Here is a 55,025-nt window from a genome sequence, read left to right as displayed (position 1 = left end):
TCCTCGCCCGGTTCGCGGCGCTGAGCGGCGGGGGCGAGAACTGGCGCGAGCGGCTCGCCGGCTACCTGCGGGCCGAGCGCGACCTCGGCCGCCTCGCCCCCGACGCCCGGGTCGACGCGGCCACGTCCATGATCGTCGGCGCGTGCCACGAGCCGGTCCTGTCGGTGCTGTTCCAGGGCGAGGACCTCGCCCACCGGGTCTCCGTGGACGCCGTGGACGACCTGGTGACCGCCGTCCTCACCGGAATCGCGCCGCGCTAGCAGCCCATCGCGGTCCTGACCTCGTCCAGCGTGCGGTCCGCCACGGCGTTGGCGCGTTCGTTCCCTTCGGCGAGGACGCGGCGCAGGTACGTCCGGTCGGCGGCGAGTTCGGCGCGGCGGGCGCGGATCGGGCGCAGGAACTCGTTGACGGAGTCGGTCACGACCTTCTTGAGCGCGGTGGCGCCGCCGTCGCCGATCCCGGCGGCGACGTCGTGCGGGTCGCGGTCCTGGCAGAGCGCGGCGAGCAGCACCAGATTGGACACCTGGGGGCGGGTTTCGGGCGCGTAGGCGATGTACCGGTCGCCGTCCGTCACCGCGCGCCTGATCAGCCGGGCGGTCTCGTCGGGCCCGGCGGACAGCGCGATGGCGTTGCCGCGGCTCTTGCTCATCTTCCGGCCGTCGGTGCCGAGGAGGTTCGGCGCGGCCGACAGCAGCGCGTCCGGCACGGGGAAGACGGGCCCGTAGCGTTCGTTGAAACGGCGCGCGATCGTCCGGGTGATCTCCTGGTGGGGGAGCTGGTCCTTGCCGACCGGGACGAGGTTCGCCTTGCAGAACAGGATGTCGGCGGCCTGGTGGACGGGGTAGGTGAACATCAGCCCGCTGACCGACGTCTGCCGCGACGCCGCGATCTCGTCCTTCACGGTGGGGTTGCGCTGCAGTTCGGCGACCGACACCAGCGACAGGAACGGCAGCATGAGCTGGTTGAGGGCGGGGACGGCGCTGTGCCGGAAGATCGTCGCGCTGGACGGGTCGACACCGGCGGCGAGGTGGTCGGCGATCAGCCCTTCGACGTGCTCGGGCAGGCGGTCGGCGACGTCCCGGTCGGTGAGGACCTGGTAGTCGGCGACCAGCACGAACAGGTCGACGCCGGCGCGCTGGAGCCGGACCCGGTTGGCGAGGGTGCCGAAGTAGTGGCCGAGGTGGAGCGGGCCGGTGGGGCGGTCGCCGGTCAGGACGCGGAACGCGCCGGGTTCGGCGGCGATGCGTTCTTCCAACTCGCGGCTTCGGTGCTCGGCGCCGGCGGCGTGCGGGGCTTCGGGGATGGTCTCCACGGTTCTCTCCTCGGATCGGGATCGGTGCGGCCGTCCCGCCGAACGGGCCGCGTCACCGGGGAAAGAGAGAAGGGCCGTCCAGCGGACGGCCCGATTGGCGTGCGTGGCTGCGGCCGTCCTAGGACGGCCACCAGCCCAGGCACACGGTGCGGTTCATGGCTTCAGGATAGACGACGAGATGGCGCCGATCCTAGATAATCTAGAACGGAACCAAATTGGGTAGCCTGGAACGCATGACCTCCATGACTCCGCGCACGTCCCCGACACGCACGAGCCCGGACCTGTCGTTCTTCCTCGACCACACCAGCCACGTGCTGAGGAGCCGCATGACGGCCGCGCTCGCCGAGATCGGGCTGACGCCGCGCATGCACTGCGTCCTGGTGCACGCCCTGGAGGAGGAGCGCACCCAGATCCAGCTCGCGGAGATCGGCGACATGGACAAGACGACCATGGTCGTGACGGTGGACGCCCTGGAGAAGGCCGGTCTCGCGGAGCGCCGCCCGTCGGCCAGGGACCGGCGGGCCAGGATCATCGCGGTCACCGAGGAGGGCGCCCGGGTCGCCGCGCGCAGCCAGGAGATCGCGGACGGCGTCCACGAGGCGGCCCTCGGCTCCCTTCCGGCCGACGAGCGCGAGGTGTTCCTGCGCGCCTTGAACACCCTGGTCACCGGGCATCTGGCGACCCCGGCCGAGAGCCCGCAGCCGGTGCGGCGGGCGCGCGAGCGGACGAAATAGGCCCGACGCCGAGACAAAATAGGTCCGACAAGGATCGTCTCTAACAAAACAATCTGCTACGGTCCCTCCTGTGTCCTCGAACCAGGAGATGACCATGCCCTCCCTGCTCCGATCCCGCTGGGCGGCGCTCAGCGTGCTGTCCACCACGATGCTGATGGCCATCCTGGACGGCAGCATCGTGACCGTCGCGACCCCCGCCATCCAGGACGACCTCGGCTTCTCCCCCGCCGGGCTCAGCTGGATCATGAACGCCTACCTGATCCCCCTCGGCGGCCTGCTGCTCCTCGCCGGACGGCTCGGCGACCTCGTCGGCCGCAAGACGCTGTTCCTGACGGGGAACGCCGTGTTCACCGCCGCGTCCCTGCTCGCGGGCGCCGCCACCTCGTCCGGACTGCTGATCGCCGCCCGGTTCCTGCAGGGCGTCGGAGGCGCCCTCGCCTCCGCTGTGGTCCTCGGCATCCTCGTGACGCTGTTCACCGACACCCGCGAACGCGCCAAGGCCATCGGGATCTTCAGCTTCACCGGTGCCGCCGGCGCGTCCATCGGCCAGGTCCTCGGCGGAGTCCTCACCGACGCGCTGAGCTGGCACTGGATCTTCTTCATCAACCTGCCGATCGGGCTCGCCACGATCGCGCTGGCCCTCCCGGCGCTGCCGCGCGACCGCGGGCTCGGCCTGTCCGCCGGCGCCGACCTCGCCGGGGCGTTCCTCGTCACGTCCGGGCTGACGCTCGGCATCTACACCGTCGTCAAGGTCGAGCGGTACGGCTGGCTGTCCGCGCACACCCTCGGGCTCGGCGCGGTGGCGCTCGCCCTGCTCGCCGGGTTCGCCGCCCGCCAGGCCACCGCCGCGACCCCGCTGATGCCGCTGCGGATCCTGCGCTCCCGCAACGTGTCCGGCGCCTACGCCGTCCAGCTGCTCACCCTGTCGGCGATGTTCTCGTTCCAGGTCATCGTCGCCCTCTACATGCAGAAGGTCCTCGGATACGGCGCGCTCGACACCGGCCTGGCGATGCTCCCGGCGGCCGTGGCGATCGGCGCGGTGTCGCTGTTCGTGTCGGCGCGGCTGGCGAACCGGCTCGGTGAACGCTTCGTGCTGATGGCCGGGCTCGCGCTCCTGACCGGCGCGATGGTCCTGCTCACGACCGTGCCGGTGGACGCGGACTACGTCACCGACCTGCTCCCGGTGTTCGTCCTGGTCGCGGGCGCGGGTCTCGTCCTGCCGTCGCTCACCGCGCTCGGCATGTCCAGCGCCCGCCCCGAGGACGCGGGCCTCGCGTCCGGGCTGTTCAACACCGTCCAGCAGGTCGGAATGGCGCTCGGCGTCGCGGTCATGACCACCTTGGCGGCCGCCCGGATCGAGAACCTGCGGGCGGACGGACACGGCGACGCCGCCGCCCTCACCGGCGGCTACCACCTGGCGTTCGGCGTCTCCGCCGGCCTGCTCGCCACCGCGTTCGGCGTCTCGCTCCTCGTCCTGCGCCGCCCGAGACCCCCGGTGGACGCCACGGCGCCCGCCGAAACCGTCACGACGAAAGCCTGAAGGAGATCACGATGACCGAGTACGGCCCCGGACAGGGACCCGGCCCCGAACCCATCACCGAGGACGGCCTGGCGCGACTGCTCGGCGAGCAGCGGTTCGCCGTCCTGGCCACGAACAAGAGGAACGGCCACCCGCACGTCTCGACCGTCGCCTACACCTGGGATCCCGGCGAACGCACCGTCCGGATCTCCACGACGGCCGATCGCGCGAAGGTGAGGCAGCTCCGCAACGACCCGCGCGCCGCGCTCCACGCGTCCGGCGACGACCACATGTCGTTCGCCGTGGCCGAAGGCACCGCCGAACTGTCCGGGGTGACCGAAGCGCCCGGCGACGCGACCGGGCGGGAACTGCTCGCCATGACCCCGGGCTTCGACGACCCGGCGGACGAGCGGGCGTTCTTCGAGCAGATGGTGAAGGACCGGCGGCTCGTGATCCGCCTGCACGTCACCCGCCTCTACGGAACCGTCCTGTCCGGCTGATCGCTAGTGCGGCAGGACGAGGAGCAGCAGCGGGAGGCCGGCGATGATCGGGACGGCGACGATGGCGGCGGCACGGGCCTTGCGGGGCAGCGGCTCCGGCTCCAGCAGCCGGTTCACCCGCGCCATCACCGGGATCTTGCCGTGCGTCGCGACACCGAGCGTGCCGGACGGCGCGGCGGCCGGGCGGGCGGCGGCGAACCGCAGCAGCGCGGTCGCCAGGTCGCGCGGCGGCCGTCCCGAGCGGGCCCGGTCGTCGGCGGCCATCTCGATCAGCAGCTCCACCGCGTCCAGGCACCGCGTGACCAGCCCGAACTGCGGGAACACCTGGCGCAGCGACGCGAACGGCAGCAGCACCAGGTCGTGGCGCTCGCGGGCGTGGGCGCGCTCGTGCGCGAGCACCGCGGCCAGCTCACCGCGGTCGAGGAGCTCCAGTGTCCCGGCGCTGACGACGACCTTGGACGAGCGGACGCCCGGCACGCAGTACGCCGCGGCGCCCGGATGGTCCAGGACGAGGGTTCCGGGCACGGACGAGTCCCTGCGCGACACCAGCGCGAGCAGCGCCCGATGCCGCCGCCGGGCCCGCACGACCCGGACCACCGCGTACATGAGCATGACCAGCAGCACGCCGGTGAGGCTGATCGCGGCGAGCAGCGCCGCCACCTGCACGGGGTTGAGGCTGGCGGCCTGGTCGTCGTACAGGCCGGGCAGGCCGCCGAGAACGCCCTTGCCGTACGGCAGCAGCGCGAGGCCGAGCAGCGCCCCGATCGTGGCGACGCCCCAGCACAGCCCGAGGGCCTGCCAGAGGGCGATGCCGGTGCGCGGCGTCCGCCACGTCCACCGGGCCCGGGACAGCAGGTGCGCCCCGCCGACGGTCCCCAGGGAGATCAATGCGAGCAGGGCGGTGCCGGTCATGCCGGTGGTTCCTTGCTCGTGAGACCCGCGAGGGTCTCCCGGATCACGTCGATCTCGTCCCGCGACACGGACCGGACGAACTGAGCGAGCGCCGCGTCACGGTCGCCCGTCTCGTTCAGCGCGCCCAGCATCAGCTCGGTCACGTACACCTCGCGGCTCGCCACCGGGTGGTACCGCCATGCGCGGCCGTCTCGTTCGCGTTCCAGGAAGCCCTTCTTGGCGAGCCTGTCCAGCACCGTCATGACGGTGGTGTGCGCAAGGTCGCGGTCACCGGCGAGCGCGCGGCTCACGTCGCGGGCCGTCGCCGCCTGATGACCGGCGTCCTCCCGCGCCCACAGGACCTCCATGACCGTGCGTTCAAGCTCTCCCAGACCCTTCACACCAGCCAGATTATCCGAACCCGGCAAAGGTCACCACGTCAGGTAGTACTACCGCCGGTAGGGGGCGCCACCAGACCCATCTCATAGGCGATGATCACGAGCTGGACGCGGTCGCGGGCGTCCAGCTTGGCGAGCAGCCGCGCCACATGCGCCTTCGCCGTCGCCACGCTGATGAACAGCTCCCCGGCGATCTCATGGTTGGACATGCCGCGTCCGACGAGCGTCAGCACCTCGCGTTCCCTTCCGGTGATCCCGCCGGACGGGCGGGGGGCGCTCGCGGGGTCGTGCTCGGGTTCGCGACGGCGCTCCGGGCGGGCGGCGAACTCCTCGATCAGCCGGCGCGTGACGCTCGGCGCGATCAGTGCGTCGCCGCCCGCGACGACCCGGATCGCCGACAGGATCTCCTCCAGCGCCATGTCCTTCACGAGGAACCCGCTGGCACCGGCCCGCAGCGACCCGTACACGTATTCGTCATCGTCGAACGTGGTCAGCATCAGCACGCGTGCGGTCGCGATCCGCCGGGTGGCCTCGATGCCGTCCATGTCGGGCATGCGGATGTCCATCACGACCACGTCGGGACGGACGTCCTCGACCAGCCGGACGGCCTCCGCCCCCGTCCCGGCCTCCCCGACGATCTCCAGGTCGGGTGTGTCGGCGACGAGTACGCGCAGCCCGGCGCGGATCAACGGCTGATCGTCCGCCAGAACGATCCGGATCGTCATCGGCCCGCCGCCTGGGGCAGGGGGATTCGCGCCGTCACCTGGAATCCGCCTCCCGGACGCGGCCCGGCGGAGAACTCGCCGCGCAACAGGCCCACCCGCTCACGCATGCCGACGATGCCGTATCCGGTACCGACGACACCGCCGTGCCCGTCGTCGTCGATCTCGATAGACAGCTCCTCGTCCCGGTAGTCGACGGTGACCCGGCACTCGTCCGTGCCCGCGTGGCGGACGACGTTCGTCACCGCCTCCTGGACGATCCGGTACGCGGACAGGTCGACGTCCGGCGGCAACGGCCTCCGCTCACCTCGCCCGTCGATGCCGACCTTCACTCCGGCGTCCTTGGTCGCCTCGGCCAGCCGGTCGAGATCGTCCAGGCCGGGCGCGGGGCCGAGCGGCGCGGAACCCGGGTCGTCCCTGCGGAGCGCGGTGAGCATCCGTCGCAATCCGGACAGGGTTTCGCGGCTGGTGGCCTCGATTGCGTCCAGCGCGTTCCGCGCCTCGGCGGGCTGCGTTCCGATCACCCGTCCGCCGACGCCCGCCTGGATCGCGATGATGCCGATGCTGTGCGCGACCATGTCGTGCAGCTCACGCGCGATCCGGAGCCGCTCGGCGGCGACGGCCTGCGCCGTGGCCCGCTCGCGCAGCGACTCGGCATGCGCTCGCCGCACCCGGACCGAATTCCCCGCCATCCAGGTAACGGCCATCGCCAGGACCACGGTCAAGATCAGGATGTCGATCGTCGCCGAAATGTTCGCGGACAGGAACGCGAGGACGGAAAGCAACTGCAGGGCGAGCGTCACGACGGCGACGGTGACCGAGATCCGGCGCCGACGGCTCGCCGCGATGTAACCGACACCAAGATCGGTGATCAGGACCAGCAGGCCCGCGACGACCCCGTTCTGCATCTGCACGAGGGCGACGATCCAGGCGAAGAGCAGTATCCCGTGGGCCGGCAGCGGGTGCCGCAGGAGGAGCGCCCCGGCCATCACCGTGAGCACCGCCGACGCGAGGACTTCGAAGGCGACGAAGCCGCTCGCCCCCTTCATGACCGTCGCGAAGAGGACGAAGGGGTAGACGACGGCCGCGAACCACAGCAGGGCCGTCCAGGTGACGCGGCGCACTCGGCTCAGCGGCAAGGCGGACATGCGCCGATCGTAACCGCCGCCCCTTACCGGCACATTGGCCCGCGGACGTAATCCCGCGGGCTGCAAACGGCCTTTGTGAATGTGTCCGGTGGCACGATGCCCGCCGGGCATGGCCGAAGCCACCGTTATCCGCATGAAGCGCTGGCTGATACCCGTCCTGGCAATCGAAGTCCTGGGAATCGTGGTTTTTTCACTCACCTACGATTCATTGGACTTCCGTATCTACTGGCTGGGCGGGCACGCCGTGACGGACGGCACGCGCCTTTACGACGAGCAGCTCGCCGCCCACTGGTACACGAACACGCCGTTCATGGCCACGCTGTTCACTGCCCTGGCCGCCCTGCCCCTCACCCCCGCCCGGCTGCTGTGGCAACTCACCTCGCTGGCCGCATTCATATGGGCTTGCGCGACGACCCTGAAACTGACCGGCCGCAGCGTCCCCCTGACGGTCGTGGTGGCCGGAGGTCTGCTGTTGGCACCGGTATGGCACACGTTCTTCCAGGGTCAGGTGAACCTGTTCCTGCTCGCCCTCGTCCTCGCCGACATGCACCGGGCCGCGCAGGGCCGTCCCGCCGGTATCGGTATCGGCATCGCGACCGCGATCAAGCTGACACCAGGCATCTTCATCGTCCTTCTCCTCGTGACGAGACGGACGAAAGCCGCCTTCACGGCCGCCGGGACCTTCGCCGTCTGCACGCTCCTCGCGTACGTCATCGCGCCGGACGCGTCCCGCCTCTACTGGCTCCACACCTTCTACGACACCTCCCGCGTAGGCGTCCCTTACATCAGCAACCAGTCCCCGCTGGGCGCTCTCACCCGCATCCTGAGAGGGACGGCCGAGGTCGGCGACTGGTACACCGCCATCCCGCTGACCATCGGGATCGCCGGGCTCGCCGTCGCGGCAGCGTGGGCCGGGCGGGGCGACTGGCTGAGCGCCATCGCGGTGACGGGCGTGACCGGTCTGCTGGTCTCCCCGATCTCGTGGGCGCATCACTGGGTATGGATCGTCCCGGCCCTGGCCGTGCTCATCCGGAACGGCAACCGCGTTTCCGCCCTCTGCGGCTATGTGGTCTTCGCCCTGGCACCCATGTGGTGGACGCCCTACAACGGCCACCCGCTCGAATACGGATTCCACCTACTGCTGATGCCGGTAGCCAACTGCTACCTGATAGCCGGCGTCCTCTTCCTGACGCACATGGCCATCCGTCTCCGGCGGCCGCCACTCGACCTAGATGGCGATGGCGATCGCCTTGGGATAGTGCCGGAGAAACTCCGCCTGCGTCAGGTCTGACTTCGCCGTGTCCGTCACGATGGCCGAATGTCCGCGGCTGGCGTGGAGATCCCAGTCCGGACCCGCGTCGCCGTAGGCGGTGAAGGCCGCTGCGTACTCGTCCGCCGTCCCCAAGACGATGTCGGCCAGATATGCGGCGCTCCCCTCGTCCGACAAGGGTGAGGCGCCCAGTCTCCCGACCGTCCCTGCGGCACCCTCGGCGGCGACGGCGGAGAAGAAGTCCATGTGCTCATCGGCGCTTTCGGTGTCGGGAGTGATCAGGTGCACCCCCTGGCACCGGGCGGGCTCACCCGACTCGTCGCGCGATCCGAGCGAGCAGAACGAGCTCACCATCAGCAGGGCCGCCATCTTGTCGCGGCCGGTCAGCTGCCCGATCATCCACGCCTTCCCGTCGCACAGCGCGAACGCGGCGGCGAGGACCCGGTCGTCGACCGTGAAGTCCACCGCCCGCCTGATCGACTCGGCGGAGATGGCGAACGCCTCGACCTGATGATCGCTCTCGTTGTCGCCCGGCTTGACCTGCTGCGCGGCCCGGGGATACGAGACCGACGTGAGCCGTGCCTTCCCCACCGCCACCCGGTCGGTCCCGAGCAGAACGCTCATGCCTTCGATCGTGAACGGTTTGCTGACGTCCATGAGCGTCGTCACCGCGACCATGATGTCTCCCCAGCGGTGCGCGGCGCGCGCGATGTCGGGAGGGATGTGGACGTCATGCCAGGCTTGCAGCATCGCACCATCGTGCCGGACGTCCACCGAAATGAATCCCTCGTCGATCGACGCGGACACGCCCGCCGGCGATGGGAGCGGCTGTTTCGACGAGAGCCCCAGCTGAAAGCCCAGTTCCTTGTACGGCTCCAAGGTCGCGATCTGCCATTCCCCGGCATCGCCCTGGCGCAGCAGCGCGTATTCGTACGAGGGATTGATCAGGAACGTGGGCACGTTGCCCGGCTGCATCAGGAAACAGCCCGCCCGCCACGTCAGGTGCCTCCGGCCGGAGACGTCGACCGTCCCGTCGACCCAGGCGGGCGGACTGCACCGGCGATGATGCAACGACGCGGCGGCGAACCCGTCCTCCGCCTGGACCTCCAGCGCGGGCCTCCCCCACCGCCCGAGCGGACGGCCGCAGGTCTGGCAGTCCACCGGCCACAGGTTGGCCCGCAGATCCTCAAGAACCTGCGGTCCCAGCCTCTCCTCGGTCGTCGGGTCGGTCCTGAATCTGGAACCCGCCATCGTCCAGCTCGTCCCATCGGTCGGGGGCGCATACAGACAGTGCCGCACTGAATACACAGCTTTGCGGATCAACCACCCCAAGATCCAGAGTTCGCCACAGATCACCACGCCTCTACCTCGGACGCGCGTGGCTCGGCTCGGAAGTATTGAAGCTACGGCGACCCGCAAGGTAGCGAGGTGGGCGCTGGTGCGGCGGTGCCGCAGCAAGCGGGGCGAGTACGTCTCTGATTTTTTTCTGCGGGTGTGTCGAATGGCGTCGAGCGCGTTCGTAGCCAAGGTGAGAGGCCGGCAACGGGCCGGTCGCCACTCACCGGAGGACCAGGATGTTCGTCACCACCACCGCGGCGACCTCGGCCCGAGATGCGATGACAAGGAGCGTGCACACCACGAACCAGGACAACGTGAGCGCCACCCTGAACGTCGCCGTGCCCGTGGCGAGGGTGTTCGCGGTGCTGGCGGACCCGACGACCCATTCCGCGATCGATGGCACCGGCTGGGTTCAGGAACCTGCCGACCGGGCGCCGCTGACCGAGGTGGGGCAGGTTTTCCGGATGGACATGTATCACGCCGGCCATCCGGACGGTGACTACCGGGTGGCCAACAAGGGCGCGGCGCTCGACGCCCCGCGCGCCATCGGCTGGCTGACGGGGACGGAGAAGGACGACGGCCGCCTGGAGTTCGGCGGCTGGATCTGGCGCTACGACCTTGCGCCGATCGGCCCGTCCGAGACTGAGGTCACGCTCACCTACGACTGGTCGGCGGTGCCGCAGTCCATCCGGGAGTACCTGCAGTTCCCGCCGTTCGGCCCTGAGCATCTCATCAACTCGCTGCGCCACCTGGCCGAGCTCGCCACAGCGACGCCCCGGGTCTAGACGCCCGGCGACCAGACGCCTGGCGGGCGACCGGAGCGGCCCACACGACCACCGCCGTGATTTCCACTCTGCATCCACACCCGATCAACCGCATTCGAGGAGAGCATCATGACCGCTACCTACACCTTCGACGTCTTTTCCACCCTCGACGGCTTCGGCGCCGCCAGCGGCGACTGGGGCGGCTACTGGGGCAAGCAAGGCCCCGAGTTCCTCGAGCACCGCCTCGCCTCGTACGACCAGGAGCAGCGGATGGTCTTCGGGGCCAACACCTATCGGGCGCACGCGCAGATGCTGGCCTCCAGCACCGAGGACTCCGAGGTGCGTGACCCATGGGTCACCCGGATGAGGGACCTGCCGGCAACGGTGGTGTCGACGACACTGGAAGGCCCCCTCGACTGGCCGGACGCGACCGTCGTGAGCGGCGACGCCGTCGGCATCGTCGCCCGGCTCAAGGAGGAGTCCGAGGTGCCGTTGCGCTCGCACGGCAGCCTGTCGCTGAACCGGGCGCTGATGGCCGCCGGTCTGGTCGACCGCGTACAGGTGACGCTCTTCCCAGTGATCACCGGCCAGACCGGAGCGGACCCGATCTTCCAGGGCGCGGCCGACTTCGACCTCGAACTGATCGAAAGCCGGACGCTCGACGGCCACACCCAGGAACTCATCTACCGGCCCACCCTGCACGTCTGACTTCGTCCACGCATCCCGTCCCCGTCAAGCTGCGCACGACCCGCTCCGGAGTGTGCTTCTTCCTGGTCGCCATGCTCAGAAGCCTCTCGCGGAGTTGCCGGGTGGCCGCATCGGGTCCGTGGTCGAGGATGCGGTGGTGCAGTCACTCGGCCTGTCTCTGGGCGGGGCCCGGTCGGCAGTCGAGGTAGGCGTCCATTGCGGCGGTCGTCGAGCAGTGGGATACACACTGCGGGGTGCTTGAGTGTGTATTCTGTCGGGCATGGCGAGACTCAACATCACGCTCCCCGATGAGCTTGCCGCCACGCTCCAGGGGCTCGCCGAGGAGAAGAAGATCGCCTCGGTGTCCGGGTTCCTGGCTGACGGGGCGCGGCTCAAGCTGGCCTTCCTGCGGGACGCGTCCACCATCGACGACCTGTTCGGCCCGCCGAGTCCGGACGAGCAGGCCATGGTGGACCGGCTCGTCGAACGCGGCGTCCCGGATCGCCGGGACGTCGCGTGATCACCGGTCACGTCTTCGACGCGACCGCTCTCCTGGACCTTGCCACCGGCAAGACGATCTATGTCCGTGCCCGGCTGCGCGCCTCCATCGCCCAGCACGCCACGATCGTCATCCCCGCCACGTCCCTGGCCCGTGCCTGGCAGCTCGTCCCCGACCACGGCCGCGCCGTCCTCGAACGGCTGCCGGGCATGCAGGTCGTGCACGTGGACGACCTCGACGACGTGATCGCCCAGCAGACCGGGCTGCTCGTCACCACGATCCCGAGCCTCGGCATGGACGCGGCGCAGGCCGCCTGGTCCGCCCGCTGGCGGCGCTGGCCGCTGATCACCGCGGAACCCGATGTGTACGAAAGCGTCCCGGGTGTCCGCGTTGAGCAGATACCGTAACCGCGCATGAGCGAGCAGGAGCGGCCGGACACCGGGATGCGCGTGCTCGGGTTCCTCCTGATCGGCTGCGGTGTCCTGGCCGTCGGACGGGCGGTGACGGGCAACGCGGGCGCCGACTGGCGCTCGGCCGTGCTCTGGGCCGGCATGGGCGTTCCGCTGCTGCTCGGCGGGCTCCTCTTCAACGGGTGGTTCGCCGACCTGTGCGGGGCCCTCGCCTGGACGCTGCCCGCCACCATCCTGTTCGCCGGGGTCGTCCTGCTCGTGGACCCCGGCTACGCGTCCCGCCTGGACGGCGCCAGGAACCGGATGGACGCCGACTGGCAGTCCTACGGACTCGGTGTCCTGTTCCTGCTCCTCGGCGCCGCCGGGATCGCCGGGTGGGCGTACGCCGTCAGCAGGGCGCTGGCCCGCCGCCGCGCCTAGCCCGCCGACCGCCCCGGAGACGCGGTGACGACCCAGACGGAACCCGGGATGCGGACGCCGTCGGCGGTCTCGAATTCCGTGAGCGCGTCCTGCACTTCGCCCCGGATGCGGGCGACGGTCGCCGCCTCCACATCGCGCAGGTTGTAGCGCGTCGGGCCCATGGCGAAGAGGAAGTCGACGGCGTCTCCCGTGCCGGCGCCGAACGTCATGGGGGCCTCGACGGGGGCCACGTCGATGTCGGTGAACCCCGCGGCGGCGAGCACGTCCCGGATGCGGGCGGGGTCGAGCAGCGACCCCATGCCCGTCGCGGCGGGCGACGCCTCGCGCAGGAACGGCGAGAGCGCGGCCGTCGCGCGGGCGTAGGCGCTGTCCGGGCCACCGGGCTGCGGACCGAGGAACGCGAGCCGCCCGTCCGGTGCGAGCGCCTTCCTGAGGTTGGCGAAGGCCGCGACATGGTCGGCGAAGAACATGACGCCGCCGCGGCTGAGGACGACGTCGAACCCGCCGGCGGGGAACGGATGCACCTGCGCGTCGCCCTGTTCGAAGGTGACGTTGCCGATGCGTTCCGCGGCGGCGTCACGGCGGGCGCGCTCCAGCATGGGTGCTGAGATGTCGATTCCGACGGCGTTCCCGTCGCGGGCGCGCCGCGCGGCGAGGAGCGTCGTCTGGCCGGTTCCGCAGCCGACGTCGAGGACCCGGTCGCGGGACGCGACGCCGGCGGCGGCGAACAGGGGCGCGTTGAACTCGCCCATCATCGCGTCGTAGGATCCGGCGTTCGCGGCCCAGTGAGCGCCCTCCCAGCCGTTCCATGCCTCTGCCTGCCGGCGGTTGACGATGTCCATGATCCATCCTCCGGGCGTCGCGGTGCAGACGATCTACTTCGTCTTCCGGAACAAGCCCGCGCTGCTCAAGGCGCTGGTCGACGTCTCGATCGCGGGCGACGACGAACCCGTCCCGACGATGGGCCGGCCGTGGTTCGCGGAGGTCACGGAGGCGCCGACCGCCGAGGCCGCGCTGGCCGCGCTGATCGCCGGCACCCGCGGGACGCTCGAACGCGTCGCGGCCGTCAACGAGATGGCCAAGGCCGCGGCGGCGACCAACCCGGAGATCAGGGAACTGTGGCCGGACCGGGACGACCCCCGGTACACGGTGATCTCGACGGCGGCGAAAGCCCTGACCGGGAAGCCGGGCGCCCGCCCGGCCGTCTCCGCCGACGAGGCGGCGGACATCCTCTACGGCCTGCTCAGCCCGGAGCTGTTCCTCGTCCTGACCCGCGACCGCGCGTGGCCGCCGGCCAGGTGGGAGCGGTGGGTGTACGACACGCTCCGCTCCCAGTTGCTGGACGGCCCCGCACCGGACGACGCGTCAGCTCGTTAGCTCCAGCTCCAGTTGCTCGCCGGCCGGTTCCGGGGACGGCGGCGGGGCGGCGGGACGGCCCCGGCCCGGCCACCACCAGTTGGCGTGGCCGAGCAGGCTCATCAGCGCCGGTACGAGGACGAGCCGGACGATCGTGGCGTCGACCGCGACGGCGACCGCGAGTCCGAGGGCCATCATCTTGACCATCGGGTCGGGCTGCGGGACGAAGCTGGCGAACACGAAGATCATGATGAGCGCGGCCGAGGTGATGAGCCGGGCGGTGGACCCGATCCCGATCACGACGGACTCGTGCGGGTCGCCGGTCCGCTCGTACTCCTCCTTGATCCGCGAAAGGAGGAACACCTCGTAGTCCATGGACAGCCCGAAGATCAGCGCGAACATGAACAGCGGGATGAACGACATGATCGGGATGGCCTGGTCGAGGCCGAGCAGGCCGATGCCCCAGCCCCACTGGAAGACGGCCGTGACGACGCCGAACGAGGCGCCGATCGACAGCAGGTTCATCAGCGCCGCCTTCACCGGGACGACGATCGACCGGAAGGCGATGACGAGGAGCAGCAGCGCGACGCCCACGACCGCGATGACGACGGTCAGCATGCGGTCCCCGACCGTCTCGGCCAGGTCGATGATCGCGGGGTTCTCGCCGCCGAGGTAGATCTTCACATCCGGATGCGCGCCGCGCACCTCGGGGATCTCCACGTTCCGCAGCCGGTGGACGAGATCGGTGGTCGTCTCGGCGTGGGGCGCGTCCCGTGGTGTGACGCGCACGATCGCGGTCGTTCCGGTCACCACGGGTTCGCCGACGAAGACGACCCCGGGCGCCTCGGACAGGGCCCGCCTCAACTCCTGTGCGACGAGAACCGCGCGCTTGTCGGGCTTCTCGCTCGTGTCGGGCGCGCCCTTCGGACGGGGCTGTTCGGTGGGCGACGGGCCGGGCCCCGGGACCGCGGGTCCCGTCAAGCCGGTCAGGCCCTGGAACCCGTCGACCGTGGGCACCGTCCTTTCGGGCTCGTCGCGCTTCTCCTCCCCGGGAACCTTCGCGACGACCACGAACGGGCTGTAATGCCCGGCGCCGAACTCCTCCGCGACGATGTCGTAGGCCTGCCGGGACTCCATCTCCGGTGAGGCCATGCTGTCCGCCATCACCCCGAACCGCAGGCTGAGCGTCGGGACGGAAAGCGCCAGCAGGAGGAGCGTCGCGACGAACGCGTAGGGCCAGGCATGCCGGTCCACATGCCGTCCCCACCTCATCCAGCGCTGCGAACTCCTGTCCGGACGGACGCGGGGCAGCTTGTACCGGTCGATACGCTCCCCCAGCGCGCCGAGGATGGCGGGCAGCAGGGTCAGCGCGGCCACGACCATGATGGCGACCGCGAGGGCGGTGGTGATCCCGATCCGTCCGATGAACGCGATCCCGGACAGGAACAGCCCGCAGATCGCGAACACGACGGTGCCGCCGGCGAAGACGACGGCGTGCCCGGAATGCGCCATGGCGCGTCCGACCGCGGTCTCGACGTCGTCGCCCTCCGCGAGCTGCTGCCGGTAACGGGTGACGATGAACAGCGCGTAGTCGATTCCGGCGCCGATGCCGAGCATCGCCGCCACCATCGGCGCGGTCGGCGCGATCTGGAACAACGACGCCAGGAAGTGGATCAGCGAGTACGACACGGCCAGGGCGCAGAGCGACACCAGGACCGGGATGCCCGCCGCGAAGTACGACCCGAACGCCAGCAGCAGCACGCCCATGGCCAGGAAGATCCCGACGCCCTCCTGCGGGCCGCCCTTCGGCTGGTTGAGGATCATCGCGACGATGCCGCCGAACTTCACGTCCAGCCCGGCCATCCGCGCGGGCGCGACGGCCTCGTTCAGCTCGTCGAGGTCGGCGGCGCTGACGTCGCTCATCGTCCCGGTGAAGTTCAGCCGGACGACGACCGCGTCGTCGGACCTCAACCCGCCCATGCCCTGGACGTAGGGGTTCTCGGTGAACGCGACCCGGTCGAGTTTCGAGATGTTGTCGATCGAGTCGCCGACGGTCAGGGCGACGCGCCAGTCCGCCGGACTGGCCTGGCGCGTCTCGTGGAAGACGACGGTCGCGGTCGGCCCGGTCATCGCCGGGAAGTCCTGGGCGAGCGTGTCGATGGCGCGCTGGGTCTCGGTGCCGGGCAGCGTGCTCTGCTGGACGAACATGCCGCCGTGCATGAGGCCGAGGACGCCGGCGCCGAGCATCACGACGAACCACAGTTCGAAGACCGCGCGCCGCCGCCGCACGCAGAGCCGCCCGAGCCTCTCCAGGAACCGCGCGATCCTTCCGGGGTCGCCCGACCGCCCCGCCGTCCCGTCGGAGGGGCCCGCACCACCCGCAGAAAACCGCGCCATGTTCGCAGAGAACACCCATCGCATGCAGTTTTGCAATAGATGCAACTTTGCAGTCATGGTAACGTGCGTCACATGGACGGCGAGACCGGCACGAACGGCGGTCAGGACGCCGCGCGGACGAGCCTGCGGGAGCGCAAGAAACGCCGCACCCGCCAGGCGATCGCGAACGCCGCGCTGCGCCTGTTCGCCGAGCGCGGCTACGAGGAGTCGACGATCGCGGATATCGCCGCCGCCGCCGACGTGTCGCCCCGCACGTTCTTCAGCTACTTCCCGTCCAAGGAGGACGTGGTCTTCGCCGAGATCGACGACCGTCTCGCCGAAGTGTCCGAACGGCTGCGCCGCACCCCCGGCGAGACGCCCATGGAGACCATCCGGCGCAGCGTCATGGACGTCCTGGAGGCGATCGTCTCCGAACACGGCGAGTACGGCGCCGTCCAGATCTCCCTGATCCTGGAACGTCCCGGCCTGCAGGCGCGGGCGCTCCAGCGGATGACGGACACGCAGGAGAAGATCGAGGCACTGCTGCGCGACCTGTGCCCCGGCATCGCGGAGATCGACGCCGTCGCCGCGTCGGGCGTGGCGATCGGCGGCATGCAGGCGGTCGTCGCGCACTGCCGCCGCGAAGGCTACGACCCGATCTCGATGCGCACGGCCCTGGACCGCGCCGTGGACATCGTCGAGCACGGCCTGGTGTCGGTCGACGCGCTGTCGCGCCCGTCCCCCTGATCGTCGGGCACCGGCCGGCGGAGGCGCCCGCCGGGCGGTGCCCGGCTCCGCACCCGCCCGGCGGCTAGTCCTCGATCTTGATGCGGAGGCGGCGGAAGCCGCGGCCCTTGTTCTCGACCTTCGCGACCGTGACGCGGCCGATCTGCCTGGTGGAGCCGACATGGGTGCCGCCGTCGGCCTGGGCGTCCAGGCCGACGATGTCGACGATGCGGACGTCCTGCACCTCGGGCGGGACCAGGTTCGTCGCCGTCCTGATGATGTCGGGGATCTCGAACGCCTCGGCGCGCGGCAGCGTCTTGATGTCGATGCGGCGGTCGGCCTGGACTTCGGCGTTGCAGGCGTCCTCGACGGCCTGCTTGAACCCGGCCGGGACCTCGCGCAGGTCGAAATCCATGCGGGCGATCCGCGGCTCCATGTTGCCGCCGGTCACGAGGCAGCCGTAGTCGCGGAAGACCACCCCGCACAGCAGGTGGAGCCCGGAATGGGTGCGCATCAGCGCGGTGCGGCGATCGTCCTCGATGGCGCCCTGCACGACCGTGCCGACCGGCGGGACGGGGTCGTCCTCCACCGGGATCAGCACCAGGTCATCGCCCTTGCGCACCCCGGCGATCCGCGTCTGCACGCCCTGCCAGAGCAGCACCCCGTGGTCCGGCGGCTGCCCGCCGCCGCCCGGGTAGAACGCCGACCGGTCGAGGACGATCCCGTCCGGCCCCGCGTCGAGGACGACGGCCTCCCATTCGCGGAGCGCCTGATCGTCCAGTTCCAGCCGGGCGGTGCGTCCATGGACCTCGGTGCTCATGCGATCACTCTAGAGATCACCAGGGGCCGTAGGGACCCGATCGGGAGTCGCCGTGGCCGTTCTTCTTCTTGTACGGGGCGACCGCCGGGCGGACGTCGGCCAGGTAGATGGCGGCGGCGATGAACGCGGCGACCGGGAGGATGCCGATCAGCAGGGCGATCGGGCTGGCGCCGAGCGCGGCGGGCGCCACCGCGTAGGCGAAGCCCACGACCACCGCGACGATCAGGACGATCATCCACATTTTCTTGCGCCACTTGCCCGCCGCCGAGTACGCGCCCTCGGGCACGGTCAGCGAGTCGACCAGCGCCCACGCCTCCATCACGAACGCGATGATCAGCAGTAGCCAGAAGAAGTAGTCCAGCACATTGAAGCCCGACATCGGCGATCAGCGCTCCTGCTCGTCTCGGACGGCGACTCCACGTCGCGCACACGGGGTGTCTGACTACCCCAACCCTATGCGCGCCGTCCAGCGCAAACCGGTAGCCCGCCCTCACCGGCGAAGACGAAGCCGCCTCAGGGAAGACGAAAGAGCCCGGCCGGGTGTTCCCCGGCCGGGCACGGAACCAGCCGCACTCAGGCGCCGTTCTTCTTCGTGGTGGACCGTGTCTGCGCGCCGCTCTTCGGCTGCGCGGGCTTCCTCGGCTGCGAGGCGCGGGCCCGCGGGGCCGGCTTCGCCTCGGCCTCGGTGAGCTCGGCGACGTCGACGGCCTCGCGGTGCACGACCTTCTTGCCGCGCTCGGCGAGCTCGTCGACGAACTCGAACGCCCGGGTGCCGAAGTGCGTCGCGTAGGCGACGGCGGCACCGGGCAGGTCCTTGGCGTCGACGCGCTCCTGGTACCTGGAGACCTCGCCGCGGTAGCGGTCCACGGTGCCGCGGACCTGCTCGCGGTAGCGGTCGACGGTCTCGCGGACCTCGCCCTGGTACTTCGTCACCTGCTCGGGGACCTCACGGAGCTTCTCCACCGCGAAGTCGCCGGCGCCGGCCACGGCGTACACGGCCTTGTTCTCTCGGAGATTGCTGGCCAGCGTCATCCGACCTCTTCCTTTCCCTCTTGCTCTGGCATGGCTCGTACTGGCATGGCTTGTTCGGGCGCCGCGTCCTCGGGCACCGCGTCCTCCTGCCCGATGTGCTCTCCGGGGAACACGCCGGCCGCCTCGTTCTCCTTGAGGAAAGAGGCGTAGATGTCGAGCAGGACCTGCTTCTGCCGCTCTGTGAGGAACAGGTCGTCCCGGACGGCGGCCTGCACGTCCGTGTCGGCCTCGCGGTCTTCGAGGATCCCGGCCTGCACGTACAGCGCCTCGGCGGAGATCCGCAGCCCCTTCGCGATCTGCTGCAGTATCTCCGCGCTCGGCTTGCGCAGCCCACGCTCGATCTGGCTCAGGTACGGGTTGGATATCCCGGACACGTCCGCGAGCTGACGCAGCGAGATCTTCGCTCGCGTCCGCTGCTCACGGATGTACTCCCCGATGGAGCCGACCTTCGAACTTGCCATGTCTCCACCCTGCGTCATGGTGCTTGCAATTGCAAGCACGCTAGCTAGCACTCGTCCGTGAGTCCGCTCACACGAGTCCGCCGGGCGTCGGCCCGGGGCCCGCGTGGAGTACGGAACATGCCTGGTCGGGGAACCGGCGGGTCAGCTGACCTTGGAGGACGGGACCGTCCACGTGTTGCAGACGGCCAGGCGGCGTCCCTCGAAGCCCGTGATGACCCAGCCCGCGTAGTGCCGTCCCGAGCCGTGGTCGCGTTTCTCGGGCGGCAGGCGCTCGTCGCCGCGCCCCCTGACGTCCCTGATCATCGCGTTGATCTGCTGCTGCGTCATCGGGAGCGTCGCGCGTTCCGTGCCGAGGAACGCGCCGGCGAAGCACTGCGCCTGCAACTCGATGCGGCGGCTCGCCTCGTTGCGGACGCCGATGTCGCCGCTTTCCATCTGCCGGTCCCCGAAGAGCAGGATCCCGGCGCGGTCCTGGACGTGGTGGCCGTACTCGTGCGCGATCACCCGCGCGAACACCGAGTAGTGGGACAGCGGCTCGCCGCCCGAGGTCTCCACGACGTGCCTGACCCCCACGTACATCGTGTTGTTGGCCGGGCAGTAGAACGCCGACGCCCCCGGGGCCGGGTAGGTGCCGCACGGGCTGCGTCCCGGCGCCGACCAGAATACGCGGTCGGGCTCGTCGAACGGAATCCCGGCCTTGCCGAACTGCTTGGACCAGGAGGTGTCCAGGCAGTCGCTCAGCACGTTCATGAAGCGGCGCATGGACGCGTCGCTCGGCAGGATGCGGGGCACCCGGCAGCTCACCCGCGTCAGCGCACCCGTCTTGTAGAGCCTGCTGTCCTCGGCCTTCCCGCGCACGGTCGCCGCGCCGCCGCCGGACGAGGCGGGCGGCCGGGTGCCGGCGGCACCGTCCGGTCCGCTGAGCACCGCCAGCCCGAGGATCGCGAGGACGATCAGGGACGTGAGGGCGCCGAAGATGCCCGCGATCGTCCCGCCGGAGCTGCGGCGCGGCGGCGGGCGCATCGGGGCGTACCTGTACTGATGCGGCGGACCGGGCGGCCTTCCGGGCGGGCCGTAAGGAGGCGGGCCGTACCCGGGCGGGCCGTACCCCGGCGGGCCCTGGCCGGGTGGTCCGTAGCCGGGCGGACCGTGGCCGGGGCGGCCGTACGGCGGCGCCGGGGGCCGCTGCGGAGGCGGCGGCGGTGGGTACTGACCAGCCATAGCAGAGAATCATCGCACGCATTGCCGATACCATTTGCCGCCATGTCTGCTCTTGCGGGGTTGTTCCGGTTGCGGCCGGTCGTCCTGACGTTGTCGGCTATGGCGCTTCTGCCGGTGTTGACCTGTACCTCCGCGGCCGCGTCGGAGGTCGCGCGGGCACCGGAGGCCGCGCAGGGACGGGCCGCCGCGCCGGAACGGGTGCTGAAGGACCAGGCCGTCCTCACCGCGGATCAGGGCGGCGTGATCCGGGTGAAGGAGACGATCGTCTACCGGTTCGCCGGCGGCAAGGGCTTCGAGCGGACGTTCCCGACGCGGAGCCACGAGAGCCTCACCGAGGACCGCGTCCACGAGCTGTCGAACCTGCGGGCGAGCAGCCCCGACGGCGGCCCCGCCACGGTCACCTCGTCCGCCGGGGACACCGGGACGACCGTCAAGGTGACCGGCGGCAAGGAGCTGACCGGCGACCACACGGTCGTCCTGGAGTACGACGTGCGCGGCGCGATCACGCGGATGGGGCAGGCGGAGGAGCTGCGCTGGCCGGTCATCGGAGGCTGGAAGGTCCCGGTGGACGACGCGCGCGCGACCGTGGTCGCCGGCGCGGCGATCCGCAACGTCAACTGCTTCACCGGGCCGATCGGCAGCACCATCGGCTGCACGCAGTACTACATGAACCACACGCACACGCAGGGCGTCTACGTCCAGCAGGGCATGCTGCCGGGCGAGTACCTCACGGTCGTGGCGGGCCTCCCGGCGGGCACGACCGGCGGGCAGGCCATCTACGAGCGGCGCCACACGGTCGTGACGGCGTTCTCCGTCAACGCCGTCACCGGCGCCGCGCTCGTGGGACTGCTGGTGCTGCTCGGCGGCGGCCTCGCGGCCCTGTACCTGCTGCGCGGGCGCGACGCCAGGGTCGTGGGGAAGAAGGCCGCCGAGGGCGACCACGCGCCCGTCTCCGGGACGGAATTCGACCCGCCGGACGGGGTGCGTCCCGGGCAGATCGGCACGCTGATCGACGAGCAGGCCGACGTGATCGACGTGACCGCGACGATCGTCGACCTCGCGGTCCGCGGCTACCTGCTGATCGAGGAGGAGGACAGGGCCCGCACCGGCCGCCTCGACTGGACGCTGCGCCGGCTCCAGCGTCCCGTCGTCGACCTGCTGCCCTACGAGCGGACCCTGCTGGACGCGCTGCTGACCGCCCCGGACGGCACCGGACGCGACGCGGTCAAGCTGTCGGAGCTCGGCGGGACGTTCGCCACGAAGCTCGCCCAGGTGCGGTCCGCGATGTACGACGACGTGGTGAAGCAGGGCTGGTTCGCGCGCCGTCCCGACACCGTCCGGTCCCGGTGGACGGTCGCGGGGATCCTCGTCACCGTCCTCGGCATCGCCGGGACCGTCGCGCTGGCGCTCACCACCGAATGGGCCCTCGCCGGGCTCGCGCTGATCATCGCGGGTGCGGCGCTGGCGTACGGCGGCCAGTACATGCCCGCCAAGACCGCGCGCGGCGCGACCGTCCTCGCGCACACCATCGGCTTCCGCGCGTTCCTGGAGCGCGGCGCCGTCCCGGACGGCGACGAGACCGCGTCCCGGCAGCGGATCGCGCTGTTCTCGCGGTTGCTGCCGTACGCGGTCGTGTTCGACACCGTCCCCAAGTGGGCCGAGACGGTGAAGGACGCGGGCGAGCGGGCCGAGGGCGCCGACAACCTCTACTGGTACGAGGGCCCGGCCGAATGGGACCTGTCGAAGTTCGCCGAGTCGATGCGCACGTTCACCCTCGCCACCTCGGGTTCGATCTCCCAGTCGCGCGGCATGTGACAGTCCGGGGCATGGACGGACCCGCGGTGACCGCCGGGAGGGGTCTCGGCGATCACCGCGGGCTCGGACAACGCCCGCCGGGTGGGGTGCAGGGCATGGGGGCCGGCTCCGGCGGGCGTCGCGTTCCGATGCTTCGCGGCCTTCATTGACGCCGGCGTAAAAGCCCCTTGCCCTTTGTGCGTTTCTTGCCCTGCTCGCGTTTCCTGCCGCGCCCGCCGCCTCGGCCGCGGGGCGCCTGGTCCTCGCGGGCTTCCCGCTCCTCGCGTTCGCGCGCGACCTCGATGTGCCGCATGACCTGCCGGTGGGTGACCGACGGGGCCGGGTCGCGGCGCGTCCGCTGGGAGGGGCTGCCCTGGAGGACGCCGCCCTGGACGGGGCCGCGATGCGGCATGCCGTCGTCCCCGGCCGGGCGCCGGGTCCGCGGGTGGCGTGAGGTCATCAGCGTCATCGTGACCCAGACGGCGAGCGCGAAGAAGATGGCGATCGGCCCGATGACGAAGAAGGCGTCGTCGCCGAGGCGGTCGGCGTTGGCGAGCATGGTGACACCTCCTCGCCGACGCCTCTACCCGACGTCAGGGGCTTAACCGTCGGGTCGCCCCATAAGATGTCTGACGTCTTACTTAGGGGGTTTCGGTGGGTTTGAGTCCCGTGGCCGGCGGGTCGACCGTCGACGCCGTGCTCGACCAGCTTCAGGCGCAGGTCAGCGACGGCTCGTGGCCGGTCGGGGAACGCATCCCGGCCGAGCACGAGCTGGCCGCGCGGCTCGGTGTGAGCCGTCCCGCCGTCCGCGAGGCGATCCGCGCGCTGACGCACGTCGGGGTGCTGGAGGTGCGGCGCGGAGACGGGACGTACGTCCGCAGCTCCGCCGACCCGCGTCCGCTGCTGCGCCGGGTGGCCCGCGCGTCCATCCGGGACTTCTTCGAGGTGCAGCTCGCCTACGACGTCCAGGCGGCGCGTCTCGCCGCGCGGCGCCGCACCGACGCCGACCTCGCGCGGCTGGAAGAGCTGCTCCGCGCCCGCGACGAGGCCACCGAGGCGGACGCGTTCGGCGCCGCGGACGCGGCCTTCCACCTGGGCGTCGCGGAGGCGTCCCGCAACCCCGTGCTGATCGAGGCGATGCGCTTCTTCATCGACCGGCTGCGCGAGTCGCTGCGCGACATCAGGCTCGACCGCGAGGTTCCCGAGGCCGGTCCCGCCGCCCACCGCGCCGTCCTGGACGCGATCGCGGCGGGCGACCCGGGGGGCGCGGCGTGGGCGGCCGCCGCGGTCGTCGAGCCGACCCTCGCCGTCCTGGAGACCCTCGCCGCGCGTGACGGGGTGGAGCGGTGACGGGGCGGCGGGCCGGCCTCGCCGGATCGCTGCTGATGATCGTCCTGGTGGCGGTCAACCTGCGGCCGGCGATCGCGGCGATCGGGCCGGTGCTGACCGAGATCAGCGACGAGTTCCGGCTGTCGGGGGCGGCGGCGGGCGCGCTGACGACGGTGCCGCTGGTGTTCTTCGGCTCCTACGGGCTGATGGCGGCGTTCCTGCGCCGTGCCCCGCGCGGCGAGACGCTCCTGGTCAGCGCGATGGCGCTGCTCGTCGCGGGGATGGCTCTGCGGCTGCTGGACGCGCCGTTCCCGCTGTTCGCCGGGTCGCTGGTCGCCGGGATCGCGATCAGCATCGGCAACATCGCGATGCCCGGGATCATCAAGCGGGACCATCCGTCCCGGATCACCACGGTCACGGCCGTCTACACGGTGGCGGTGACGGCCGGCGCGTCGCTCTCGTCGGGGCTCGTCGTGCCGCTGGAGCACATCTTCGACTCCACGTGGCGGCTGCCGCTGGGCCTGCTGGTGATCCCGGCGGCGCTCGCCGGGCTGCTCTGGGTGCCGAGGGCGCGCCGGGCGGCGCACGCGGCACGGTCGGCGCCGCCCGCCGCCGCGCCGCGCGGGATGGCTGCGCTGGTGTGGCGGTCCGGCCTGGCCTGGCACGTCACGGTGTTCATGGGACTGCAGTCGCTGCTGGCGTACGTGGTGCTCGGCTGGCTCCCCACGATCTGCCAGGACCGCGGGATGGACGAGGCGCCCGCCGGATACGTGCTGGCGCTCTCGGCGGCGGTACAGGCGGTCGGGTCGCTGACCGTCCCGCTGCTCGCCCGGCGGACGCGCGACCAGCGTCCCCTGGTGCTCACGACGGCGACGCTGAGCCTGGCGGGGTTCACCGGGGTCACCTGGGCGCCGATCGAGTCGGTGTGGGTCTGGGCGGTCGTGCTCGGCCTCGGCCAGGGCGTCGGGTTCGCCACCGCGCTGTCGTTCATCGGCCTGCGCGCCCACAACGCGCACGTCGCGGCGCAGCTCTCCGGGATGGCGCAGGGCATCGGCTACCTCATCGCGGCGCTCGGCCCGCTCGCCGTCGGCGCGCTGCACGACGCCACCGGCGGATGGAGCGTTCCGATCGCCGGTGTGCTGATCGTCTGCGCCGTGATGACGGTGCCCGGCCTGTCGGCGGGACGCAACCGCTCGGTGGGGGCGCCCGCCGGACCGCCCGCCGGGGTGATTAACACGGAAATTAGCGGACACATCCCTAACTGACCCCGTGCGAGGCTGATACACCACCGGGAGGTGGACCGCAATGCTCGCCACGATCCTGGCTGAACCGACCTTGGCCGAAACGGCTCCGACCGGCCACTGGATGTGGGCGTGGATCATTCCGGTGGTGGCCGTGGTGGCGCTGGTCGCCCGGCTCTTCATGACGGTCTCGGCGTCGTCCCGGCAGATCCACCCCGACCGCAGGAACGACCAGGACAACCACCGCGGCATGGAGCAGGGCGGCCTGTACACCTACCGGCCCGGGATGTTCTCCCACAGCTACCCGCCCGACAGGGAGACGCAGGCCGAGGAGTTCCGGCGCGACAACCCGCAGCCCGGACGGGAACCGAAGAACCCGTGGCCCGACGGCGTCCTGTACGAGCAGACCGTGTTCAAGGAAGAGTTCGAGGAACTCAAGTCCGAGCGGAGCGACACCCGCTAACCCCCGGCGGGGGTGAAGGCGCCGGGAGTCGGGCGGATGGCACCGACGACGCCGCCGCCCCCGCGGACCTCGACCACCGACAGCTCGTCCAGCGCCGCGCCGTCGACGCCGACTATGCCGCCGTCCTGAACGCCGAGGGAGCGCAGCAGCGCGACCGTGACCGGCGTCCGGGCCCGCATCGCCCCATCGTCGATCTTGACGGCGCCGGCGCGTCCGTCGGCGAGCGCGAACGCGTCCACGCCCTCCGCGCCGCACTTGACCAGCAGGCCGGGGACGGCGTCCATCAGCTGCCGTTCCTCGCGCCGCGTGCCGGACGTCCACTGCGGGTGCGTCCGCATCGCGTCCGCGACGCGCCTTTCGGGCATGCCCGGCCCGGCCACGACGAGCCCGCGGAACGCCCGCGCGACCCCGGCCGTGGACACGGCGAACAGCGGTGCGCCGCAGCCGTCGACACCGGCCGCCGTGACCGGCTCCCCCGCGAGTTCCCCGACCGTCTCCCGGACGGCGAGCTGCAGCGGATGATCGGCGTCCAGGTACGACGCCGTGGGCCAGCCGGCGGTGACGCACGTCGCGAGCATCGCGGCGTGCTTGCCGGAGCAGTTCATGCGCAGCCGCGACGCCCCGCCGCCGGACCGCGCGACGTCCTGCTGCGTCGTGGGGTCGAGCGGCCAGCTTTCCGGGCAGCGCAGATCGGCGGCGCCCAGCCCGGCCCCGGCGAGGATCTTCTCGACCCCCTCGACGTGGAAGTCCTCGCCCGAGTGGCTGCCCGCGGCGAGCGCGAGGAGCTCCCCCTCCAGGTCGAGCCCGGACCGCAGCATCGCGACCGCCTGCATCGGCTTGTTCGCCGAGCGCGGGAAGATCGGCACACCGGGATCACCGGCCCGGACGGCGACCGTCCCGTCGGCGGCGAGCCCGACCGCCGCACCGCGATGCCGGGACTCCACGAACCCGGACCGTTCGACCTCGACCAGCACAGGATTGATCATGCCTGCGTCTTCCCCGGTCATCGGGGCTTGATGCCTAGGAGCGCGCGGGCGTCCGCGGCCGGCGTCGGGGGGCGCTGCGCCAGCCGGGCGGCTTGCGCGGCGCGTTCCACGAGCTGGACGTTCGCCGTCACCGGCCGTCCCTTCGCGAACGTGACCGTGTCCTCCATGCCGACCCGCAGGTGCCCGCCCGCCGACAGCGCGGCGAACAGCACCGGCAGGGACGTCCGGCCGATGCCCGTCGCCGACCACGTCGCCCCGTCCGGGAGCGCCTCGACGGCCGCGACGAGCGTCCGCGCGTCCCCCGGCATGCCGCCCGGCACGCCCATCACCAGATCGCAGTGGACGTGCCCCCCGTAAGGGAGCCCGTGCTTGTCCAGCAGCCGGTGCAGCGCCGCGACCTGCCCGAGGTCGAACAGCTCGAACTCGGGGACGACCTCCAGTGCCTGGGTGCGCCGGTAAAGCTCCGCCATGAACGGCCACGGGTTCATGAACACGTCGTCGCCGAAGTTGACCGTCCCGCAGGTCAGCGAGCACATGTCGGGCTCGGCGTCCAGGACGCGCAGCCGGTCCTCGTACGGGTCGGTGACGGCGCCGCCCGTGGACAGCTGGACGATCAGCCCCGTGCCCTCCCGCAGCGCCCGGACCGTGTCCCGCAGCCGGGACGGGTCGAGCGTCGGCCGCGCGTCGTCGTCGCGGATGTGCACGTGGATCACGGCCGCGCCGGCGGCCTCGCACTCCTTGGCCGTCTGGACCAGTTCCTCAAGGGTGACGGGCAGGGCCGGAAAGTCCGCCTTGGCGGACTCCGCGCCCGTGGGCGCCACCGTGATGAGCGTCGTTGCTCCCATAGGCGGCAGAATGCATGGTCATGCGTGCCGTAGTCCAGAGGGTGAGCCAGGCCAGCGTGTCCGTGGACGGGCGCGTCGCAGGCGCGATCGACGGGCCGGGACTGATGGTCCTCGTCGGCGTGACCCACGACGACGACCCCGGGAAGGCCCGCAGGCTGGCCTCGAAGCTGTGGGGGCTGCGGATCCTGCAGGACGAGAAGTCGTGCTCCGACGTGGGCGCGCCGCTCCTCGTGGTGAGCCAATTCACCCTCTACGGCGACGCGCGGAAGGGCCGCCGCCCGACCTGGACGGCCGCCGCGCCCGGTCCCGTGGCCGAACCTCTCGTGGACGCGGTCGTCCACGAACTGAGGGCGCTCGGCGCCGAGGTCGAGACGGGCGAGTTCGGCGCCGACATGAAGGTCGCCCTCGTCAACGACGGTCCGATCACCCTGATCGTCGACGTCTGACCGCCCCCCGTGGGTCAGGAGCGCCCCTGCTCGGCGGGTTCGGTGAGGGGGCGCCGCGCGCCAGAGCCGCCGGCGGTGAGCACGTGCATGGGCCCTCCTCAGCGGAAGCCGTAGACCGTGCCGATGAGGGCGGCGATGGTGCCGAGGGCGGCGAGCAGGATGAGGGAACGGTCGACGGGCGTGAGGCGGCCTCGCACGTCCGGCGAATGGACGACGACGCCGGTCTCGGGGTCTGTTTCCTCGTCGTTCCTCTGGAACGGGTTGCGCAGCCCGGCGAGCCGCCACAGCGCGTCGTTCTTCAGCCGCTGGTGGCCGGGCCCGCAGGCGAACAGCCGGCCCCGGACGCGTTTCGTGCAGGGATGGCCCTGCCGTTTCAGGACCCGGCACAGCGTCGGGACGAGCAGGAACTCGTACAGGCACCACGTCAGCAGCCCGAGCAGCGCGACCCGCCACGACTGGAGCCACCACGCCGCCCCGGCGAACACGGCGAACAGGGCCCACCACAGCAGCGCGGACTCCCTGCGAGGGAGACGCCGGGCGCCCTTCCTGGCCGCCGGCGGCTCCTCTTTCCCCAGGTTCGCGACCATCGGTAGGAATCCACCTTCCCCGGGCGGCGGCCAGTGAGAAATCGTCCTATCAGACGATATTGCCCCGGGAGTCGGCGATCTACCCGTGTTTCGCCGGCCGCCGGCGAAGATCGATCTGCGCGTTCGCCCCGGTCTCCGGCGACACCACGACCTCCTGCGCCGCCGCGACCCCGCCCGCCAGCAGCTCCGCGTCCACCGGGACGTTCCGCTTGACCAGCGCCAGCGCGACCGGCCCCAGCTCGTGATGCCGCGCCGCCGACCCGACGAACCCGACCGTCCTGCCGCCCGGGATCTCCACCGGATCGCCGTGCGCGGGCAGCCGGTCGACGCTCCCGTCCAGATGCAGGAACACCAGGCGGCGCGGCGGCCGCCCGAGGTTGTGGACGCGGGCCACCGTCTCCTGCCCCCGGTAGCAGCCCTTGCTCAGATGGACGGCGGTCTCCACGTACCCCGCCTCGTGCGGGATCGTCCGGTGGTCGGTGTCCACGCCCGACCGGGCGCGGTGCTCGGCGATCCGGAACGCCTCGTACGCCCACATCCCCGCCGGCCGAAGCCCCTCCGGGAACTCGCCCCGGGGGACGATGCGGGTGACGGTGCCCGCGACGTCCGGCCAGGCCAGTGCCGCCGGCTCCGCAGGCTCGCCGGGCCCGGTGATCACGGCGTAGGCGTCGGACACGTCCTCGACCTCGACGCGGAGCATGAACCGCATCCGGTCGAGGAACTCCGCCAGCGGCGCCGCGGACCCGGGTTCCACATGGGCCCAGACGGCCTCGCCGTCGTCGATCACGAAAAGATGATGTTCGATGTGGCCGTTGGGGCCGAGCAGCAGCGCCTCGGTCGGCTCGAACGGCCCCAGCCCGTCCAGGTGCTGGCTCAGCAGGCTGTGCAGCCAGCTCAGCCGGTCCGGTCCGGAGACCTTGACGACACCCCGGTTGCTGCGGTCGACGAACGCCCTCCCGTCCGCCAGGGCGCGTTGCTCCTGCGAGGGCTCCCCGTAGTGCGCGGCGACCTCCTGGTCGGGCGCGTCGGCGGCAACGGCTCCGGACGTCTGCAACAGCGGGCTCTTCATGGTGACCAGGCTACGTCGCGCGGCAGTCCTTGCACCGCCCGTACACCGTGAGGTGGTGCACGTCGGTCGCGAAGCCGAAGTCGCGCTCCAGGACGTCCGCCAGACCCGACGCCGCGCGGGGGTCGACGTCCTCCACGTTGTGGCAGCCGCGGCACACCAGGTGGATGTGCTCGGCCTCGGCGGCCAGATGGTAGTTCGGCGGCCCGTGCCCGAGATGCGCGTGCTTGACCAGCCCGAGCTCTTCGAGCAGCTCGAGCGTCCGGTACACGGTGGAGATGTTGACGCCGCGGGCGGTGCGCTGCACCTCGGTGCAGATCTCCTCGGGGGTCCCGTGCTCCAGGTTGGTGACCGCCTCAAGGACCAGCTGGCGCTGGGGTGTGACGCGGTACCCCTTCGCCCGCAGCTCCTGCTGCCACGACTCGACCATGTACCGAGTCTAGAACCCGTCCCCGCGTTCCGGCCCCGGACCGGGTTCCCGATCCGGGAAAACCGGCTTGCCTCTCCGCGCGGCGCTCGCATAGCGTGCGAGTACGCGCGAAAGGAGGTGGTCCAGGAAATGATTGATTCTAGGGCTCGCGAGGTGGCTGTCCGCTAGTCGCCGTTCCGCCTCGGCGCCGCCGCCCCGGCGGTGGCAACCGGTCGCGACGGTGACCGGCGAATACCAGGCAGTTACCCGGTCCCCGGACCGATGGACCCGTCCTGTCCATCGCCCGCCGTAAGCGGGAAGGTCCGGGGATCGTTCATGTCCGGGGGGCGTTCATGTCCGGGGGGACGCGGCGGGCCGTCCCCCGCCGGGAACGTTCAGGCGGAGGGTTTCGGTGCGGGGTCAGGCGACCCGCTTGAGCTGGGCCGAAAGGTGGGACTGGAGCTTCTGGCCCATGGCCGCCATGTCGTAGGCCCAGCCGAGGTCCTCGCCGATCATGCCGTACAGGCGGTGCCCGGCCGTCACCTCCTTGGCCGACTCCGTGCGGGCGACGACGTCCGTCTCCAGCTCCACCCGGCTGAACGCCACATTGCCGACGTAGATCTCGACGATGCCCGTCGGGTGCGCCAGCGTGACCTCCACCCCGTTCCCGGGACGCGGCCTCCAGTAGCCGGTCTCCGTGGCGAGCCGGCGCCCGAGCGTGCCGTCCTCCTCGATCAGCCAGGTCCGGCTCGCGTAGATGAGGAACGGCTTCCCGATGTGGGTGAAGGACAGCTCCTGCCCGAAGTTGAACGCCTCGATCGTGGGATAGCCGCCGACGCCGGCGCCCTCCCAGGTGCCGAGGAGGAACTTCAGCGGCTCAAGGTCCGGGTGCAGCTCAGGATCCATGGACACCGAGCGTAGCGGCGCACGCGCCCCCGCGTCCCGCGGGTGATCCCTCCAGGGCCGGGACAGACGTCCCTGTCCGGCGCCATGTCCCGGCCCGATCATTAGAGCCGTGTTCTACCTGTTCTTCGGGATCATCGCCGCCGGCTTCCTCGTCGTCGGCTGGGTCTGGCGCATCCGCTTCAGGAACCTGCGCCGCGCGACCGTGACGAACTGCGCCGGTGTGGCCGCTTTGAACGGCGTGCCCTGCCAGGTCACCGGGACGGCCCGGGCCGTCCACTCGGCCCCTTTCTCCGGGACGCCCTGCGCCTGGTACCGGGTCCGCGCCACGGCCAAGACCAAGACGGGCAAGCGCGTCTTCATGGACGAGAAGTCCAAGGCGCCGTTCTATCTGCAGGACGAGACGGGACAGTTCACCGTCCACCCTGAGGACGCGGCCGTTGACGCCGCCGTCCAGACGATGGACGAACGCAGACTCGCGAACGGGGACCTGCCGGGCCTCACGAGCACGGCCGAAGAGGTCAAGCGGTACCGCTACGAGGAATGGATCCTGCCGCCCGGGGAGCCGCTGTACATCCTCGGCACCGCGACGGGCACGTCGATCGGCAAGGACAAGGAGACCGGCCAGTACAGCATCAGCACGCGGACCCGCCGCCAGTTCGGCCGCCGCGCCCTGCTGTTCACGGCCATCGGCTACGGCGGTGGCGGGATCTTCCTGGTCTTCGCCGCCGTGGCGGCCATCCTCGAAGCCATGGAGGACGACTGAGCCCCACCTGAGCCGCCCTGCCCGAGCCCTACCTGAGCCGTCCGAGACGGATCGCCAGGAGGACGGCGGCGACCGCCACGAGCCCAAGCGCGAGGACGAGGATCCCCGCGTTCACCATCCCACCCATACCGCGAGATGCTACGCGGGCCGCCCGGGCTAGAGTGCGACTATGGCGAGACCACTGGTGATCAAGGTGACGGCGGGCGCGGACGCTCCCGAGCGCTGCAACCAGGCGTTCACGGTGGCCGCCGCCGCCGCGGCGAGCGGCGTGCCCGTCTCCCTCTGGCTGACCGGCGAGTCCGCGTGGTTCTCCCTCCCGGGACGGGCCGCCGAGTTCTCGCTACCCCACGCCACCCCCCTGGACGACCTCCTGACCGTGATCCTCACCGCCGGGCGCGTCACCCTCTGCACCCAGTGCGCGGCCCGACGCGACATCGGGCCGGACGACGTCCTCCCCGGCATCCGCATCGCCGGGGCGCCCACGTTCGTCGAGGAGATCACCATGGACGGCGTCCAGGCGCTCGTCTACTGACGTCACCGGCGTCCTGCGGGCGGACGCGGCAGCGGCGGCCAGGCCCGCCGCGGCGGCGCCGGCGAGGCCGAGCATGAGGTCCCCGACGGTGTCGCGGTAGACGGACACGCTCTCCGGGGTGTCGAGGATGAAGACGCCGTACTCGAAGAACTCCCAGAGGATCGCCGCGGCGGCGCCGATCCCGGTGCAGCACAACGCCAGCGTCCACGAACTGACACCGCCCCAGCGCCGGAGGGCCAGACCGGCGGCGGCGCACAGCAGCGCCCAGTTCCCGAAGTGGCAGGCGTCGTCGAACCACGCCACGGTGTCGTAGAGGTCGGCGGCGTTGCCCGCGACGTCGATGAGGAACGGCGCCGTCACGAGAAGGTCGATGTCCCACGGGAACGCCCTGCCCCGGCCGCGCAGCGCCCAGATCAGGGTGACGAGCATGACGGCGGCCGGATAGGCGGCCACGCGGACGCCCATCGCCTTGTCCGCGAACCGGTCCCACTCGGGGAAGACCACGGCGAACGCGAGGAGGACGGCCAGGGCGGCCTTGGCGGCGAGCGCGAGGGGACGCCAGCGTGAAGTATCCATGCCCGCAGCCTCGCCGCCAGGGAGCCGCCGCACATCGGCGCAGGTACTCAGATCCGCGTGAGTGACTCCGCCCGTGCGGACGGCGAAATCGACGGTAGAAGAGCCCTAGAACGGATATAGGTCAGCCGACGCCTCGTACCGACTGGAGCCACCGGATGGTCGAAATATCCGCATGGGCTTGGGCCGCGACGATCGCTCTGGTCATCGCGCTCTTCGTCCTCGATCTCGTGGTCGCCGTCCGGCGCCCCCACGCGGTCGGTATCAAGGAGGCGACCTTCTGGTCGGTCTTCTACATCGTCGTCGCGCTGCTGTTCGGCCTCGCCGTCTGGGCGTTCGCCGGGGCGACCGCGGGCACGGAGTACTACTCGGGCTACATCGTCGAGAAGAGCCTGTCGGTCGACAACCTCTTCGTGTTCGTGATCATCATGGCGCGGTTCGAGGTCCCCGCCGAGTACCAGCAGAAGACGCTGCTGTTCGGCATCGCGGCCGCGCTGATCCTCCGCGTCATCCTCATCGCGATCGGCGGCGCGGCGATCAGCCTGTTCTCCTTCACCTTCCTGATCTTCGGCCTGGTGCTGATCTGGACGGCGATCCAGCTCATCCGGCACCGCAACGAGGAACCCGACGTCGAGGACACCTTCCTGGTCCGCCGCGCCCGCAAGCTCTTCCCGCTGAGCAGCGACTACCACGGCGGCCGGATGCTCGCCCACGAGAACGGCCAGCGCGTCATGACACCGCTGCTGCTGGTGTTCGTCGCCATCGGCAGCACGGACGTCCTGTTCGCGCTGGACTCCATCCCCGCCGTGTACGGCATCACCCAGAGCGCGTTCCTCGTCTTCGCCGCCAACGCGTTCGCCCTGCTCGGCCTGCGCGCCCTCTACTTCCTCATCGAGGGGCTGCTGGAACGCCTGGTCTACCTGACGATCGGCCTGTCGGCGATCCTCGTCTTCATCGGCATCAAGCTGATCGTGCTGTTCCTGCACGAGGACGTTTCGGAATCGATCCCCGAGATCCCGACGCCGCTCTCCCTGGTCGTGATCCTGCTGATCCTGATCGTCACGACCATCGCCAGCCTGATCCGCGTCCGCGCCCACCCGGAGGAGAAGGCCAAGCCCGGTACCCTCCGCAAAACCAAGAAACAGGAGGAAGAGGAGCGCGCCCCCCGCTGACCCGCCTGCCGGGCTAGAGGAGGAGGCCGCCGGTGGCGCGGATGTTCTGGCCGGTGATCCATCGGGCGTCGGGACCGGCGAGGAACGCGACCACGTCGGCGATGTCGCCGGGCCGTCCCAGACGGCCCAGGGCGGTGAACGCCGTGGTCTGCTCCAGGGCCTCCGGCGGGTTCGTGGCGCGCAGCAGGTCCGTGTCGGTCGGGCCCGGCGAAACGGTGTTGACCGTTATGCCCCGCGCTCCGAACTCGCGTGCGGCGACGGCGGTGAACTGTTCCAGTGCCGCCTTGCTCGCGGAGTACAGCGCCAGGCCCGGGACGGGCAGCACCGTGTTGAGCGTCGAGACGTTGACGACGCGGCCGCCGTCGCGCAGCAGCGACTCCGCCCGGCGGATGGCCAGCAGCGGGAACTTCGTGTTCACCGTCATCACCCGGTCGAACAGTTCGGTGGTGATGTCGCGGATCGGGGTGGGCGGGTTGACGGCGGCGTTGTTGACCAGAATGTCGAGCCCGTCGGCGACCGGCTCGAACAGCGTGTCCAGGCTGCCGAGGTCCTCCTGGTCGGCGCGGACCGCGACCGTGCCCGCGACGTCCCGTACGAGCGCGTCGGCGGCGGCCTCGTCGTCCCGGTAGCTGAACACCACCCGCGCGCCGTCCCGGGCGAGGCGCCGGACGATGGCCTGGCCGATACCACGCGAACCGCCCGTCACCAGGGCCGTCCTACCGTTGAGCGTCATGGGCCCGGACGCTAGCCGGTGAGCCGCTCGGTGTATTGAAGGAATGCGCACAGCTCGGTCGGCGTGATCCCGGCCATCGCCCGCACCTCGCGGTTGAAGTGCGGCTGGTCGGCGTACCCGCAGGCGACGGCGTCCTGGAACGTGCCCGGCGGCGCGCTGAGCACCTGCGCGGCCCGCTGGAACCGCGCGACCCGCGCCACCGTCTTCGGGCTCAGCCCGATCTCCCGCCGGAACCCGGTCTCCAGCCTGCGGCGGCTGACGCCGAGTTCCGCGGCCAGGCTCCCCACCGTGATCCGGCCGGCCGTCTCCTGGAGCCGCCACCACCCGCACATCGCCGGACCGTCCGGCCGCTCGTCCGGGCACAGCCACGCGGTGAACAGGTCGTCCATCGCGGCGAACCGGGCCGCCGGGCCCGGTACCGCGGCGAGCCGGTCCACCAGTTCGTCCGCCCGGCGGCCGAGCAGGTCGCTCAACGGGACGGCCGCACCGGTCAACGCGTGCATCGGCGCCCCCAGCAGGGCCCGCGCCCCGGCGACCGTCAGCCCGACCGTGACGCCCCGCCGCCACCGCGCCTCCTCGTACACCATCGGCGCGCCCCTCGCCCCGAAGACCAGCGGCCCCGGCCCGTCCAGGTCGACGATCAAGGTGACGAGATTCAGCGGCAGCACCCTGCGCTGCGCGTCACCGGGCGTCCCGGAACGAAAGGCCCCGTACCCGGCGACATAAGGCCGCAGCCCCGGAACCGCCCGCCGAGCGACCGTCGCGCACCGCTCCTCCCCCACCCGCACCAGCACCGAATGCACCTGCGTCAAACCACACCCCTCACGACGTCCGGCACAGACCACACTCCAGCACGATCATGAGGTCGTCGAGCCCTCCGCCGCGAGGGTAGGGACGCCGCGGAACCTCCGGCATGGCTCCGCTCCCGTCAAGAAGGGCTGACGACCGTGCGGTCTCCGTCCGTCTCGTAGGCCACGACGTGGACGACCGGGAGGCGGGCCGTCTCCGTGGGCGCGCCGCCGGTGCGCGGGCCCGGCACCACCAGCAGCGGCGTCCCGCCCCGCCGGTCCGTCCCCTCCTCGCCGGAGTCCAGCTCGCCGACCGTCTTCAGCCGCGTGACGCTCGGGCCCGCCGCCGCCACCAGATGCCAGCGCCGGGGCGACCGCCACCACACGGCGGCGGCCATCGTCGCGGCGGAGGAGGTGATGTGGCTGTTCGTCCCGCCCCGCTCGGACAGCGCCCGCCCTCCGCCGGAGATCAGGATCGAGGTGCCCGGGGCGGCCCACTGCGAGGACGCGTCCACCGTCAGCAGCGTCGCCCGGCCGCCGCCGTCGGGCAACTCGCCGCTCCACAGATGGCCCAGGCGCAGGTCGCCCGACTCGCTCAGCGTCGCCGCCCCCTCGCAGGCGACGGCGTGCAGCGCCGCCCAGCGGAACCGCTCCCGATGCTCCGGCGGGTCGCCGAACGACACCCGCGGCGCCGCGGAATGCGGGTCGTGCGAGGCGAGCTGCGTGACCGTCCGCGGCGACCCGCCGGCGGCCGGCCGGAACGTCATCTGGAACACCACGTAGTTCTGGCAGCGCCGCGTGAACCAGTTCCACGGCAGCGGATCGCTCAGCCCGTCCCGGACCGCCACCGGCGTCCAGTCCGGAGAGCGCCCGGACGGCACCGCCGCCCGCACGTCCCGCAGCCATGGCGGGACGAGGTAACGCCACGTCATGCCCAGCATGATGAGCTGCCCCTCGCCCGTCCCGAGCCTGCGGACCGACTCCACGCCGCGCGACAGGCGCCGCTCGAAGTACTGCGCCACGCTGGGCGCGTCCCGCGAGCCGGAGGAGTCGCGCAGCACGACGAGGGACGCGCCGTCCACCGTCCCGGCGTACAGGACGATGACGCGGCCGAGCGGTGGGTGAAGGCGGTGGGCCCGCCAGGCGTCGGCGGCCCGGCGCAGCAGCCCGGCGTCGTGCCGCAGCCCGCCCTGGGCGGGCCACTCGTTGATGGAAGGCGTGCCCGTCGCCTGCCACGCGCGCGGGTCGATCGCGGCGGGCTCGCCCGGCCCCTCGCCAGGCCGGGTGACGACGAATCCGGCGACCGCCAGCAGCGCCGCCGTGAGCACGGCCGCCACGGCGGCACGCCAGGCGGGCCGGGCGGAACGCGGCGGGCGGAGCCGGACGACGTCGGGCTCGAACGCCTCGATCTCGGCCCGTTGAGCGGCCTCGTCCAGCCCCGTCCGGGCGTCCACGGCGGCGGTGGCCCGGTCCACGTCCCGGAAGTCGGCGTGGATGTGGAGGCCCAGCTCGGCGGCGACCTCGGGGGCGGTGAGGCCGTCGCGGCGCAGCAGGAAGGCGAGCCGCTCGTGCGGCGGCAGCTCCAGCAGCGCCGCCCGGACGGGCGACGGCGGGGCCGGCGCGGGCTCGAAGAACAGGCGGTGCAGCCGGTGCCGCCCGGTGGGCGGGTCGGTGAGCAGGATCGCGACGAGCCGCGCCCGCATGGCCGGGTAGCCGCCGTGCCGCACACGGGCCGCGCCCGCGGCGGCGCGGCGGGCGCGCACGAGCGGGGCGTCGCCGTCGTCCAGAACCAGGTACGCGAGCCGCAGCAGGCCGGCGTAGTGCTCGCGGTCCACCGTTCGCACCGGGGCACCTCCCACCGCATTGTGCGCAGCGCTCGGTAACAGCCGGGTTGAGAAGCCGCCGCCTCCGGAGAAGGCGGCGGACCTGGTGGACGGATTGTCATCGGCCGTTTACGCAGAGCACCGGGGGAAGGTTGCCCTGCAGAACACCGGGTTCCAGCAGGCGCGGACGGGGCCGCGCCGGCCCGGGTGAACGGGGGAGTACTGCGATGAGAGTCATGCTGAGAGCAAAATTGGACACCCAGACCTCCAATGAAGTACTCAAAGACGGCAGGCTGGCGGAGATCGTGGAGTCTCTGCTGCAGCGGCTCAATCCCGAGGCGGCCTACTTCGGCCCCACCGAGGGCGGACGGTCCTGCACCATCGTCTTCGACATGCAGGAGAGTTCATCGCTGCCGACCATCGCCGAGCCGCTCTTCCAGGAACTGGGCGCGAAGATCGAAATCCAACCGGTGATGAATCTGGAGGACATGCGGAAGGGCCTGGCCGCCCTGCGCTAGAGCCGAACCGGACTCAGCCCGCCCGCACGACCCGGCTCCGGATGGCACGAGCGGGGAGCCTCGGCCACGCGGGCGGGCAGCGGTCGCGATCGGGGGCCGACGGCGGGGCGGTCTCGTCCGGACGGGGCGGGTGGGACGGCGCGGCGAGGTCACGCCGTGGCGTTGACCATGGGGGCCTTGAGCGGGGGCGGGGCTTGGGGGGCGAGCAGGCGCTCCATCAGTACGTGCAGTTGGGCCCGGAAGGATTCGACGGCCGCCGGGTCGTCGGCCCTTCTCATCCCCTGGGAGCGGTTGAAGACTCCCGAGCCCAGGAAGCCGTGTACGCACCAGACCATGGTGCCGAGCAGGTAGTAGGTGTCGACGTCCGGGGGCACCAGGTCCCTGATCCTGCGGGAGACGAGTTTGAAGAGGGGCCGCACGTAGCGGTCCTCAAGCTCGGAGATGTCGGCGGCGTCGGCGACCGAACGCTGTGCCCATAGCGCACGGTTGTGCGGGTTCGCCACGTGGAAATCCAGATAGCCGTCCACGATCTCGTGGACGGCCGACCGCCCGGGGCCGGCCTGCGATACGACCGCCTCCAACATCGCCCGTTCCGCTTCGAAAGCCTGCCCCATGACCTCCATGTAGAGGGCGTACTTGTCCCCGGCGACCTCGATGACCGTCGAGGTGCTCACGCCCAGAGAGTCGGAGATGAGCTGCAGGGAGGTTCCGTCGTAGCCGAGCTCCCCGAACAGCCTGGTGGCGCAGTCAATGACGCGCTGATGTGCGATGACGTTCGGCATTCCGCCACGCTACGCGCAAACCCGTGAGACAGAACATGGTCAAAGCGGAGAATGCGTTCAAATCAGGGCAAATTTTGGACCGATCCACGGCAACCCTTCCGCGTTGCGTGGTTTAAGGTCTCCGCGGCCGTGGCCGATCCGGGCGAGACCGGCCAGGCGCACACCCTTGACCCGCTCACCAGGGCAGACTCTCTCACGTACCGGTCAGCCGGCCGGACCGATGGTTGAGGAGAGTTCTCGGTATGACCACCCCCGTCTGCGTCGTCCTTGGCGCCGGTCCCGGTCTGGGACTCGCCGTCGCCCGCCGCTTTGCCGTCGAGGGGCATTTCGCGGTGCTGGCCGCGCGAAAGGCCGACCAGGCCGAGTCCTTGGCCGCGCCCCTCCGGGACGAGGGGCACGGCGCGGAAGGCGTGGGCGTGGACCTGACCGATTCCGAGGACGTCACCGGCGTGATCCGCGGAATCGGGGAACGCCACGGCCGGATCGACGTCCTGCACTTCAACCCCAGCGCCTGGCGCGAGAAGGACCCGCTGCACCTCAGCGTTCCCGAACTGCTGGAGGACGTCGCCCTCGGGGCCGGCGCCCTGCTCCCCGCCGCCCAGTCCGCGCGGCCGTTCATGCCGGCCGGCGCCCGTCTGCTGGTCACCGGGTCCGCCGCGGCTGACGAACCGTGGCACGGCGCCGCGTCGCTGGGCGTCCAGAAGGCCGCCGTGCGCAACCTCGTCACCAGCCTCGACGCGACCCTGGCGCCGGACGGCATCCGCGCGGTGGCGGTCCAGATCAACGGCCTGCTCGGCAAGGAGGGGCCGTTCTCACCGGCTCCGATCGCCGACGCCATGTGGCGGGCCGTCACCAGGCCCGACGCCGCTTGGACACCGCACGTCCCCTACGACGGTTAGGCGTCGTTCGGCTTGACGCGCGGCTGCGCCAGGGGCTGATCATGCCGGGGAGGCGGGTCTGGAAGACCAGCACGCCGACCCAGGTCGGGCGCAGGGCGATGCGGGCCATGCGGGTCTCCGGATGGTCGGCTCCCGCGGGCGGCGCGGTGAACTCATCGCGATCCGGTGCGCGGGAAGCGTTGGCGCTCGTCCCGGTGCCCCACGTGTGGGCTAACTCAGTGCTGAGAGGCCGGACAGGTCGCGGGTGACCACGGTGTTGCGGTCGGTGGGACGGTTGCCCAGGGAGAGTTGGGGCCATTGACCGGCAAGTTCCTGGCGGCTGCGTTCGCTCCAGGCTCGGGCTTCGGAGCTGCGGGTCTTGTAGAAGTTCAGGGCGTAGCCGCCGGTGTGGACACGGAGGAGGGTGAAGCCGCCCGGGTATTCCTTGACGGCGCCTATCTCCTGCTGGACGACCCGGGGCGCCAAAGGGAAGACCGAGCGTTGGTTCCGGTGGGTGTGGCCCGCGTGGTGGAGGAAGACGCCGGGGGCCCGGTTGTAGGCCGAGAGGATTCTCAAGGATTGGCCCGCGTCCAGGGAACGGGTTCCGGTAATGGCGAGCGGGTCGTTCTCCACGAAGAGCGGGTGGTGGCCGAAGACGAGTGTGGGACGGTCCGGATCCTTCTTGAGCTCGGCCTCGAACCACGCTCGCTGGGTGGGCGACAAGCCGCCCGCGTCGCCGCCGTTGCCGGGCTTGTCGTAGGTGTCGAGGCCGATGACTCGGAGGCCGTTGAGGTTCCGGGTGAAGTAGCTCTCGCCGGACGCGGAGAAGGCGTCCTTGAAGCAGTCGTTGCCCTGGTGCTCGCCCGGGGTGCAGGAGGCGTAGGGCTCGCCGGAGTGGGCTCGGTCGTGGTTGCCTCGGGCAACCAGGTAGTCGCTGCCCAGGGTGCCGAACGTGTCGAGGATGTTCTTGGCGCTCCGCAGGTCGGCGGGGGCAGCTTCGCTTGTTATGTCGCCTGCGGCGAGGAGGTGTCGCGCGCCACGGAGGCGGGCGTCCTCGATCAGGGCCTTCGCCATGACTTCGGGGTAGGGCGGGTGGCCGGGGAGTTGTTCGATGCCTTCTATCCACGGGAGTTGGCCGACCAGGCCCGCGACCGTTTCGCCCAGGTGGAGGTCGTTGCACAGGGCGACTGAGAAGAGGTGGCGGCCCGGGGGCGGCTGCGGGGTCGTGAAGGCGGAGACGTCGCCGTGGGGGGTGCCTGCTGCCTGACCGAAGGCCAGGAATGTCGGGGTGGCCGCTCGGCCTCTGGAGAGGGCTTTGTAGTAGTACGTCCGGCCCGGTTCCAGGTCGGTCAGCTCTACGTAGTGGTACGGGGTGCCCGACGGGCCGTGGGCCGTGGACGTCAGGCGGGACGGATGCGTGCCGTAGACGACCTCGGCGTCGGACGGGGCGGGCTTCATGCGGCCCAGGCCGTCGTCCGTGCCGGGAACGCCGGTGTACCAGGTGAGGACGGCCGTCGTCTCGGTGACGGTGACCAGTTCCAGGTTCACCGGCTGGACGTTGTCCATCGCGTGGGCGGACGTGCCGTCGAGGGTGGGCACCAGGGAGGCGCTCGCGACGATGGCGCTCCAGCGCATGAGGTCGCGGCGGCTGGGCCGGCAGCAGATCATGGCCGTTACGGTGGCACCGGCGCGGCCGGACGGCCAGACCCAAAGAAACGGTCGCCGAGGACGAATCCCCGGCGGCCCTTTCCCCGGCGGCCTGGCTCAGCCCGCGACGGCCTTGAGGCGTTCCTCGCGGAGGCGGCCCGCCCAGGAGTCGTCCAGCGGCTGCAGCTCCGTGCCGGTCGCCCAGCGGAGAAGGAGGTCGGCGAGGCCCGGGTTCCGGACGAGGGCCGGGCCGTGCATGTACGTCCCGAGGACACGGCCGGTGTAGGCGCCCTCGAACCCGTCGCCGTTGCCGACGCCGTGCACGACCTGCGCGAACGGCTGGGCGTTCTGGCCGAGGTGGGTGACGCCCTGGTGGTTCTCGAAGCCGGTGATGCGGGGGACGTTCAGTTCGCCCGCGACGTCGCCGACGATCTCGCCGACGGCGCGCTGTTCGCCGCGGCCGGAGCGGATGTCGAGGAGGCCCAGGCCCGGAAGGAGCTGCCCCTCCTCGCCGCCGAACTCCCGGCCGAGGATCTGGTAGCCCGCGCAGACGCCGAACACGACGGCACCGGACTCGACGGCGCGGGCGAGGCCGCCGTCGTTGCCGAGGCGCTGCGCCGCGAGGATCTGCGGGCGGTCCTCGCCGCCGCCGAGCAGGTAGATGTCGCCGTCGGCCGGGACGGGCTCGTCCGAGCGGAGGTTCACGGTCTCGGTCGGGATGCCGCGCAGGGCGGCGCGGCGCTGCAGGACGATCGTGTTGCCCTGGTCGCCGTAGGTGCTGAGGAGGTCCGGGTAGATCCAGACGATCTTGATGCGGTCAGACGACACGGCCGTACCTCGTTCGGATGCTCTGGAAGGCGGTGTAGTTGGCGATCACGTCCAGGTGCCCGGGCGGGACGGTCATGACCGCCTCGTCGATGTCGTCCACGATGGTGAAGGACACCTCGGCGGCCTCCAGCCGGGCGGCGAGGTCGATGCGGCGTTCGCCGGTGACCCACACGGGACGGCCCTGGAGGATGCGGTAGTCGACGTCCCACAGCCACGACGTGTCGCGGCCGTCGGGGCCCTGCGCGTTGATCGACAGCGCGACGGGGCCGGGCTTGGGCTGCAGGACGTCGAACGCCTCCAGCCAGCCGGCGGGGTTCTTCGACAGCAGCAGCCGGATCTGCCGGCCCTCGTGCTCGACCGTGGTGTAGCGGCCGGCGACGGAGGTGACCTGCGACAGCAGCGGGAGCGCCTGCTCGGGCGGAACTCCGAACTGGGCGGTGACCGCCAGCGCGATCAGGGCGTTCGAGCGGTTCGCGCGGCCGGGCAGGGACAGGTCCGTGAGCGAGTACGTCCGGCCGTCCGGGGCGGTGACCGTGTCGCCCTTCAGCGCCCAGTCGGGGCGGGGACGGGCGAAGGTGCACTGGCGGCAGCTCCAGTCGCTGTCCTCGTCGGTGTCCTGCCGGTCGAGGGGCCCGCCGCATTCGGGGCAGCACCAGGAGTCCTCGCGCCAGTGCTGGCCCGCGGCGACCCACGTGACGCTCTTGGCGCTGGACGCGCCCCAGGTGACGAGCGGGTCGTCGCAGTTGGCGATGACGTGGCTCTGCGGGGACGCCTCCAGGGCGCGGCGCCACTTGCCGGCCAGGAGCCAGATCTCGGCGGCGCGGTCCATCTGGTCGCGGCTGAGGTTCATCAGCGCGACGACGTTGGCGCCCGTCCCGGCCAGGACCATCGGGACGTACTTCTCGTCACATTCGAGAACGCCGTACCGGGCTGTGGGCGCCGAGGCGAGGGCCGACACGTGACCGGTGGGCATGTTCGCGCCGAACGCGTTGGTCGCGATCTCCCCCAGCGGCGTCATCGCCGAGGTGATCAGCCGGGTCGTCGTCGTCTTGCCGTTGGTGGCGCTGACGAGGACGAGCTTGCGGTCTTTGGCGAGTCTGGTCAGCAGTTCGGGGTCGAGGCGGAGGCCGACCCGTCCGCCGATCACCGAGCCGTCCCCGCGGCCCGCCATGCGGGACATCTTGGCGGCCGTACGACCGAGCGCGACGGCCAGCTGCGAACGCAGCGGAAGATCGCTCATGGACTCCGTCTTCTCTGGATGCGCCGGGAAACCGCCTTGAGCCTAGCCGCTCGGCGCCTCGCTCGCGGCGCACCTGCGGTGTTGCGGGACGTCCCGCCGCCGCCCGGGAGGCGCCGATGTGATAAGCATCACAGGGCACCCGGTAAACCGGCGCGGCGAATCTTGACCAGTACCGACATGTCGTGATTCGGTGCGACCTCCGACTGCGGTGTGCCAGATTGCCAACCACGCGTCTGAGAACGGCGTCACCCACTACTTTTGTCGGGAGCCCTGCGGGTTTGCGGGGAAGCAAGGGCCGCCGCCGGTTCGGCGGACCCGATCGCAGCGTGGCAAAGCGGCTAAAAGGCGAGGTCTGAGCGATGCAGTGTCCGACGTGCGGGAATGACACGCCCGGGACGCTCGGCAAGTGTTCGCACTGCGAGGCCCCGATCGACGTGTACTCGGTCGGGCCCGTCGTCCCGCTGTCGGCCCCGGTCGCGGACGCGCCCGCGGCCGACTCCGCCGACGCGCTCGGCGACAGGACGATGATGGTGCCGCCGCCCACGCCCTCCTGGGCCTCCAACGCGGGGCCGCCCGCGACGCCCGACCTCGGGATGCCCTCGCAGACGGCCCCCGAACCTCCCGCCGCCATGCCCATGACGCCGTCGGCGCAGCCACCCGCGCAGACTCAGCCGCCCATGTCGGCGCAGCCACCCGGGCCAGGGCAACCGCCCGGGTCGGGGCAGCCGCCCCTTCGACTGTCCGTGGAGCCCTCCGACCCGCCCGTCCAGCAGCCGGCCGCCCCTGCCCAGCCCGCGGCTCCCGTCCGGCAGTCGCCGTTCGGCCTGCGGACCGAGGCGCCCGTCCAGCCGCCCGGCGGGCCGCAGGCCGCCATGCCGACACCGGTGTCGGGGACGCCGACGCCGCCCGGGTCGCCGCTTCCGCCCGTCGACCCCGAAGACACCGCCGCGTGGACGTTCAACCCCGATGAGGACGACGACGAGCCGGAGGCGTCCTCCCCGTCCGGCGGCTTCGGCGCTCCGCCGCCGCCCGCGTGGGGAGGCGGGCTGCCGGCGCTGCCCGCGAACGAGAACCCCGCACCGCCGGCCTCCGGCTCCGCGGAGGGCATGCCGAACACGTTCGGGCTGGAACCGCTGCCGGAACCCGCGGAGTCGATCGTCCCGGAGTCCTGGTTCGCGCAGCCGCGCAAACCCGAGGGCCCGGACGCCGAAGCGACCCAGATGTGGGGGCGGCAGCAGCCGGGCGCCGGCGCCCAGCAGCCGCCCACGATGCTCGACGCGGACGCGACGCAGATCGCGCCCGGCCAGGGGATGCACAATCCCGGCATGCCCGGCGGCCAGGGTTCGCCCATGGGCTTCGGCGGCGATTTCGACCAGACGCGCATGGACCCGGGCCAGCCCATGGCCGCGCCCCCTATGGCCCAGGGCCCCATGGTCCAGGGGCCGCCGATGGGCGGACCGATGGGCGGCCCCATGGGCCAGGGAATGCCCATGGGGCCGATGGGGCAGGGCGGGCCGGGCGGACCGGGCGACCCCGCGTACGGCGGCTACCCGCCGAACCAGGGCGGACGTCCGGGCGGCGGGACGAGCAAGCCGCTCATCGCCGCCGTCGCCGCCCTGGTCACGGTCGCGGTCGGCTCCGTGGTGTTCGTCGTGTGGCCGTCCGGCGGCAACTCGTCCGCCGATGGCGACCCCACGCCGGCGCCGTCCAACAAGCAGGTCGCGCAGAAGAACGAGATCCCGACCGAGACCAAGCAGCAGGCCGCGGCCGTGAACAAGATCCTGGACGACAGCGTCGCCACCCGCCGCGTCCTCGCCGGCGCGCTCGGCCGGGCGGGCAAGTGCAAGACGCTGCCGCAGGCGATCCAGGGGTTCGAGAAGGTCGCGCAGCACCGCCAGAACCAGCTGGTCCGCACGAAGAACCTCCAGGTCGGCAAGCTCGCGAACGGCGAGCGCCTGCGCGGGTCACTCGCCCAGGCCCTGACGGCGTCGCTGCAGGTCGACCAGGTTCTGCTGCGGTGGGCGCAGCAGAACCAGGCCAACTGCCGGGGCAAGCCGCGCCCGGCTGCGGCGAAGGTTCCCGGACGCGCGGCCAGTGAGCGGCGCGCGACGACGGCCAAGCAGAAGTTCGTCGTCCTGTGGAACCCCGTCGCCAAGAAGACGGGCCAGCCGGAACGCAGCTGGAAGCGGGTGTGACGGCCGGTCACGACCCGGTTGCGACCTTCGGGCGGGCCTCCGCGTCCCGTGACGGCGCAGTATCTTGTCACCGTTTGGGACTTCACGGGGTAGGGGGACCTGATGCGGTGCCAGGGCTGCGGGAACGACACCAATCCGGCGTTGCCCCGGTGCACGCGCTGCAACGCGCCCCTCGGCACATCGCCGGGCGGCGACGCGACTGCCCCCGACCGGCACGGCGGCGACGCGACCGCCCATGACCCGCCGGCGGACGACGCGACCGCCCGTGACCCGCTGGGCGGCGCGCCCGGCCCCGGTGAGCCGCTGCCGCCGCCGTGGACCTCGCCACCGCAGGACCCCGTCCAGTGGGAGTCCCCGCCGCCCGGACCACCGCCCGACCACACGACGCCCATGCCGCCGTCGGGCGAGACGTCGACGCAACTCTCCCCCGAGCCGTGGGCCGAACCGGTCTCCCCGGAGCCGTGGGCCGAGCCCGCGATCTGGCAGCCGCCCGCGCCGCCGAAGCGGAGCAGGGTCCCGTACTTCCTGGCCGCGGCGGGAGCCGTCCTTCTGATCGGGGTGGCCCTCGGCATCGTGTTCTGGCCGAGCGGATCGGGGACGCCCGCGCAGCCCGGGGACGGTGTCCCGTCCGCCGCGCAGAGCCAGGGCACCGAGCCCGCGACCGAGGAGCCCGGCGACGACGGCGACGTCGAAGCGCAGGCCGGGGCGGTGGACGACCTCCTGAAGGAGATGGGCGGCACCCGTTCCGACCTCGGCGGCGTGGTGGTCGACGGCTGCCCGGCGGACGGCCTGCGACGCGTCCTCGACGCGCGTCAGGGCCAGCTCGACCAGGCCCGCGCCCTCGACGTCCGCGCGCTCGACAACGGCGTCCAGATGAAGGACGCGCTGGTCCGCGCGCTGGAGGCGTCGACCGAGTCGAACCAGCGCTACCTGGACGTCGCACCCGGCTGCCCGACGGAGGCGGAGGTCGCGGACGTCAACCAGCGCGCGAGCGACGCCAAGAGCGAGTTCATCGACTACTGGACTCCCGTCGCCGAACAGGCCGGCCTCCCGGCCCGCACCGAGAGCGACATCTGATCGTCGTCACTCCGTGTCGTGGGGCTGGCCGAGGAAGGGCAGCCCCTTGGACAGGTCCTCGAAGGGGGCGACGAAACGCTCGAACCAGCTGAGAACGGGTTCCAGCCACTGCGTGACGCGCATCGTCTCGGCGACATGGTCGACCTGTTCGTCCTCCTCGAAGCCGATCGCGACGAGAGTGAGGTCCTGGTAGAAGCCCGCCTGGTCGTCGGCGCCGTACAGGGCGGTCAGGGCGATGGGACGGTTGCGTTCCAGTTCCATCGAAAGCGGATGGCGGCGCAGGGCGCGCAGGCGGTGGCCGAGCTTCGGGTCCGGCGGCTGCTTCAGACCGGGAAGCTGGTAGTCGAGGGGCGGGGCGGCGGCGTGCTTGTCGGGGACGCCCTCACCGTAAGGGAAGAGGCGGTCGAGTTCGTGCAGCCACCTGACCTGGGGGATGACCCAGTTCGGGCCGGGCGCGGTGCCCGCGGAGCCGCCGTCGAGGAGAAGTCCGGCGACCTCGGCGACGGCGGCGGTCAGGTCGGACGGCGGGTAGGCGGTGCGCAGCGACCGCGACCGCCGCGCCACCGCCCTTTCCACGACGGTCGCCAGGGCGCACTCGCGCAGCCGGGGCGTGAGCCGTGACCAGGCACGGCGCAGCTCGGGCGGAACCGCCGGCATCGGGCGGTTCACGACATGGGAGAGGACCAGCGTGTCGGCCCACAGCCGAAGCCAGGACCAGTCGGCGTGACCGGCGATGAGATCGGCCTCGCGCAGCTCGTAGAGGGTGCAGGCCCGCCCGGAACGGCACTCGCATCCACACGCCGCCGAGCGGCGGCCGTCCACGGGCGGCGGCGGGCCTGGCAACTCGGCCTCCCGTCCCTCCCCCAGCGGCACCCGCACCCGCAGCGGACGGTCCATGCCGTCCGCGAACACGGCCGCGACACCCGGTCGCAGCGACACGACCTCGCGGGACTGGTCGACGTCCAGGTTCATCGCCGCACCGACCTGGTGCCGGTCGTCGTAGGCGGGCAGCCGGTGCACGACCTTCAGCGCCGTGTTCTTGATGACGTCCGGGACGAGCTTCGTCGGGATCTGCTCCGCGACGATGATCCCCTCCCCGTACGCGCGGATCTCGGCGAGCATCCCGGCGAACAGCTCGACGGCGTGCGAACTGGTGCGCTCGGGGCCCCGGTTGCGCAGCAGCCGGTGCGCCTCCTCGATGACGATGACGTGCCGCAGAGCGGGCCCGTCGCTCCGGTCGCGGCGCCGCTCCCGCATCCGGAGATGCTCGACGATCCGGATGATGAGCGTCCCCATGAGGAACGCCTTGTCCTCGTCGTTCGCGACGTCCTCGATGGCGAGGACGATGTTGTCGCGGAGCATCCCGCCGATGTCGGCCGGGTGACCGCCCTCGAAGAACCGACCCGCCGACCCGATGCGCAGCGAACGCAACCGGACGTCCACGAAACCCTGCACGTCGGCCATCAGCTCACGCCCGTAACCCACGTCCGAGATGACCTGGAGCGCCGCGTTCTGCAACTGCTCCAACGTCGGAACAGCTGGCTCGATGAGTGAACCGGGAACACCCCCGCCCGTCACCACGTCCCACCCGTTGTTCTCGTAAACCCGCTGCAGGGCCTGCGCCATGATCTGCGGGAACGGCTCCTCGGCGTCGAACGCCGCCTGGAACAGCGCCCGCACCATGTCGATGTGCGCCTGCACCGGGTAGCCGGGCTCGGGCGCGAGCGGATTCACCGACAGCGGCACCGACCCCGGATCCGACGGATTCACCACCGTCACCGGCCCGCCGAGATCCCGGATGCGCCCCGCCATCGCCGCGTACTCCGACTTCGCCGGCTCGATCGCCAGCCACGGAATGCCCGCACGCGTCAACTGCTCCAGCAGATGCCGGACGGTCTGCGACTTGCCCGCACCCGTCGCTCCCGTCACGAACACATGCCGGTTGATCGTCGAACGCGGCACGGTGAGCCGCCCGACCTGCCGGTCCTGGCCGTCCAGGATCGCGCCCAGCTCGATCTGGGCCTCACCCTGCCCGCCGGTCTCGGACGTGACGTCGAAGTACCCGGCGTCCAGCACCCGCAGCCCCGGAACCTCACGCCGCGGCAACCCCGCCAACGCCGCAAGCGCCCCAGCGGTCGCCACGAACGGAAACCGCTGCTCCGGCTCGGCCATCCCCCGCACCGCACCCGCCGGGACGGGCGCCGCACCAGGGCTCAACATCTCCCCGAACGAGCCACTCCCCCGCCCCGACCGCAGCCGATACGGGTGATGCCCCAGCTCCATCGACCCGACCAGCACCGGCGCGATCTGGCTCAACTCGTCCTGCGTGGCGGCCCCCGCCACCACCCGGACCTGCCACAGCCCCGCCTCCCGGAACGCGTCCAACTCGGCAAGCCGCTGATCCGCCCGAGCCACAGCGAGCCGCGCCTGCTCGTCCTCCCCCCGCCGCAGCATCCGCAACTCGTGATGCAACTCCCGCATCTCCGAATCGATCAACCGCTCATCACACGGGTCAGCGACGACGAACCACCCGAACGGCCGCTCCATCAACGTGACAAGCGTCGCCTCGAACAGCCCAGGCCCGGCATCCGCCCCGGAGACCTGCGGTGCGAGCCTCCCGGGACACCGCGTCCACGCCATCCGCTCGGCCTGCCGCAACCACCCGTCCCCCACGGGCACCCCGCGGGCACCACTCGGAAACAACAGCCCATGCGACTCCGCCCCAGGCTCCGGCATCCCGATCGGCCCCGCATTAGTGATCAGCTCCAGCGGCGCCCCACCACCCGCCGACAACCACCCGACAACGAACGGCCGCCCCAACCGCGCCGCCGACAACGCCGCAGGCAGCACACTGACGAAGTCCCACTCAGCAGACGCGTCCCGCTGCGGCGCCGGAATGGCCAAGATCCGATACCAGGGCCCCGGCAGCACAAACTCCCCCGCCTCACGGGGCCCCCGCGCCTCCGGCACCCCCTGCGAGCCGCCCGCCCGCATCCCCGCCGGCGGCCCTCCCGGCGGCGGTGCTCCCGGAGGCAGCCCGGCCCCCCTCCGGTAGGGCGGCATCCCAGGCGACGACGAACCAGGGGAAGAAGTCACCCCAGCATCCTGACGCCCCACCCCACCCCAAGCCAATGCCCCACCAGGAAGACCCGGACCCCGGACGTGACCGCGGCCGGACGGATATCAGTATCATGTTCAAGCCCTGATAGATTGCCTACTATTAGCGCCAATGGTTCCAGCTGACCCAAAATGACCTATTCCAAGATCCCAGCTCGTCACCAACTACTATATCCTTTTCAAAGGTCGAAAATTGTACCGAGTAGCTAAAGTTTGACCTGCAGGGATTCGAGAAATGCATTTGTCCGACCAGCGTATGTGTCGATAATCCTCGATTCTATATGCTCATTAGACCAGACCGCCTCAGGCTCGAGGCCGATACACTGACTTGGCGTGGCAGGCACTCTGCGCTTAATAGGTTCAATTATCTTACAGTCAGCCTTTTTGACTGGACTCTGCCAGAAGAATCTAGGTATCGCCGGCAAAGCCTCCTTGTTTAGTTGACGAATTGGAGAACCCCACGCGCCAGAGACGTATGCACTCTTGGCAACCAGGATAATAAATATCGCCTCCTCGGAAAGCAGGCCAGCCTCATCGATAAACAAGGTCTTACTATAGAAAGCCACGTATGGGAACTCTGCCAGCATCACAGCGAAGGCGTGATCATCTTCACCAACTGGGACTTTGAATACAGAGCCCGCCACGAAGTCGATTCGCACGCCATTACCTCCACTCCTTGCAACCTAAACTTTGGCTAATATAATTCGGTCTATAGCCAGCCCCAAACTCGCCTCGCAGCACCCATGTACGTTGAACGCTCAGGCAGACCATCGGAAATTCCACGGATAGCATTTCCAGATGCCCCCCCTGCCGATTGTGCACCACCAAAGAAATCAATGAGGTTTTGCTCGCGACCACGAATTGCTTGATATGCAGTATCGCTGTGCCGTTGAGTTACAGGCAACGTCGCCTCAAGGTACTGATCCAGCACTGCAGGACCGTATCCCTCCGCATCCATGTGATGCCCGCTGTCGCGCGCAGCAACGATATCCACAGGGTTGCCATACCCCCTCGAACGACCGGTGTACACCTTCCCGGTCATAGGGTTCGTCTTTGTATACGTGACGTATTTGAGCCCGTCACAGTTGTGTACGAGGACCGCGCTGGTGCCTGTGAGTACATAGTAGGTGTGGTCAGTGTCGACGGCGAGGTTGTGGACGCGCTGGTATGCGGTGTGGGTCTTGACCGCGGTGATCTGGACGTAGGTGCCGACGCTGGTGCGGAGCCACATACCGGGCTTGAGGTCAGCTGCCTCAACCCACTGGTTGAGGTCACCGGCCACCCAGAAGGGGTGGTTGTCGGTCGCGACGGCGGCGCCGCTCTTGGCGAACTCGTGATTGAGCGCTTCGGTGGCGCTGGGTTGCGGCTCGTCTCCGGTCACCCGGAAGCGGAGTGGGGCGTCGGTGTTGACGGTAATCTGGACGAGGTGCTTGTCGCCCTTGGTGGTGATGGTGCCGAGGACGGGCTGGGGGCTGGTTTCTCCGGTTTCCGGGTCTGTGGCCAGTACCTTGTCGCCGACGTCGATGTCTTCGATGCCCCGGCGGCTGCCGTCGGCGAGGAGCACCTGCGTTCCGGGAACGAAACTGCTGCATTTCTTTGGTGAAGGCGTTGCGGGCGAAGATTTCTTTGGCGAAGTCTTCTTCGGCGACCGCTTCGGTGATGACGTCTTTGCTGGAGGAGGATCTGCGGGCGCCCCGCCTCCTGCCCCCTTCGGCGGATCCGGCGCGTCGTTCCCCTTCTTCGCCAACTGCTTCATGAGTGCCCGGAGGAATCTACTACCCGGCTTGAAAAGTTTGCCGATAAACGGGATGAACCCAGCCGCGGACCATGCGCATGCACCGGCACTCTTGCCGGTGAGACAACTCCAAGCGTCACGGACACCGAAGATGAGATCAAGTGCGTTTATCACCACAGGGAGCCAGCCTGTGGTAGGCGGCGGGCCAGGGTTGTTCACGGCCAGCCGTTCCCTGATCCACCGGTCCTTCGCGCAACGATATGTCGCCACATCTGCGGGGCTGCATCCGCCGTAGGAGGCCATCGCGCGATGGACTCTCGAGGATCCTCCGGAGGACCATCCTCTCGACCAGTCTCTTGAACCGCCTGGCCTTGCGTGGGGGCCGGTGTGGGCGAAGTCTGCGGAGCAGGAGTTTCCCGGACAGGTGCCGCTGGGATCCGCGAAGGTGGCGGGGCTGTTGTTGGCGTAGGTGTAGCCGTTCATCTGCTGGGGGTCGGCCTGGTTCAGGACAGGGTCGACGGAGATGAAGCGGCCCGTTTCGGGGTCGTATTCACGAGCGCCGAGGTGGGTAAGGCCGGTGGGGTCTTGGGTGGCTCCGAGGAAGCCCTTGTCGTTGGGCCAGGTGGCGTCGTCGTCCAGGCTGCGGACGGCGCCGAAGGGTGTGAAGCGGCGGACGGTGCCGGCCTGGGTGGCGGCGTCCACGGCGATCTGCGCGGTGCCTTGGTGGTCGGCGGTCAGGTAGGTGACGGTGCCGTCGGTGGTGCGCATTGCGACGGGTTGGTCACCGAGGCTGTAGTAGCGGGTTCCCGTGGCGGTGCTTGCGCCGTTGTAGGCGCGCAGTTCGGTGCCGCCGAGGTAGAGGGTGGACCCGGTGGGGTCTTTTCGGATCAGACGGTTACCGCCGGCGTCGTAGACGAAGGTGACGTCGTTGCCTTCTTCGGAGGACTTGGCCAGTTCGCCTTCGGTGTTCCACTCGAAGGTCTGGGTGCTGCCGGTGGGGGTTTCGGTGGTTTGGATCGCGGTGGTGTTGCCGACCGCGTCGTAGCCATAGGTGCGGGTGCGGTCGCCGTCAGGGCCGGTTTCGACGAGTGTGTTCAGGCGGCTGCCGCTTCCTGGGGCGGCGTAGGTGTAGGTGCGGACGGTGTCGGTGTCGCCACCGATGCCGTGCTGGATTTGTTTGGTGCGGTTGCCGGCCTTGTCGTAGGTGAAGGAATGCCAGTACGGGGCCGGGCCGCCGATGAGGTTGTCAGCGGGTTCGGAGGCGCAGGCGTCGGTGGTTCCTTGCGTCCAGGCTTGGGTGAGGCGCTGGAAGTGGTCGTAGGTGAAGCATTGGTTGTCGACACCGTCCTGGGAGGCGTCGCTGATTGAGGTGATGGTGCCCGCATCGGTGTAGTGGTAGGTGGCGGCGCGGGCGAACCCGGCGATGCCTTCGCGGTAGGTGGCGGCGTGATCGAGCCGCCGGGTGCCGTACTGGTACTGGAAGGTTTGGAAGGCGCGTTTCCCGGGGGACCCGTAGTCGACGATCTGGACTTCACCGGTCTTCCGGTAGTTGATGTCGCCGATGTAGGTGTGCAGGTCGCTGGACAGTTTGGTGGGACGGGCGAACTCGTCGTAGCTGGGAGTAAGGGTTTCGTAGGGCAGGCCGCCGGCGACGGGTGGCCTGAAGGACTGAAGCGTGCCGTCGCTGTTGTATTCGGCGACCATGGAATAGGTTCCCGCCAGCGCGCCCTCGGTTGAGGGAATGGTCACCGTGGCGCTGTGAACGCGTCCCATCTCGTCGTATTCGCGGATGTTGCTGGTGTATTGGGCGCCATTGTGGTGGCGTGTCGCGCTGGCCGGTTTGCCTTTGCCTCGTCTTACGGTGTCGTAGGTGAAGGAGGTGAGCTTGCTGCCGTCGGCTGAGCCGTCGCGGGTGTCGGTGACGCGGCCCAAACCGTCGTAGTCGGCGAAGATGCTCTTGCCGCGCGCGTCGGTAGTGGAGACGAGGCGGTCGAGGTCGTCGTAGGTGAAGGTGGTGGTTCCCTTGTCAGGGTCGGTGGTCTGGGTCTTGCGGCCGCGCAGGTCGTAGGTGGTGGTCCAGACATTGCCGGACGGGTCGGTCACCGAGGAGATCTGGCCGGCGGGGGTGTAGGCGTAGGTGGTGGCGTCGTAGTCGCCGGTGGGGGTGGCGGCCTTGTACTGGCGGCGTTCGACGACCTGGCCGAGGGCGTTGGTGATCTGGGCGGTGGGGGTGGCGCCGTCGGGTGGGGTGACCGAGACACGGTTGCCGCCGCCGTAGTCGTAGGTGGTTCGCCACAGTTCCGCGTCCGGCTGGGAGCCGTTGCCGGTCGTGAGGCGCTGGACGGTCGGACGGCCCAGGCCGTCATAGCTTGTGCGGGTCTGGGTCTCGACCGCGCCCGGGGTGCCGACGCCGAACAGCTCGGTTTCGGGGGTGCCCGTCGCCGGATAGGCGGCGTAGGTTTTGACGGCCTGGCCGCGGTCGTCGTAGAAGGTGTCGGTGATCAGCCGTGCCGACTGGCCCTCGGGCGCCTGCGTGGGCGTCTGGGTCTGCCGGGGACGCAGCCATCCGTCCAGCAGACTGATGCCGGTGACGCGCAGGCTTCCGGCGACGATGGCCTTGGAGGTGACCGTGACGATCTCGCCGTCGGCGAATCGGTACTTGTACTCGTGGCTGGGGTCGTCGCCGTTGGCCTTGGACCGATCGGGCCGCCACACCTTCCGCAGCCGCCCCAGGCCGTCGTAGACCAGGTCGGTGACCTGGCCGTTGGCGTCGGTGGCGCGGACCGGCTGCCCCCAGGCCGGATCGAGTTCCTGGCTCGAGGTCAGCGCCGTGGACGGATCGGCGGGGTCGGGCGGCGGCGTGGTCGAGGTCACCTTGGTGGTGAGCCCCTGGGTTTCGGTGTAGGCGGTGGTCGTCACCTGGCCGAGTGCGTCCTTGGACCGCGTGACGCGCCCGTAGGGGTCGTAGGTGTTCTCGATCTCGGTCACATAGACCGGGGTGCCGCCGTCGTAGCCTGAGACGTTCTCGACCTTGGTCGCCCGGCCCTGGCTCGGAGCGGCACCGTAGGCTTGGTCGTCGTAGAAGGTCCGGACATCGGAGAGGACCTCGTCCGGGCGGTCGGCTGCGGCCGTGCAGGCCGCCGCGACGGTCTCCACGCGAGCCGGATAGTCCACCATCCAGGCGCCGGTGTTGTCGGCATAGGTGGTCCGGGTGCACTTGTCGTCGACATCGGTGGTGACGTCACCGAGATCGTCGACAGAGGTGACGCGTCCGACGCCGGGGCCGGACGCCTTGAACGTGTTGTCGATCTTGGTTTGGTGCGAGCCGCCACCGTCCTTGGCCGTCCAGGTGCGGGCGGTGTCGACGCCGATCACGTTTGCGGTGACGGTGCCCCAGGATCGGGTTCGTGAGGCGGTCTGCGCCCGCCACGGCGTGTTGACGGTCTTGCTGTGGACGCTGCCGCCCGGCTCGGTGTACTGCACCGTCTTGAGCGGGAAACCGACGAGGGCGTTGTGGTCGGTGTGAGTGCCGCCCTCTCCGTCAGAGACGGTGACGCTCTTGGTCCCGCCGGACCTGGTCCGACGGTCCCCGTCCATGCCGCGCATGTAATAGGTGTCGGATCGAGTGGCGGGGTCGGCGAAATCGCCGGTGAATGTGCGGACGTGGCCGTACCCGCGCCACTGCGACCAGGTCTTGTCCTTCTCTTTGGTCAGCCCGTCATCGTCGTCGAAATGCCAGGCCGCACCACCCACGTACTCGTACTTGGTGGCCATGTCCGGGGCGAGTCCGGTGCGGTCGGTCTGAATGACGGACGTCACCATGAGGTGCCCCGGATCTTCCGGACAGGGCCCCAACTAGAGTTGGGGAGAGAACCGGAAAGGAAGGCCGTTGGCACGACAGAGGCGGCATTTCACCCAGGAGCACAAGGACGAGATCGTCCGCATGGT

Annotated in this window: 54 protein-coding genes (1 of these 54 running past the window's edge); 24 read left to right on the top strand and 30 right to left on the bottom strand. The window is 70.7% G+C overall.

Going from position 1 to position 55,025, the window contains the following annotated elements; translation table 11 throughout:
* A protein-coding gene (locus ACTWPP_RS40455) for a TetR/AcrR family transcriptional regulator (protein ID WP_443109771.1) crosses the window boundary here: on the top strand, positions 1-260 show its 3' end. 358 nt of this gene lie to the left of the window's left edge; only the last 260 of its 618 coding nucleotides appear in the window; its start codon lies beyond the left edge, outside the window; the stop codon is at positions 258-260.
* Here the strand turns inward: ACTWPP_RS40455 and trpS are convergent.
* Positions 257-1,312, bottom strand: coding sequence for a tryptophan--tRNA ligase (gene trpS, locus ACTWPP_RS40450; protein ID WP_443109770.1), 1,056 nt, complete (start codon positions 1,310-1,312; stop codon positions 257-259). The genes ACTWPP_RS40455 and trpS overlap by 4 nt on opposite strands.
* 233 nt (positions 1,313-1,545) lie before the next feature.
* Here trpS and ACTWPP_RS40445 point away from each other — a divergent pair, with 233 nt between their 5' ends.
* From ACTWPP_RS40445 to ACTWPP_RS40435, 3 genes are all read left to right on the top strand, one after another.
* On the top strand, positions 1,546-2,046 hold the full coding sequence (locus tag ACTWPP_RS40445) for a MarR family winged helix-turn-helix transcriptional regulator (protein ID WP_443109769.1): 501 nt from the start codon (positions 1,546-1,548) through the stop codon (positions 2,044-2,046).
* A 94-nt stretch (positions 2,047-2,140) separates the two neighbouring features.
* Entirely contained in the window at positions 2,141-3,586 is a 1,446-nt protein-coding gene (locus tag ACTWPP_RS40440) for an MFS transporter (protein WP_443109768.1), read from the top strand.
* Between the two features lie 11 nt (positions 3,587-3,597).
* Positions 3,598-4,065 carry a pyridoxamine 5'-phosphate oxidase family protein gene (locus ACTWPP_RS40435; protein ID WP_443109767.1) on the top strand — a complete coding sequence of 156 codons (468 nt, stop codon included), beginning with the start codon at positions 3,598-3,600 and terminating at the stop codon, positions 4,063-4,065.
* Between the two features lie 3 nt (positions 4,066-4,068).
* On the opposite strand, the gene ACTWPP_RS40430 is transcribed toward ACTWPP_RS40435, so the two are convergent.
* From ACTWPP_RS40430 to ACTWPP_RS40415, 4 genes are read right to left on the bottom strand one after another with little or no spacing between them, the layout of a single operon-like run.
* Complete coding sequence (locus tag ACTWPP_RS40430; protein ID WP_443109766.1) at positions 4,069-4,977, bottom strand: M56 family metallopeptidase; 909 nt, start codon at positions 4,975-4,977, stop codon at positions 4,069-4,071.
* On the bottom strand, positions 4,974-5,357 hold the full coding sequence (locus ACTWPP_RS40425) for a BlaI/MecI/CopY family transcriptional regulator (protein ID WP_443109765.1): 384 nt from the start codon (positions 5,355-5,357) through the stop codon (positions 4,974-4,976). The genes ACTWPP_RS40430 and ACTWPP_RS40425 overlap by 4 nt, the downstream gene beginning before the upstream one ends.
* Before the next feature lie 38 nt (positions 5,358-5,395).
* The gene (locus tag ACTWPP_RS40420; protein ID WP_443109764.1) at positions 5,396-6,079 is read right to left on the bottom strand and encodes a response regulator; all 684 of its coding nucleotides are present in this window, start codon (positions 6,077-6,079) and stop codon (positions 5,396-5,398) included.
* Positions 6,076-7,224, bottom strand: coding sequence for a sensor histidine kinase (locus tag ACTWPP_RS40415; protein WP_443109763.1), 1,149 nt, complete (start codon positions 7,222-7,224; stop codon positions 6,076-6,078). The genes ACTWPP_RS40420 and ACTWPP_RS40415 overlap by 4 nt, the downstream gene beginning before the upstream one ends.
* Positions 7,225-7,333: 109 nt before the next feature.
* On the opposite strand from ACTWPP_RS40415, the gene ACTWPP_RS40410 reads away from it, so the two are divergent.
* On the top strand, positions 7,334-8,515 hold the full coding sequence (locus ACTWPP_RS40410) for a glycosyltransferase 87 family protein (RefSeq protein ID WP_443109762.1): 1,182 nt from the start codon (positions 7,334-7,336) through the stop codon (positions 8,513-8,515).
* On the opposite strand, the gene ACTWPP_RS40405 is transcribed toward ACTWPP_RS40410, so the two are convergent.
* Positions 8,453-9,745: a hypothetical protein gene (locus ACTWPP_RS40405; RefSeq protein ID WP_443109761.1), complete on the bottom strand. Its 1,293-nt coding sequence runs from the start codon at positions 9,743-9,745 to the stop codon at positions 8,453-8,455. The genes ACTWPP_RS40410 and ACTWPP_RS40405 overlap by 63 nt on opposite strands.
* Positions 9,746-10,068: 323 nt before the next feature.
* On the opposite strand from ACTWPP_RS40405, the gene ACTWPP_RS40400 reads away from it, so the two are divergent.
* The 5 genes from ACTWPP_RS40400 to ACTWPP_RS40380 all read left to right on the top strand — a co-directional run bounded on the left by ACTWPP_RS40400 (position 10,069) and on the right by ACTWPP_RS40380 (position 12,612).
* Positions 10,069-10,617 carry a hypothetical protein gene (locus ACTWPP_RS40400; protein ID WP_443109760.1) on the top strand — a complete coding sequence of 183 codons (549 nt, stop codon included), beginning with the start codon at positions 10,069-10,071 and terminating at the stop codon, positions 10,615-10,617.
* A gap of 108 nt (positions 10,618-10,725) precedes the next feature.
* Complete coding sequence (locus ACTWPP_RS40395; protein WP_443109759.1) at positions 10,726-11,304, top strand: dihydrofolate reductase family protein; 579 nt, start codon at positions 10,726-10,728, stop codon at positions 11,302-11,304.
* 259 nt (positions 11,305-11,563) lie between these two features.
* A complete protein-coding gene (locus tag ACTWPP_RS40390; RefSeq protein WP_358455244.1) occupies positions 11,564-11,803 on the top strand; it encodes a hypothetical protein in 240 nt (79 codons plus the stop codon).
* The gene (locus ACTWPP_RS40385; protein WP_443109758.1) at positions 11,800-12,189 is read left to right on the top strand and encodes a hypothetical protein; all 390 of its coding nucleotides are present in this window, start codon (positions 11,800-11,802) and stop codon (positions 12,187-12,189) included. Before ACTWPP_RS40390 ends, ACTWPP_RS40385 begins: the two co-directional genes overlap by 4 nt.
* Positions 12,190-12,195: 6 nt before the next feature.
* Complete coding sequence (locus ACTWPP_RS40380; RefSeq protein ID WP_443109757.1) at positions 12,196-12,612, top strand: hypothetical protein; 417 nt, start codon at positions 12,196-12,198, stop codon at positions 12,610-12,612.
* Here ACTWPP_RS40380 and ACTWPP_RS40375 read toward each other — a convergent pair.
* A complete protein-coding gene (locus tag ACTWPP_RS40375; RefSeq protein WP_443109756.1) occupies positions 12,609-13,454 on the bottom strand; it encodes a class I SAM-dependent methyltransferase in 846 nt (281 codons plus the stop codon). The genes ACTWPP_RS40380 and ACTWPP_RS40375 overlap by 4 nt on opposite strands.
* Here ACTWPP_RS40375 and ACTWPP_RS40370 point away from each other — a divergent pair.
* Positions 13,453-13,989, top strand: coding sequence for a TetR/AcrR family transcriptional regulator (locus tag ACTWPP_RS40370; protein ID WP_443109755.1), 537 nt, complete (start codon positions 13,453-13,455; stop codon positions 13,987-13,989). The two genes, ACTWPP_RS40375 and ACTWPP_RS40370, sit on opposite strands and share 2 nt — an antisense overlap.
* On the opposite strand, the gene ACTWPP_RS40365 is transcribed toward ACTWPP_RS40370, so the two are convergent.
* Positions 13,978-16,365, bottom strand: a complete 2,388-nt coding sequence (locus tag ACTWPP_RS40365; protein ID WP_443109754.1) for an MMPL family transporter — start codon at positions 16,363-16,365, stop codon at positions 13,978-13,980. The genes ACTWPP_RS40370 and ACTWPP_RS40365 overlap by 12 nt on opposite strands.
* A gap of 72 nt (positions 16,366-16,437) precedes the next feature.
* On the opposite strand from ACTWPP_RS40365, the gene ACTWPP_RS40360 reads away from it, so the two are divergent.
* Positions 16,438-17,091, top strand: coding sequence for a TetR family transcriptional regulator (locus ACTWPP_RS40360; RefSeq protein ID WP_443109753.1), 654 nt, complete (start codon positions 16,438-16,440; stop codon positions 17,089-17,091).
* 64 nt (positions 17,092-17,155) lie between these two features.
* Here ACTWPP_RS40360 and ACTWPP_RS40355 read toward each other — a convergent pair whose 3' ends face one another.
* The 5 genes from ACTWPP_RS40355 to ACTWPP_RS40335 form a co-directional block, all read right to left on the bottom strand.
* Positions 17,156-17,890: an alanyl-tRNA editing protein gene (locus ACTWPP_RS40355; RefSeq protein WP_443109752.1), complete on the bottom strand. Its 735-nt coding sequence runs from the start codon at positions 17,888-17,890 to the stop codon at positions 17,156-17,158.
* A 16-nt stretch (positions 17,891-17,906) separates the two neighbouring features.
* The gene (locus ACTWPP_RS40350) at positions 17,907-18,269 is read right to left on the bottom strand and encodes a DUF2516 family protein (RefSeq protein WP_443109751.1); all 363 of its coding nucleotides are present in this window, start codon (positions 18,267-18,269) and stop codon (positions 17,907-17,909) included.
* A gap of 194 nt (positions 18,270-18,463) precedes the next feature.
* On the bottom strand, positions 18,464-18,922 hold the full coding sequence (locus ACTWPP_RS40345) for a hypothetical protein (protein WP_443109750.1): 459 nt from the start codon (positions 18,920-18,922) through the stop codon (positions 18,464-18,466).
* Positions 18,919-19,383 (bottom strand): helix-turn-helix domain-containing protein, encoded by a 465-nt coding sequence (locus ACTWPP_RS40340; protein WP_443109749.1) that lies wholly within the window; start codon positions 19,381-19,383, stop codon positions 18,919-18,921. Before ACTWPP_RS40340 ends, ACTWPP_RS40345 begins: the two co-directional genes overlap by 4 nt.
* Before the next feature lie 141 nt (positions 19,384-19,524).
* Positions 19,525-20,604, bottom strand: coding sequence for a neutral zinc metallopeptidase (locus ACTWPP_RS40335; RefSeq protein WP_443109748.1), 1,080 nt, complete (start codon positions 20,602-20,604; stop codon positions 19,525-19,527).
* Between the two features lie 42 nt (positions 20,605-20,646).
* Here ACTWPP_RS40335 and ACTWPP_RS40330 point away from each other — a divergent pair, with 42 nt between their 5' ends.
* Positions 20,647-22,419: a DUF2207 domain-containing protein gene (locus tag ACTWPP_RS40330; RefSeq protein ID WP_443109747.1), complete on the top strand. Its 1,773-nt coding sequence runs from the start codon at positions 20,647-20,649 to the stop codon at positions 22,417-22,419.
* A gap of 142 nt (positions 22,420-22,561) precedes the next feature.
* On the opposite strand, the gene ACTWPP_RS40325 is transcribed toward ACTWPP_RS40330, so the two are convergent.
* Positions 22,562-22,957 carry a hypothetical protein gene (locus tag ACTWPP_RS40325; RefSeq protein WP_443109746.1) on the bottom strand — a complete coding sequence of 132 codons (396 nt, stop codon included), beginning with the start codon at positions 22,955-22,957 and terminating at the stop codon, positions 22,562-22,564.
* 95 nt (positions 22,958-23,052) lie between these two features.
* On the opposite strand from ACTWPP_RS40325, the gene ACTWPP_RS40320 reads away from it, so the two are divergent.
* From ACTWPP_RS40320 to ACTWPP_RS40310, 3 genes are read left to right on the top strand one after another with little or no spacing between them, the layout of a single operon-like run.
* Entirely contained in the window at positions 23,053-23,748 is a 696-nt protein-coding gene (locus ACTWPP_RS40320; protein ID WP_443109745.1) for a FadR/GntR family transcriptional regulator, read from the top strand.
* Positions 23,745-24,992, top strand: a complete 1,248-nt coding sequence (locus tag ACTWPP_RS40315; RefSeq protein ID WP_443109744.1) for a CynX/NimT family MFS transporter — start codon at positions 23,745-23,747, stop codon at positions 24,990-24,992. Before ACTWPP_RS40320 ends, ACTWPP_RS40315 begins: the two co-directional genes overlap by 4 nt.
* A gap of 40 nt (positions 24,993-25,032) precedes the next feature.
* Positions 25,033-25,431, top strand: a complete 399-nt coding sequence (locus ACTWPP_RS40310) for a hypothetical protein (RefSeq protein WP_443109743.1) — start codon at positions 25,033-25,035, stop codon at positions 25,429-25,431.
* Here the strand turns inward: ACTWPP_RS40310 and ACTWPP_RS40305 are convergent.
* The gene (locus tag ACTWPP_RS40305) at positions 25,428-26,417 is read right to left on the bottom strand and encodes an asparaginase (RefSeq protein WP_443109742.1); all 990 of its coding nucleotides are present in this window, start codon (positions 26,415-26,417) and stop codon (positions 25,428-25,430) included. The genes ACTWPP_RS40310 and ACTWPP_RS40305 overlap by 4 nt on opposite strands.
* 17 nt (positions 26,418-26,434) lie before the next feature.
* Positions 26,435-27,262, bottom strand: coding sequence for a 3-keto-5-aminohexanoate cleavage protein (locus ACTWPP_RS40300; protein ID WP_443109741.1), 828 nt, complete (start codon positions 27,260-27,262; stop codon positions 26,435-26,437).
* Positions 27,263-27,282: 20 nt separating this feature from the next.
* Here ACTWPP_RS40300 and dtd point away from each other — a divergent pair, with 20 nt between their 5' ends.
* Positions 27,283-27,708 (top strand): D-aminoacyl-tRNA deacylase, encoded by a 426-nt coding sequence (gene dtd / locus ACTWPP_RS40295; RefSeq protein ID WP_443109740.1) that lies wholly within the window; start codon positions 27,283-27,285, stop codon positions 27,706-27,708.
* A 98-nt stretch (positions 27,709-27,806) separates the two neighbouring features.
* Here the strand turns inward: dtd and ACTWPP_RS40290 are convergent, their stop codons facing one another.
* The 4 genes from ACTWPP_RS40290 to ACTWPP_RS40275 all read right to left on the bottom strand — a co-directional run bounded on the left by ACTWPP_RS40290 (position 27,807) and on the right by ACTWPP_RS40275 (position 30,676).
* Positions 27,807-28,295, bottom strand: coding sequence for a hypothetical protein (locus ACTWPP_RS40290; RefSeq protein ID WP_443109739.1), 489 nt, complete (start codon positions 28,293-28,295; stop codon positions 27,807-27,809).
* 79 nt (positions 28,296-28,374) lie between these two features.
* Positions 28,375-29,364, bottom strand: a complete 990-nt coding sequence (gene ygfZ, locus ACTWPP_RS40285; protein ID WP_443109738.1) for a CAF17-like 4Fe-4S cluster assembly/insertion protein YgfZ — start codon at positions 29,362-29,364, stop codon at positions 28,375-28,377.
* A gap of 10 nt (positions 29,365-29,374) precedes the next feature.
* A complete protein-coding gene (locus ACTWPP_RS40280) occupies positions 29,375-29,791 on the bottom strand; it encodes a Fur family transcriptional regulator (protein ID WP_443109737.1) in 417 nt (138 codons plus the stop codon).
* Positions 29,792-30,190: 399 nt separating this feature from the next.
* Positions 30,191-30,676, bottom strand: coding sequence for an FABP family protein (locus ACTWPP_RS40275; RefSeq protein ID WP_443109736.1), 486 nt, complete (start codon positions 30,674-30,676; stop codon positions 30,191-30,193).
* A 109-nt stretch (positions 30,677-30,785) separates the two neighbouring features.
* On the opposite strand from ACTWPP_RS40275, the gene ACTWPP_RS40270 reads away from it, so the two are divergent.
* The 3 genes from ACTWPP_RS40270 (at position 30,786) to ACTWPP_RS40260 (ending at position 33,716) form a co-directional block, all read left to right on the top strand.
* Positions 30,786-31,439 (top strand): GIDE domain-containing protein, encoded by a 654-nt coding sequence (locus ACTWPP_RS40270; protein ID WP_443109735.1) that lies wholly within the window; start codon positions 30,786-30,788, stop codon positions 31,437-31,439.
* A gap of 169 nt (positions 31,440-31,608) precedes the next feature.
* Positions 31,609-31,971 carry a DsrE family protein gene (locus ACTWPP_RS40265; protein WP_443109734.1) on the top strand — a complete coding sequence of 121 codons (363 nt, stop codon included), beginning with the start codon at positions 31,609-31,611 and terminating at the stop codon, positions 31,969-31,971.
* Positions 31,972-32,702: 731 nt separating this feature from the next.
* Positions 32,703-33,716, top strand: a complete 1,014-nt coding sequence (locus ACTWPP_RS40260) for a TerC family protein (RefSeq protein WP_443109733.1) — start codon at positions 32,703-32,705, stop codon at positions 33,714-33,716.
* Positions 33,717-33,729: 13 nt separating this feature from the next.
* Here the strand turns inward: ACTWPP_RS40260 and ACTWPP_RS40255 are convergent, their stop codons facing one another.
* The 3 genes from ACTWPP_RS40255 to ACTWPP_RS40245 form a co-directional block, all read right to left on the bottom strand.
* Complete coding sequence (locus ACTWPP_RS40255; protein ID WP_443109732.1) at positions 33,730-34,449, bottom strand: SDR family oxidoreductase; 720 nt, start codon at positions 34,447-34,449, stop codon at positions 33,730-33,732.
* A gap of 11 nt (positions 34,450-34,460) precedes the next feature.
* Positions 34,461-35,252: a helix-turn-helix domain-containing protein gene (locus tag ACTWPP_RS40250; protein ID WP_443109801.1), complete on the bottom strand. Its 792-nt coding sequence runs from the start codon at positions 35,250-35,252 to the stop codon at positions 34,461-34,463.
* Positions 35,253-35,377: 125 nt separating this feature from the next.
* Positions 35,378-37,081, bottom strand: coding sequence for a sigma factor-like helix-turn-helix DNA-binding protein (locus ACTWPP_RS40245; RefSeq protein WP_443109731.1), 1,704 nt, complete (start codon positions 37,079-37,081; stop codon positions 35,378-35,380).
* A 206-nt stretch (positions 37,082-37,287) separates the two neighbouring features.
* Between ACTWPP_RS40245 and ACTWPP_RS40240 the strand changes: the two genes are divergently transcribed.
* Complete coding sequence (locus tag ACTWPP_RS40240) at positions 37,288-37,578, top strand: DUF3303 family protein (protein ID WP_443109730.1); 291 nt, start codon at positions 37,288-37,290, stop codon at positions 37,576-37,578.
* Positions 37,579-37,727: 149 nt separating this feature from the next.
* Here ACTWPP_RS40240 and ACTWPP_RS40235 read toward each other — a convergent pair whose 3' ends face one another.
* Entirely contained in the window at positions 37,728-38,360 is a 633-nt protein-coding gene (locus ACTWPP_RS40235) for a TetR/AcrR family transcriptional regulator (RefSeq protein WP_443109729.1), read from the bottom strand.
* 242 nt (positions 38,361-38,602) lie between these two features.
* Here ACTWPP_RS40235 and ACTWPP_RS40230 point away from each other — a divergent pair, with 242 nt between their 5' ends.
* Positions 38,603-39,259 (top strand): SDR family oxidoreductase, encoded by a 657-nt coding sequence (locus tag ACTWPP_RS40230; RefSeq protein WP_443109728.1) that lies wholly within the window; start codon positions 38,603-38,605, stop codon positions 39,257-39,259.
* Positions 39,260-39,469: 210 nt separating this feature from the next.
* On the opposite strand, the gene ACTWPP_RS40225 is transcribed toward ACTWPP_RS40230, so the two are convergent.
* The 3 genes from ACTWPP_RS40225 to ACTWPP_RS40215 all read right to left on the bottom strand — a co-directional run bounded on the left by ACTWPP_RS40225 (position 39,470) and on the right by ACTWPP_RS40215 (position 42,953).
* Positions 39,470-40,906, bottom strand: coding sequence for a metallophosphoesterase (locus tag ACTWPP_RS40225; RefSeq protein WP_443109727.1), 1,437 nt, complete (start codon positions 40,904-40,906; stop codon positions 39,470-39,472).
* Positions 40,907-41,002: 96 nt separating this feature from the next.
* Positions 41,003-41,713: a type 1 glutamine amidotransferase gene (locus ACTWPP_RS40220; protein ID WP_443109726.1), complete on the bottom strand. Its 711-nt coding sequence runs from the start codon at positions 41,711-41,713 to the stop codon at positions 41,003-41,005.
* Positions 41,703-42,953, bottom strand: a complete 1,251-nt coding sequence (locus tag ACTWPP_RS40215; protein ID WP_443109725.1) for a MurT ligase domain-containing protein — start codon at positions 42,951-42,953, stop codon at positions 41,703-41,705. The genes ACTWPP_RS40220 and ACTWPP_RS40215 overlap by 11 nt, the downstream gene beginning before the upstream one ends.
* A gap of 359 nt (positions 42,954-43,312) precedes the next feature.
* Between ACTWPP_RS40215 and ACTWPP_RS40210 the strand changes: the two genes are divergently transcribed.
* Positions 43,313-45,148: a hypothetical protein gene (locus tag ACTWPP_RS40210; RefSeq protein ID WP_443109724.1), complete on the top strand. Its 1,836-nt coding sequence runs from the start codon at positions 43,313-43,315 to the stop codon at positions 45,146-45,148.
* 102 nt (positions 45,149-45,250) lie between these two features.
* Complete coding sequence (locus tag ACTWPP_RS40205; protein WP_443109723.1) at positions 45,251-46,225, top strand: hypothetical protein; 975 nt, start codon at positions 45,251-45,253, stop codon at positions 46,223-46,225.
* Positions 46,226-46,231: 6 nt separating this feature from the next.
* On the opposite strand, the gene ACTWPP_RS40200 is transcribed toward ACTWPP_RS40205, so the two are convergent.
* The 3 genes from ACTWPP_RS40200 to ACTWPP_RS40190 all read right to left on the bottom strand — a co-directional run bounded on the left by ACTWPP_RS40200 (position 46,232) and on the right by ACTWPP_RS40190 (position 54,899).
* Positions 46,232-48,721, bottom strand: coding sequence for an ATP-binding protein (locus ACTWPP_RS40200; protein WP_443109722.1), 2,490 nt, complete (start codon positions 48,719-48,721; stop codon positions 46,232-46,234).
* 827 nt (positions 48,722-49,548) lie between these two features.
* A complete protein-coding gene (locus tag ACTWPP_RS40195; RefSeq protein WP_443109721.1) occupies positions 49,549-50,001 on the bottom strand; it encodes a hypothetical protein in 453 nt (150 codons plus the stop codon).
* 50 nt (positions 50,002-50,051) lie between these two features.
* Positions 50,052-54,899, bottom strand: a complete 4,848-nt coding sequence (locus tag ACTWPP_RS40190; protein ID WP_443109720.1) for an RHS repeat-associated core domain-containing protein — start codon at positions 54,897-54,899, stop codon at positions 50,052-50,054.
* Positions 54,900-55,025 lie beyond the last annotated feature (126 nt).

This window comes from Actinomadura sp. 3N407, assembly GCF_052245875.1.
In the GTDB taxonomy this organism is placed as follows: Bacteria; Actinomycetota; Actinomycetes; order Streptosporangiales; family Streptosporangiaceae; genus Spirillospora.
Note: the sequence above shows the minus strand (reverse complement) of the source record. Positions and strands in the feature narration are given on the sequence as shown.

Coding starts and splice junctions, on each gene's coding strand:
- ACTWPP_RS40445 (WP_443109769.1), top strand. CDS start 1,546: ATGACCTCCATGACTCCGCGCACGTCCCCGACACGCACGAGCCCGGAC.
- ACTWPP_RS40440 (WP_443109768.1), top strand. CDS start 2,141: ATGCCCTCCCTGCTCCGATCCCGCTGGGCGGCGCTCAGCGTGCTGTCC.
- ACTWPP_RS40435 (WP_443109767.1), top strand. CDS start 3,598: ATGACCGAGTACGGCCCCGGACAGGGACCCGGCCCCGAACCCATCACC.
- ACTWPP_RS40430 (WP_443109766.1), bottom strand. CDS start 4,977: ATGACCGGCACCGCCCTGCTCGCATTGATCTCCCTGGGGACCGTCGGC.
- ACTWPP_RS40420 (WP_443109764.1), bottom strand. CDS start 6,079: ATGACGATCCGGATCGTTCTGGCGGACGATCAGCCGTTGATCCGCGCC.
- ACTWPP_RS40415 (WP_443109763.1), bottom strand. CDS start 7,224: ATGTCCGCCTTGCCGCTGAGCCGAGTGCGCCGCGTCACCTGGACGGCC.
- ACTWPP_RS40410 (WP_443109762.1), top strand. CDS start 7,334: ATGGCCGAAGCCACCGTTATCCGCATGAAGCGCTGGCTGATACCCGTC.
- ACTWPP_RS40405 (WP_443109761.1), bottom strand. CDS start 9,745: ATGGCGGGTTCCAGATTCAGGACCGACCCGACGACCGAGGAGAGGCTG.
- ACTWPP_RS40400 (WP_443109760.1), top strand. CDS start 10,069: ATGTTCGTCACCACCACCGCGGCGACCTCGGCCCGAGATGCGATGACA.
- ACTWPP_RS40395 (WP_443109759.1), top strand. CDS start 10,726: ATGACCGCTACCTACACCTTCGACGTCTTTTCCACCCTCGACGGCTTC.
- ACTWPP_RS40390 (WP_358455244.1), top strand. CDS start 11,564: ATGGCGAGACTCAACATCACGCTCCCCGATGAGCTTGCCGCCACGCTC.
- ACTWPP_RS40380 (WP_443109757.1), top strand. CDS start 12,196: ATGAGCGAGCAGGAGCGGCCGGACACCGGGATGCGCGTGCTCGGGTTC.
- ACTWPP_RS40370 (WP_443109755.1), top strand. CDS start 13,453: ATGATCCATCCTCCGGGCGTCGCGGTGCAGACGATCTACTTCGTCTTC.
- ACTWPP_RS40375 (WP_443109756.1), bottom strand. CDS start 13,454: ATGGACATCGTCAACCGCCGGCAGGCAGAGGCATGGAACGGCTGGGAG.
- ACTWPP_RS40365 (WP_443109754.1), bottom strand. CDS start 16,365: ATGGCGCGGTTTTCTGCGGGTGGTGCGGGCCCCTCCGACGGGACGGCG.
- ACTWPP_RS40360 (WP_443109753.1), top strand. CDS start 16,438: ATGGACGGCGAGACCGGCACGAACGGCGGTCAGGACGCCGCGCGGACG.
- ACTWPP_RS40355 (WP_443109752.1), bottom strand. CDS start 17,890: ATGAGCACCGAGGTCCATGGACGCACCGCCCGGCTGGAACTGGACGAT.
- ACTWPP_RS40350 (WP_443109751.1), bottom strand. CDS start 18,269: ATGTCGGGCTTCAATGTGCTGGACTACTTCTTCTGGCTACTGCTGATC.
- ACTWPP_RS40345 (WP_443109750.1), bottom strand. CDS start 18,922: ATGACGCTGGCCAGCAATCTCCGAGAGAACAAGGCCGTGTACGCCGTG.
- ACTWPP_RS40340 (WP_443109749.1), bottom strand. CDS start 19,383: ATGGCAAGTTCGAAGGTCGGCTCCATCGGGGAGTACATCCGTGAGCAG.
- ACTWPP_RS40335 (WP_443109748.1), bottom strand. CDS start 20,604: ATGGCTGGTCAGTACCCACCGCCGCCGCCTCCGCAGCGGCCCCCGGCG.
- ACTWPP_RS40330 (WP_443109747.1), top strand. CDS start 20,647: ATGTCTGCTCTTGCGGGGTTGTTCCGGTTGCGGCCGGTCGTCCTGACG.
- ACTWPP_RS40325 (WP_443109746.1), bottom strand. CDS start 22,957: ATGCTCGCCAACGCCGACCGCCTCGGCGACGACGCCTTCTTCGTCATC.
- ACTWPP_RS40310 (WP_443109743.1), top strand. CDS start 25,033: ATGCTCGCCACGATCCTGGCTGAACCGACCTTGGCCGAAACGGCTCCG.
- ACTWPP_RS40305 (WP_443109742.1), bottom strand. CDS start 26,417: ATGATCAATCCTGTGCTGGTCGAGGTCGAACGGTCCGGGTTCGTGGAG.
- ACTWPP_RS40300 (WP_443109741.1), bottom strand. CDS start 27,262: ATGGGAGCAACGACGCTCATCACGGTGGCGCCCACGGGCGCGGAGTCC.
- dtd (WP_443109740.1), top strand. CDS start 27,283: ATGCGTGCCGTAGTCCAGAGGGTGAGCCAGGCCAGCGTGTCCGTGGAC.
- ACTWPP_RS40290 (WP_443109739.1), bottom strand. CDS start 28,295: ATGGTCGCGAACCTGGGGAAAGAGGAGCCGCCGGCGGCCAGGAAGGGC.
- ygfZ (WP_443109738.1), bottom strand. CDS start 29,364: ATGAAGAGCCCGCTGTTGCAGACGTCCGGAGCCGTTGCCGCCGACGCG.
- ACTWPP_RS40280 (WP_443109737.1), bottom strand. CDS start 29,791: ATGGTCGAGTCGTGGCAGCAGGAGCTGCGGGCGAAGGGGTACCGCGTC.
- ACTWPP_RS40275 (WP_443109736.1), bottom strand. CDS start 30,676: ATGGATCCTGAGCTGCACCCGGACCTTGAGCCGCTGAAGTTCCTCCTC.
- ACTWPP_RS40265 (WP_443109734.1), top strand. CDS start 31,609: ATGGCGAGACCACTGGTGATCAAGGTGACGGCGGGCGCGGACGCTCCC.
- ACTWPP_RS40260 (WP_443109733.1), top strand. CDS start 32,703: ATGGTCGAAATATCCGCATGGGCTTGGGCCGCGACGATCGCTCTGGTC.
- ACTWPP_RS40255 (WP_443109732.1), bottom strand. CDS start 34,449: ATGACGCTCAACGGTAGGACGGCCCTGGTGACGGGCGGTTCGCGTGGT.
- ACTWPP_RS40240 (WP_443109730.1), top strand. CDS start 37,288: ATGAGAGTCATGCTGAGAGCAAAATTGGACACCCAGACCTCCAATGAA.
- ACTWPP_RS40235 (WP_443109729.1), bottom strand. CDS start 38,360: ATGCCGAACGTCATCGCACATCAGCGCGTCATTGACTGCGCCACCAGG.
- ACTWPP_RS40230 (WP_443109728.1), top strand. CDS start 38,603: ATGACCACCCCCGTCTGCGTCGTCCTTGGCGCCGGTCCCGGTCTGGGA.
- ACTWPP_RS40225 (WP_443109727.1), bottom strand. CDS start 40,906: ATGATCTGCTGCCGGCCCAGCCGCCGCGACCTCATGCGCTGGAGCGCC.
- ACTWPP_RS40215 (WP_443109725.1), bottom strand. CDS start 42,953: ATGAGCGATCTTCCGCTGCGTTCGCAGCTGGCCGTCGCGCTCGGTCGT.
- ACTWPP_RS40210 (WP_443109724.1), top strand. CDS start 43,313: ATGCAGTGTCCGACGTGCGGGAATGACACGCCCGGGACGCTCGGCAAG.
- ACTWPP_RS40205 (WP_443109723.1), top strand. CDS start 45,251: ATGCGGTGCCAGGGCTGCGGGAACGACACCAATCCGGCGTTGCCCCGG.
- ACTWPP_RS40190 (WP_443109720.1), bottom strand. CDS start 54,899: ATGGTGACGTCCGTCATTCAGACCGACCGCACCGGACTCGCCCCGGAC.